This is a genomic window from Pseudomonas sp. Irchel s3f19 (assembly GCF_900187555.1).
In the GTDB taxonomy this organism is placed as follows: Bacteria; Pseudomonadota; Gammaproteobacteria; order Pseudomonadales; family Pseudomonadaceae; genus Aquipseudomonas; species Aquipseudomonas capeferrum.
The window spans coordinates 57,672-114,520 of record NZ_FYDW01000001.1 but is presented as its reverse complement, the minus strand read 5'-3'; the positions used below and the strand labels follow the sequence as shown (position 1 = coordinate 114,520).

The 56,849-nt window shown below is 57.6% G+C and carries 50 protein-coding genes and 4 pseudogenes (1 of these 54 only partly in view); 28 read left to right on the top strand and 26 right to left on the bottom strand.

Annotated elements, in window-relative coordinates:
- Positions 1-68, bottom strand: partial view of a bifunctional mannitol-1-phosphate dehydrogenase/phosphatase gene (gene mtlD, locus CKW22_RS00535; RefSeq protein WP_095063605.1) — the 5' end (the start) only. 2,122 nt of this gene lie to the left of the window's left edge; the window shows 68 of its 2,190 coding nt (coding positions 1-68); it begins with the start codon at positions 66-68; its stop codon lies off the left edge, out of view.
- Positions 69-599: 531 nt separating this feature from the next.
- A complete protein-coding gene (locus CKW22_RS00525; protein ID WP_095063604.1) occupies positions 600-782 on the bottom strand; it encodes a hypothetical protein in 183 nt (60 codons plus the stop codon).
- A gap of 239 nt (positions 783-1,021) precedes the next feature.
- Between CKW22_RS00525 and CKW22_RS00520 the strand changes: the two genes are divergently transcribed.
- Entirely contained in the window at positions 1,022-1,843 is an 822-nt protein-coding gene (locus CKW22_RS00520; protein ID WP_033698856.1) for a shikimate 5-dehydrogenase, read from the top strand.
- Between the two features lie 91 nt (positions 1,844-1,934).
- Here the strand turns inward: CKW22_RS00520 and CKW22_RS00515 are convergent, their stop codons facing one another.
- The 3 genes from CKW22_RS00515 to CKW22_RS00505 form a co-directional block, all read right to left on the bottom strand.
- Positions 1,935-2,177, bottom strand: a complete 243-nt coding sequence (locus CKW22_RS00515) for a hypothetical protein (protein ID WP_095063603.1) — start codon at positions 2,175-2,177, stop codon at positions 1,935-1,937.
- 95 nt (positions 2,178-2,272) lie between these two features.
- The gene (gloA, locus tag CKW22_RS00510; protein ID WP_033698853.1) at positions 2,273-2,800 is read right to left on the bottom strand and encodes a lactoylglutathione lyase; all 528 of its coding nucleotides are present in this window, start codon (positions 2,798-2,800) and stop codon (positions 2,273-2,275) included.
- Positions 2,801-3,021: 221 nt separating this feature from the next.
- Positions 3,022-3,381, bottom strand: coding sequence for a histone-like nucleoid-structuring protein, MvaT/MvaU family (locus CKW22_RS00505; RefSeq protein ID WP_033698852.1), 360 nt, complete (start codon positions 3,379-3,381; stop codon positions 3,022-3,024).
- 360 nt (positions 3,382-3,741) lie between these two features.
- Between CKW22_RS00505 and CKW22_RS00500 the strand changes: the two genes are divergently transcribed.
- Both CKW22_RS00500 and cobF read left to right on the top strand, forming a co-directional pair.
- Positions 3,742-5,031, top strand: coding sequence for an OprD family porin (locus CKW22_RS00500; protein ID WP_033698850.1), 1,290 nt, complete (start codon positions 3,742-3,744; stop codon positions 5,029-5,031).
- A 67-nt stretch (positions 5,032-5,098) separates the two neighbouring features.
- Positions 5,099-5,848 (top strand): precorrin-6A synthase (deacetylating), encoded by a 750-nt coding sequence (cobF, locus tag CKW22_RS00495; RefSeq protein ID WP_095063602.1) that lies wholly within the window; start codon positions 5,099-5,101, stop codon positions 5,846-5,848.
- Positions 5,849-5,904: 56 nt separating this feature from the next.
- On the opposite strand, the gene CKW22_RS00490 is transcribed toward cobF, so the two are convergent.
- Positions 5,905-6,255 carry a response regulator gene (locus tag CKW22_RS00490; RefSeq protein WP_033698847.1) on the bottom strand — a complete coding sequence of 117 codons (351 nt, stop codon included), beginning with the start codon at positions 6,253-6,255 and terminating at the stop codon, positions 5,905-5,907.
- 247 nt (positions 6,256-6,502) lie between these two features.
- Here CKW22_RS00490 and CKW22_RS00485 point away from each other — a divergent pair, with 247 nt between their 5' ends.
- From CKW22_RS00485 to CKW22_RS00465, 5 genes are read left to right on the top strand one after another with little or no spacing between them, the layout of a single operon-like run.
- Positions 6,503-9,970: a response regulator gene (locus CKW22_RS00485; protein ID WP_095063601.1), complete on the top strand. Its 3,468-nt coding sequence runs from the start codon at positions 6,503-6,505 to the stop codon at positions 9,968-9,970.
- A complete protein-coding gene (locus CKW22_RS00480) occupies positions 9,967-10,788 on the top strand; it encodes a protein-glutamate O-methyltransferase CheR (protein ID WP_033698843.1) in 822 nt (273 codons plus the stop codon). Before CKW22_RS00485 ends, CKW22_RS00480 begins: the two co-directional genes overlap by 4 nt.
- Complete coding sequence (locus CKW22_RS00475; RefSeq protein WP_033698842.1) at positions 10,785-11,360, top strand: chemotaxis protein CheB; 576 nt, start codon at positions 10,785-10,787, stop codon at positions 11,358-11,360. Before CKW22_RS00480 ends, CKW22_RS00475 begins: the two co-directional genes overlap by 4 nt.
- Positions 11,354-12,580, top strand: a complete 1,227-nt coding sequence (locus CKW22_RS00470; RefSeq protein WP_033698840.1) for a hybrid sensor histidine kinase/response regulator — start codon at positions 11,354-11,356, stop codon at positions 12,578-12,580. The genes CKW22_RS00475 and CKW22_RS00470 overlap by 7 nt, the downstream gene beginning before the upstream one ends.
- Before the next feature lie 44 nt (positions 12,581-12,624).
- Positions 12,625-13,002 (top strand): response regulator, encoded by a 378-nt coding sequence (locus CKW22_RS00465; protein WP_033698838.1) that lies wholly within the window; start codon positions 12,625-12,627, stop codon positions 13,000-13,002.
- Between the two features lie 61 nt (positions 13,003-13,063).
- Here the strand turns inward: CKW22_RS00465 and CKW22_RS00460 are convergent, their stop codons facing one another.
- Genes CKW22_RS00460 through CKW22_RS00450 form a run of 3 tightly spaced genes read right to left on the bottom strand, consistent with a single transcriptional unit; the run spans position 13,064 to position 15,704 of the window.
- Entirely contained in the window at positions 13,064-13,645 is a 582-nt protein-coding gene (locus CKW22_RS00460; RefSeq protein ID WP_033698837.1) for a TetR/AcrR family transcriptional regulator, read from the bottom strand.
- Between the two features lie 12 nt (positions 13,646-13,657).
- Positions 13,658-14,506 carry a 3-hydroxybutyryl-CoA dehydrogenase gene (locus CKW22_RS00455; RefSeq protein WP_033698836.1) on the bottom strand — a complete coding sequence of 283 codons (849 nt, stop codon included), beginning with the start codon at positions 14,504-14,506 and terminating at the stop codon, positions 13,658-13,660.
- Positions 14,507-14,519: 13 nt separating this feature from the next.
- Complete coding sequence (locus CKW22_RS00450) at positions 14,520-15,704, bottom strand: acetyl-CoA C-acyltransferase family protein (RefSeq protein ID WP_033698835.1); 1,185 nt, start codon at positions 15,702-15,704, stop codon at positions 14,520-14,522.
- A gap of 168 nt (positions 15,705-15,872) precedes the next feature.
- Here CKW22_RS00450 and CKW22_RS00445 point away from each other — a divergent pair, with 168 nt between their 5' ends.
- Positions 15,873-16,883, top strand: a complete 1,011-nt coding sequence (locus CKW22_RS00445; protein WP_033698833.1) for an AraC family transcriptional regulator — start codon at positions 15,873-15,875, stop codon at positions 16,881-16,883.
- A gap of 50 nt (positions 16,884-16,933) precedes the next feature.
- Here the strand turns inward: CKW22_RS00445 and CKW22_RS00440 are convergent, their stop codons facing one another.
- Entirely contained in the window at positions 16,934-17,371 is a 438-nt protein-coding gene (locus CKW22_RS00440) for a carboxymuconolactone decarboxylase family protein (protein WP_033698831.1), read from the bottom strand.
- A 199-nt stretch (positions 17,372-17,570) separates the two neighbouring features.
- Between CKW22_RS00440 and CKW22_RS00435 the strand changes: the two genes are divergently transcribed.
- Both CKW22_RS00435 and CKW22_RS00430 read left to right on the top strand, forming a co-directional pair.
- On the top strand, positions 17,571-18,029 hold the full coding sequence (locus CKW22_RS00435) for a nucleoside deaminase (protein WP_033698830.1): 459 nt from the start codon (positions 17,571-17,573) through the stop codon (positions 18,027-18,029).
- Positions 18,026-19,222: a cyanate transporter gene (locus CKW22_RS00430; protein WP_033698829.1), complete on the top strand. Its 1,197-nt coding sequence runs from the start codon at positions 18,026-18,028 to the stop codon at positions 19,220-19,222. Before CKW22_RS00435 ends, CKW22_RS00430 begins: the two co-directional genes overlap by 4 nt.
- Here the strand turns inward: CKW22_RS00430 and CKW22_RS00425 are convergent.
- The 8 genes and pseudogenes from CKW22_RS00425 to CKW22_RS00390 form a co-directional block, all read right to left on the bottom strand.
- Positions 19,215-19,505, bottom strand: a pseudogene (locus tag CKW22_RS00425) (PLP-dependent aminotransferase family protein); the annotation flags it as partial. The gene CKW22_RS00430 and the pseudogene CKW22_RS00425 overlap by 8 nt on opposite strands.
- A pseudogene (locus tag CKW22_RS00420) lies at positions 19,505-19,717 on the bottom strand (transposase); the annotation flags it as partial. The pseudogenes CKW22_RS00420 and CKW22_RS00425, both read right to left, overlap by 1 nt.
- Positions 19,718-19,863: 146 nt before the next feature.
- On the bottom strand, positions 19,864-20,616 hold the full coding sequence (locus CKW22_RS00415; RefSeq protein ID WP_033698826.1) for an SDR family NAD(P)-dependent oxidoreductase: 753 nt from the start codon (positions 20,614-20,616) through the stop codon (positions 19,864-19,866).
- A 59-nt stretch (positions 20,617-20,675) separates the two neighbouring features.
- Positions 20,676-22,706 carry a pyrroloquinoline quinone-dependent dehydrogenase gene (locus tag CKW22_RS00410; protein WP_033698825.1) on the bottom strand — a complete coding sequence of 677 codons (2,031 nt, stop codon included), beginning with the start codon at positions 22,704-22,706 and terminating at the stop codon, positions 20,676-20,678.
- A gap of 11 nt (positions 22,707-22,717) precedes the next feature.
- Complete coding sequence (locus CKW22_RS00405; RefSeq protein WP_033698824.1) at positions 22,718-23,116, bottom strand: hypothetical protein; 399 nt, start codon at positions 23,114-23,116, stop codon at positions 22,718-22,720.
- 31 nt (positions 23,117-23,147) lie between these two features.
- Entirely contained in the window at positions 23,148-24,449 is a 1,302-nt protein-coding gene (locus CKW22_RS00400; protein ID WP_033698823.1) for an MFS transporter, read from the bottom strand.
- Between the two features lie 128 nt (positions 24,450-24,577).
- Positions 24,578-25,579 (bottom strand): transketolase family protein, encoded by a 1,002-nt coding sequence (locus tag CKW22_RS00395; RefSeq protein ID WP_033698822.1) that lies wholly within the window; start codon positions 25,577-25,579, stop codon positions 24,578-24,580.
- Positions 25,576-26,433, bottom strand: coding sequence for a transketolase (locus CKW22_RS00390; RefSeq protein WP_033698819.1), 858 nt, complete (start codon positions 26,431-26,433; stop codon positions 25,576-25,578). Before CKW22_RS00390 ends, CKW22_RS00395 begins: the two co-directional genes overlap by 4 nt.
- Positions 26,434-26,583: 150 nt before the next feature.
- Here CKW22_RS00390 and CKW22_RS00385 point away from each other — a divergent pair, with 150 nt between their 5' ends.
- Both CKW22_RS00385 and CKW22_RS27720 read left to right on the top strand, forming a co-directional pair.
- Positions 26,584-27,468, top strand: a complete 885-nt coding sequence (locus CKW22_RS00385) for a LysR substrate-binding domain-containing protein (protein WP_081874726.1) — start codon at positions 26,584-26,586, stop codon at positions 27,466-27,468.
- Positions 27,469-27,862: 394 nt separating this feature from the next.
- Positions 27,863-28,060: pseudogene (locus tag CKW22_RS27720) on the top strand (DUF4113 domain-containing protein); the annotation flags it as partial.
- A gap of 99 nt (positions 28,061-28,159) precedes the next feature.
- Here the strand turns inward: CKW22_RS27720 and CKW22_RS00370 are convergent.
- Positions 28,160-29,086: an alpha/beta hydrolase gene (locus CKW22_RS00370; RefSeq protein WP_033698818.1), complete on the bottom strand. Its 927-nt coding sequence runs from the start codon at positions 29,084-29,086 to the stop codon at positions 28,160-28,162.
- A 121-nt stretch (positions 29,087-29,207) separates the two neighbouring features.
- On the opposite strand from CKW22_RS00370, the gene CKW22_RS00365 reads away from it, so the two are divergent.
- From CKW22_RS00365 to CKW22_RS00340, 5 genes are all read left to right on the top strand, one after another.
- Positions 29,208-30,146, top strand: a complete 939-nt coding sequence (locus CKW22_RS00365) for a LysR family transcriptional regulator (protein ID WP_033698817.1) — start codon at positions 29,208-29,210, stop codon at positions 30,144-30,146.
- Between the two features lie 654 nt (positions 30,147-30,800).
- On the top strand, positions 30,801-31,571 hold the full coding sequence (locus tag CKW22_RS00355; protein WP_012313594.1) for an SDR family NAD(P)-dependent oxidoreductase: 771 nt from the start codon (positions 30,801-30,803) through the stop codon (positions 31,569-31,571).
- A 63-nt stretch (positions 31,572-31,634) separates the two neighbouring features.
- Positions 31,635-32,738, top strand: a complete 1,104-nt coding sequence (locus tag CKW22_RS00350) for a glycerol dehydrogenase (RefSeq protein ID WP_095063598.1) — start codon at positions 31,635-31,637, stop codon at positions 32,736-32,738.
- 46 nt (positions 32,739-32,784) lie between these two features.
- Positions 32,785-33,747, top strand: coding sequence for a cyclase family protein (locus CKW22_RS00345; protein WP_012313596.1), 963 nt, complete (start codon positions 32,785-32,787; stop codon positions 33,745-33,747).
- Positions 33,748-33,908: 161 nt separating this feature from the next.
- A complete protein-coding gene (locus CKW22_RS00340; protein WP_033698815.1) occupies positions 33,909-34,925 on the top strand; it encodes a substrate-binding domain-containing protein in 1,017 nt (338 codons plus the stop codon).
- A gap of 18 nt (positions 34,926-34,943) precedes the next feature.
- Here the strand turns inward: CKW22_RS00340 and CKW22_RS00335 are convergent, their stop codons facing one another.
- Together CKW22_RS00335 and CKW22_RS00330 are read right to left on the bottom strand one after the other, a co-directional pair.
- Complete coding sequence (locus CKW22_RS00335) at positions 34,944-35,891, bottom strand: nuclear transport factor 2 family protein (protein WP_095063597.1); 948 nt, start codon at positions 35,889-35,891, stop codon at positions 34,944-34,946.
- Entirely contained in the window at positions 35,888-36,892 is a 1,005-nt protein-coding gene (locus CKW22_RS00330) for an LLM class oxidoreductase (RefSeq protein ID WP_033698813.1), read from the bottom strand. Before CKW22_RS00330 ends, CKW22_RS00335 begins: the two co-directional genes overlap by 4 nt.
- Positions 36,893-37,244: 352 nt before the next feature.
- On the opposite strand from CKW22_RS00330, the gene CKW22_RS00325 reads away from it, so the two are divergent.
- The 8 genes from CKW22_RS00325 (at position 37,245) to CKW22_RS00290 (ending at position 47,118) form a co-directional block, all read left to right on the top strand.
- The gene (locus CKW22_RS00325) at positions 37,245-37,781 is read left to right on the top strand and encodes a 2,4'-dihydroxyacetophenone dioxygenase family protein (RefSeq protein ID WP_033698812.1); all 537 of its coding nucleotides are present in this window, start codon (positions 37,245-37,247) and stop codon (positions 37,779-37,781) included.
- Positions 37,782-37,862: 81 nt separating this feature from the next.
- The gene (locus CKW22_RS00320; protein ID WP_033698811.1) at positions 37,863-38,789 is read left to right on the top strand and encodes a LysR family transcriptional regulator; all 927 of its coding nucleotides are present in this window, start codon (positions 37,863-37,865) and stop codon (positions 38,787-38,789) included.
- A gap of 390 nt (positions 38,790-39,179) precedes the next feature.
- Positions 39,180-40,568, top strand: a complete 1,389-nt coding sequence (locus tag CKW22_RS00315; protein ID WP_095063596.1) for an MFS transporter — start codon at positions 39,180-39,182, stop codon at positions 40,566-40,568.
- 63 nt (positions 40,569-40,631) lie between these two features.
- The gene (locus CKW22_RS00310; protein ID WP_033698809.1) at positions 40,632-41,852 is read left to right on the top strand and encodes an alpha/beta fold hydrolase; all 1,221 of its coding nucleotides are present in this window, start codon (positions 40,632-40,634) and stop codon (positions 41,850-41,852) included.
- A 322-nt stretch (positions 41,853-42,174) separates the two neighbouring features.
- A complete protein-coding gene (locus CKW22_RS00305) occupies positions 42,175-43,137 on the top strand; it encodes a 3-hydroxyacyl-CoA dehydrogenase (RefSeq protein ID WP_012313604.1) in 963 nt (320 codons plus the stop codon).
- Positions 43,138-43,187: 50 nt separating this feature from the next.
- Positions 43,188-44,114 (top strand): 3-keto-5-aminohexanoate cleavage protein, encoded by a 927-nt coding sequence (locus CKW22_RS00300; protein ID WP_007913166.1) that lies wholly within the window; start codon positions 43,188-43,190, stop codon positions 44,112-44,114.
- A gap of 110 nt (positions 44,115-44,224) precedes the next feature.
- The gene (locus CKW22_RS00295; RefSeq protein ID WP_033698805.1) at positions 44,225-45,595 is read left to right on the top strand and encodes an MFS transporter; all 1,371 of its coding nucleotides are present in this window, start codon (positions 44,225-44,227) and stop codon (positions 45,593-45,595) included.
- On the top strand, positions 45,592-47,118 hold the full coding sequence (locus tag CKW22_RS00290; RefSeq protein ID WP_033698803.1) for a UxaA family hydrolase: 1,527 nt from the start codon (positions 45,592-45,594) through the stop codon (positions 47,116-47,118). The genes CKW22_RS00295 and CKW22_RS00290 overlap by 4 nt, the downstream gene beginning before the upstream one ends.
- Positions 47,119-47,182: 64 nt before the next feature.
- On the opposite strand, the gene CKW22_RS00285 is transcribed toward CKW22_RS00290, so the two are convergent.
- Positions 47,183-47,875, bottom strand: coding sequence for a GntR family transcriptional regulator (locus CKW22_RS00285; RefSeq protein ID WP_241380763.1), 693 nt, complete (start codon positions 47,873-47,875; stop codon positions 47,183-47,185).
- A 763-nt stretch (positions 47,876-48,638) separates the two neighbouring features.
- On the opposite strand from CKW22_RS00285, the gene CKW22_RS00280 reads away from it, so the two are divergent.
- Positions 48,639-49,181, top strand: a complete 543-nt coding sequence (locus CKW22_RS00280) for a gamma carbonic anhydrase family protein (protein WP_033698801.1) — start codon at positions 48,639-48,641, stop codon at positions 49,179-49,181.
- A gap of 209 nt (positions 49,182-49,390) precedes the next feature.
- On the opposite strand, the gene CKW22_RS00275 is transcribed toward CKW22_RS00280, so the two are convergent.
- A complete protein-coding gene (locus tag CKW22_RS00275; protein WP_033698800.1) occupies positions 49,391-50,179 on the bottom strand; it encodes an SDR family oxidoreductase in 789 nt (262 codons plus the stop codon).
- Between the two features lie 727 nt (positions 50,180-50,906).
- Here CKW22_RS00275 and CKW22_RS00265 point away from each other — a divergent pair.
- Entirely contained in the window at positions 50,907-52,097 is a 1,191-nt protein-coding gene (locus tag CKW22_RS00265; RefSeq protein ID WP_095063595.1) for a hypothetical protein, read from the top strand.
- 452 nt (positions 52,098-52,549) lie between these two features.
- Here CKW22_RS00265 and CKW22_RS00260 read toward each other — a convergent pair.
- The 3 genes and pseudogenes from CKW22_RS00260 to CKW22_RS00250 all read right to left on the bottom strand — a co-directional run.
- A pseudogene (locus CKW22_RS00260) lies at positions 52,550-53,647 on the bottom strand (PLP-dependent aminotransferase family protein); the annotation flags it as partial.
- Positions 53,648-53,718: 71 nt separating this feature from the next.
- Positions 53,719-54,057: a hypothetical protein gene (locus CKW22_RS00255; protein WP_095063594.1), complete on the bottom strand. Its 339-nt coding sequence runs from the start codon at positions 54,055-54,057 to the stop codon at positions 53,719-53,721.
- Between the two features lie 191 nt (positions 54,058-54,248).
- Positions 54,249-56,702, bottom strand: a complete 2,454-nt coding sequence (locus CKW22_RS00250) for a hypothetical protein (RefSeq protein ID WP_095063593.1) — start codon at positions 56,700-56,702, stop codon at positions 54,249-54,251.
- Positions 56,703-56,849 lie beyond the last annotated feature (147 nt).

Genomic DNA, 56,849 nt, shown 5'->3' with positions numbered 1-56,849 from the left:
GTGTCGAACATCGTGCCATCCATGTCGAAGATGGCGCTGTGAATTTTCTTGCCCTGAAACATGATCACTGGGTGTTGCCCCTTTTCTTGCGTGAAACATCCCACCTTCAGTCACTGAATGGCGAGTGCGGTATGACGGCGCATGGGCGGTCAGGTAGGGGGCAGGCGATCAACAGGGGAGCGCTCGGGGTCGACCCAGAGGTAGGGCGGGACGGCGCGGGGTGTGCAGAGGAGGGCGGTAAGCTTTGCGGCCAGGCGGGCGCCTGGTTTGCCGTTGACGTCACGCCCACTGGCTGCAGCTTGGCTTGCAGGCAATGGGCGCACGTAGCGATGGATACGTGTGATTCCAAGCATAAGGTGCTTATCTTCCTTTTTGGTGGCTGACGTTCCTTTTTTACCCTTGCACGTATGCGCTGGCACATGCAAGGCGTCGGCAACAATCGTTCGGTTACCGCACACGGTGATGGCAGCTAGCCGCCATCACCCTATCTCCCGACAAGCACATAGCAGCCCCACTTCCCCAACATTCCGTGAAGAAAAAAAGGCCCGCCAAAAGGCGGGCCGCAAAAGGGAGAGGGAGCAACGCACAACACGTTCAGGTCAAGCGACCAGGGTACCTGGCTGCAACTGCTCAGCCAGGGCTTGGGCCGAGGCGCGGGTCAGCAGGGGGGCGCTCACGGGCTCGCCGTTGCGCACCAGGTACCAGCACGCCAGCTGGCCCTGCTGACGCAGTGAAGGGGGGACGGCGCTGCCAACAACGGACATGATCTGGATAGTGGCCATGGGGACCTCCTGTGGAACATGGCCCTACCTTACGCAGCAGCCTCGGTGGTTTGAAATCAACTTGCTCGATAGTGGTCATTAGTTTTATCAACGATCACTAGCGTGGCGGGCCGTCCTACACCAGCTGGCGCTCCCAGGACGGTGCGATCACGCCCGCCATAAACCGTTGTGTAAGGGACGACAAGCGACTGCGTCTGATACGCTGAAAAAACGATTCAGTTCTGAAAAAGGAGCAGGTTATGTCGACGACTCCCAGCAGAGACACGCAGCTGTGCATCTCCCTGGCCGGCCGGCCCGGTACCTTCGGCGTGCGTTTCCATAACCACCTGTATCAGCAGTTGGGCCTGGACTTCTACTACAAGGCCATGAGCACCGACGACCTGCCGGCGGCGGTGGCGGGCATTCGTGCTCTAGGGATTCGCGGGTGTGGGGTGTCGATGCCCTACAAGGAGGCCTGCATGGCCCTGGTCGATGAGGTTGACCCCTCCGCCGCTGCCATCGAGTCGGTCAACACGCTGGTCAATACCGGCGGCCATCTGAAGGCGTACAACACCGATTACCTGGCGGTGCGTCAATTGCTGGAGCAGCATCAGGTCGACCCGGCCACCGCCTTTGCCCTGCGCGGCAGTGGCGGCATGGCTAAGGCGGTGGCCAGCGCCCTGCGTGATGCGGGCTTCAACGAGGGCATGATCGTGGCGCGCAACGAGCAGGCTGGGCGGCAACTGGCGGATGTCTGTGGTTATCGGTGGGTTGCCGAACTCGGTGACCTGTGCCCGCCGATGCTGGTGAACGTGACACCCATTGGCATGGCCGGTGGCCCGGAGGCCGACGTGCTGGCGTTTTCCGAGAACGCCATTGCAGCGGCAGAGCGGGTATTCGATGTGGTGGCGATGCCGGCGCAGACGCCCTTGATCAAGCGGGCGCAGGCGTTGGGCAAGCCGGTGATCACAGGCCTGGAGGTGATTGCATTGCAGGCACTGGAGCAGTTCGTGCTGTATACCGGCGTGCGGCCGACACGTGAGCAGGTTGAAGCTGCTGTGGTATATGCCAGGGATATCTAGCTAGGTCGTCTTGACCGGGTTCTTCTTCACCAGCCTCTTCTTTACCGGCCTCTTCGCGGGTAGCCGCGAAGGGGCCAGCACCGGTTAGCAATCAGAACGCCTTGTGGCCCTTGTCCAACTGCTGATCCACCAAGGCACGCCCATGCGCCAGTGACACATGCTGGGCCTTCTCAAGGTCCGAGAAGAACTTCATCGGCATGGGGATGCGCTTGCTGGTATGCCCTTCAGGGTCGGTGATCAGGCACCCGGCGGCGTAGGGTAGGGGGGAATCGGGGTGGGGCATCACGCTGGCGGTGATGGTGTACTTGCGGTGTTCACAGTGAAGAGATTGCATCGTCCTTACCTCGCTGTGCTTATGAAACCGTTACTTTCATATACCACAGCAAGGGGCCGAGAGTTCCCGGCCCGACGAGCGAATAGCGTTGAGGCTCAGCCCTTGAGTTCAGTCGGCTGAATCACTTCGACCCAGTAGCCATCCGGGTCCTTGACGAAGGCCAGGTGGTTCATGCGCCCATCTGCCAGGCGTTTCTGGAAGGGGACTTCGAGTGCTTCGAAGCGCGCGCAGGCTTCGCGCACGTCTGGCACCGAAATGCAGATGTGGCCGAAACCGCGTGGGTCGGTGTTGCCGTTGTGGTAGGCAAAGTCGGCGTCGTGCTCGGTGCCGTGGTTGTGGGTCAGCTCCAGAACACCTGGGATCGACTTCATCCACTGGTGGCGCGCGGCGTCATCGGCAGGGATCTGCGCCGGGTCGACCAGGGCCAGGAAGTACAGGCTGAAGGCGGCTTCGGGGAAGTCGCGCTTGTCCACCAGGCGGAAGCCCAGGACGCGTGTGTAGAAGTCCAGCGACTTCTCGATGTCCTTGACCCGCAGCATGGTGTGGTTGAAGACGAATTTGGCGGTGGCGGTATCGGGCTGCGCGGTGACGCCAGGCAGGGTTTGCAGATCGTGCAGGCTCATGGGAACTCCTGAGACGGGGCCGGGCGCGAGGCACCGGCAAAACAGACAGGCTGGCCATGATACGGCAGTGAAGCGATTGCGCAAATGAAAGCGCCCTGCACGAGGCAGGGCGCTGGAAGAGAGGCCCGCATGTGCGGGCGCGTGGGGTCGCTAGTCCTTTAGCTGTCTCGATAGTGAGCCAGCCCTTGTGAAAAAAGTGTGAAGTACATGTGGACGTTTCATCAGCGTACCCAACTTTCTACCGTGGCGGCGCCGTACTCTTCCTTCCAGGCCTTCAGCCCACGATGGTTACCCCCTTTGGTTTCAATCAGCTCGCCGGTGTGGGGGTTCTCGTACACCTTGACCACGCGCGGGCGGCGCTGTTGTTTGGGGGCAGTACTGGTGGCCCGGGTTGCCGCCTTGGGGTCGAGGATGGCGATGATATCGCGCAGACCCTTGTCATAGCTTTTCATCAGGCCGACTAGTTTCTGCTCGAATTCGATTTCGCGTTTGAGGCCGGCATCCTTTTTCAGCGCTTCCAGTTGAGCCATTTGTTCCTGAAGCGCTTTTTCGGCAGCACGAAACTCTGCAAGTCTGGACACTGTAATCACTCCTGTACGTCTTTCGTGGCAGGGCGTGACGAACATTGAAGTAGTACAAAACGCCGGCCACGGGGTGGGTTCCGCTGTTCGCTGACATCGAGTGTAGTCATTCATTGCTACTGGGTAAACTGCAAACTTTTAATAAGTAAGCACGGAACTTTACAGGTTTTCCGGGCGCTATTTCGTGAGGAGTTCGAGGGCCATCGCGAACGGTTCTAGACCAAGGTCCAATGGCCTGAGCCAGAGCCTTTGCGCGATCATTTCAGATGATGCTCGGCGACTGTTCGGGCGTGTCGCAGTACCGCAGCAGGTGTTTGCTGCAGGTTGTTTTTTTGCCTTTCTTTCTGGATGTTTCCACGCATGTTTGCCCCCCTCCCTCACGCCCCTGGGCGCCGTGTTGCCGGCTTGTTCCTTTTGTGTGCCGGCGTCAATGCCCAGGCCGCCGGTTTTCTTGAAGACAGCAGCGCCAAGGTCGAAGCGCGGAATGTCTACTTCAACCGCGACTTCCGTGATGGCCACAGCAGTTCCAGCCAGGGCGCCTCCAAGCGCGAAGAGTGGGCGCAAGGTTTTATCCTCAATGTGCAGTCCGGCTTTACCCAAGGGCCGGTAGGCGTTGGCGTTGATGCAATCGGCCTGTTCGGGGTAAAGCTCGATTCCAGCCCGGCGGACAGTAACAGCGGCCTGCTGCCGTCTTCTGGCCACGACCCGCGGCATTCGGCGGATCAATACGCGAAGATGGGCTTGGCGGCCAAGGTCAAAGTGTCCAACACGGTCTTCAAGTACGGCTCGATGATGCCGGACATGCCGCTGATCAAATACAACGATGGCCGGCTGCTGCCCACCCTGTTCCACGGCGCGCTGTTGACCTCCGAAGAAATACACGATCTGAAGTTCACCCTGGCGCGCCTGAACAAGTACACCGCACGGGACTCCACTGACCGCCAGGACATTCGCGTGCATTGCAAGAACAAGCGCTATGCCTGCGATATTGAAGCCGACCACTTCGACCTGGCGGGCCTCGACTACCGTTTCAGTGACCGTGTCAGCGCCCAGTACCAGGTGGCCAAGCTGGAGAACATCTATCGCCAGCACTTTCTCGGCCTGGTGGCGAGCCAGCCGCTGGCGGTGGGCAGCCTGTCGGCCGACCTGCGCCTGATCAAGAGCGACGACATCGGCAATGCCCGCGCAGGCGCCATCGACCACCGTGCCTTCAGCGGTATGCTCGGCTACAGCCTGGGGGGCCACAAGGTCAGCGCCGGCTGGCAGCGCATGTACGGTGACAGCGCCATGCCGTACCTGGATGGCAGCAACCCTTATCTGGTCAACTACGCCCAGGTCAACGACTTCGCCGCCGCCCAGGAACGTTCCTGGCAACTGCGTTATGACTATGACTTCAAAGCGCTGGGTGTCCCCGGCCTGACCTTCTTCACCCGTTACATCAATGGCGACCATATCAAGGTCCCGGGCAGCACGGGCGAAGGCAAGGAATGGGAACGCGACACCGAGTTCAAGTACCAGGTGCAAAGTGGCACATTCAAGGATGTCAGCGTACGTCTGCGCAACTCCACTTACCGCAGCAACTATGAGAAGTGGGCACGTGACATGGACGAGACTCGCGTCATCGTCAGTTACAACTTCTCCATCTTCTAACCGGTGGCTTTGCCAAAGACCCATGGCTGGCCGAGAATGGCCACGGGTAGTGGCAAAGGGCAGGGCAATGAAAGACCTGTTGTTGATTGGCATCGGCCCGGGTGATCCGCGTCAGATCACCTATGAAGCGGTCGAGGCGCTACGTCGCGCCAGCGTTTTCTTCGTGCTCGACAAGGGCACGCAGAAGGACGAGCTGGTGCGCTTGCGCAAGGCGATTCTCGAACGCTATCGACCCGAGGGTGGCTACCGGCTGGTGCAGCTGGCCGACCCTTCGCGCGACGGCCAGGCGGCGGATTACGTGGGCGCGGTGCAGGACTGGCACCGCCAGCGCGCCGCGCTGTATGCCCGCATGATCGAAGACGAGGTGGCTGTCGGCGAAACCGGTGCCTTTCTGTTGTGGGGCGAACCTGGCCTGTACGACAGCACCCTGCGCATTCTCGACCTTGTCCGCGAAGGCGGGTTGACAGTGCGCCTGCAGGTGGTCCCCGGCATCAGTAGCGTCCAGGCCCTGGCCGCTCGGCATCAGGTGCCGCTCAACCGTATCGGTGAACCGCTGACCGTGCTGCCGGGGCGTCGCCTGGCCGAGCAGGCGCGCATCGACAATGTGGTGGTGATGCTCGACGGGCAGGGCGCGTTTGCTGCGCTCGATGACCCTGACCTGATAATTTACTGGGGGGCCTACCTGGGGACCGCGGACGAGGTGTTGATTGCCGGGCCGTTGCAGGCGGTGAAGGCGAGGATTTTGCAGGTGCGGGCGCAGGAGAGATTGCGCAAGGGGTGGATCATGGACACCTACCTGTTGCGCCGAACGCTGTAATCGATTGCTGGGGAGCGGGCCTCTTCGCGGGTGGCCGCGAAGAGTGCGCGCAGGGTTCAGGGGGGGGTCAGTATCTGCATGACCTTGTCGCGCAACTGGTCAATGCCGAACGGCTTGCTGATCATGTGCATGCCCTCCGGCACGTTGACATTCTCGGCATAGCCACTGGCAAACAGTACCGGCAGTAACGGGCGCAGTGCGCGTGCACGGTGCGCCAGCTCTTCGCCGCGCATGTCCGGCAGGCCCACGTCTGTCATCATCAGCGCCAAGGCCTGCGAAGCATCTTCGAGCACCCGCAAGGCGGTGGTGGCGTCTTGCGCTTCGATGACTTCGTAGCCCAAGTCGGCGAGCACTTCGACCATCAGCATGCGTACGATGTCGTCGTCTTCGACTACCAGAAGGTGCATGGTTGGGTTCCTGTGCAAATGAATGTCTTTAATCTGTACGCTGCACGCCGGCAGAAGTTCCCGAGGATACCGATCCTTGCAATCAGATGGAACGATTGGCAAACCCAGCCTTCAAATACTGGCTAAATGCCCTGCCAGGCTCGGCAAAGCTGGTTAGACTCGCTGTTATCAGTGAGCACATTGGCAGGCAATAATAACGGTCTTTCGCCGCACTTCTTAATGGACTTTTTCGCTCGGGCGTCATCACATGATTCAAGCAGCCTCGATAGACCAGCAAAGCTTCCGCAAGCTGTTGAGCCGCAACATCGGCCTGCCCCTTGGGGTAGGGCTTTTCGGGGCCGTGGCGTTTGTCGCGGTGATCAACTACCTGCTCTCGGCCATGCAATGGGTCGAGCATACCGATCGGGTGATCGGCAATGCCAACGAGACGGTCAAGCTGTCGATCGACATGGAAACCGGCATGCGCGGCTTCCTGATCACCGGGGACGAACGCTTTCTCGACCCCTACGAGGTGGCCAAGCCGAAAATTCTCGGCAGCCTTCAGAGCCTGCGCGCAATGGTCGAGGACAACCCGCAGCAGGTTGACCGTATCGACCGGCTGATGGCCTTGCAGCAGGCCTGGAACGACTTCGGCAACCAGATGATTACCCTGCGCCGTAACCAGGGCGACTACCAGGCATCGATCGGCAACGGGCGGGGCAAGCGCATCACCGACGAGATCCGCAAGGAATTCGACGGCCTGATCAGCACCGAGCAGCAACTGCGCATGGCCCGTAACGAGAAAGTCAGCTCGGTCACCGTGACCGCGATCTCGGTTTTCGTGCTGCTCATCGTCGGCCTCAGTGCCTTGCTGGCCTACCTCGGGCGCCGCGACCTGCTGGCGCTGTCGAGCAGCTACGCGGAAAACCTCGAGGCCCAGCGGCGCGCCGCTGAGCGTCTGGAACACCAGGCCTGGCTGCGCAACGGCCAGACCCAACTGGCCCAGCAGGTACTGGGGCAACTGACCCTGCCGATGCTCGGCGACAACATCCTGCGCTTCTTCGCGGCGGCGCTGGGCAGCGTGGTCGGCGCGGTGTATGTGCGCGATGAGCATGGCAGCCTGGTGCGCGTGGCCAGCTATGGCCTGAGCGCCGAAGAGCAGGCCCGCGAGCAGATCAAGGGCGACCACGATGGCTTGCTGGCCCAAGCTGTGCGTGAAGGTCGGCTGTTGCGCCTGGAGGACCTGCCCGACGACTATTACCGCTTGAGTTCCGGCCTTGGCAATGGCCTGCCGCGCAGCGCACTGCTGATGCCCGCCACCGATGATGGGCAGATCAACGGCGTGATCGAACTGGGGTTCCTGCGCCCGTTGCAGGCGCGCGATGAAGAGCTGATGGAGCGGGTTGGCGGCAACCTTGGCATGTCCATCGAAAGTGCGCGTTATCGCCAGCGTCTGCAGGAAGTGCTGGCCGAGACCCAGCAGTTGAACGAAGAGCTGCAAGTGCAGCAAGAAGAGCTGAAAACCGCCAACGAAGAGCTCGAAGAACAGTCCCGCGTGCTCAAGGAGTCCCAGGCTCACCTGGAGATCCAGCAGGCCGAACTGGAGCAGACCAACGAGCAGTTGTCCGAACGCACCGATGCCCTGGACCGCAAGAACGACGAGCTCAGCCAGGCCCAGCAAGAGCTGCAGGCCCGTGCTGATGACCTGCAGCGTTCAAGCAAGTACAAGTCCGAATTCCTTGCCAACATGTCCCACGAGCTGCGCACGCCCCTCAACAGCTCGCTGATCCTGGCCAAGCTGCTGGCGGAAAACGGCGAGGGCAACCTCACCGGGGAGCAGATCAAGTTCGCCGAATCCATCTATTCGGCTGGCAACGACCTGCTCAACCTGATCAACGATATCCTCGACATCGCCAAGGTCGAGGCCGGCAAGCTTGAAGTGCGGCCAGAAACCACCCAGCTGGCGCGCCTGGTCGAAGGCCTGCGCGGCATGTTCCTGCCACTGGCCGAGCACAAGGGGCTGGCCTTCGAGGTCAAGCTCGAACCCCAGGTGCCGGTGACACTGTTCACCGATCGGCAACGGCTGGAGCAGATCCTCAAGAACCTGTTGTCCAACGCCATCAAGTTCACCGACCAGGGCCAGGTCGACATGACCATCAGCTACCAGGCCGGCACCGGCATCGTGTTCGCCGTCCGCGACTCTGGCATCGGCATCGCCGCCGACCAGCAGCAGGCGATCTTCGGCGCTTTCCACCAGGTTGACGGCAGCAGCAACCGCCGCTATGGCGGCACTGGGCTGGGCCTGTCGATTTCCCGCGACCTGGCGCATTTGCTGGGTGGGCAGATCAGCGTCGACAGCAGCCCGGGCCAAGGCAGCGTGTTCAGCCTGATCGTACCGGAGCGCTACGAGGTTGAAAGCGAGGAGGTCGAGGCGCTCAGCCTGCGGCCTGCGGTCGACACACTGCCGCCGGCGCCCAAGGTTTCCACCGCCACGGCACCGAAACTGCCGGCGCTTACCTTCGCCGATGACCGCGACCGGGCGCCGTTCGACAACCGCTGCATCCTGGTGATCGAAGACGAGCCGAACTTCGCCCGGATCCTCTTCGACCTGGCCCACGAACTGGGCTACAGCTGCCTGGTGGCCCAGGGCGCCGACGAAGGCTTCGAGCTGGCCGCGCGCTACATTCCCGATGCCGTGCTGCTGGACATGCGCCTGCCCGACCACTCCGGCCTTACCGTGCTACAGCGCCTCAAGGAGCTGGCCGGCACCCGGCACATTCCGGTGCACATCATTTCGGTCGAAGACCGCGTCGAGGCGGCCATGCACATGGGCGCGGTGGGTTACGCGGTCAAGCCGACCAGCCGCGAAGAGCTCAAGGAAGTGTTCGCCCGCCTGGAAGCCAAACTGACCCAGAAGCTCAAGCACATCCTGCTGGTGGAAGATGACGACCTGCAGCGTGAAAGCATCGCCCGCCTGATCGGCGACGACGATGTCGAGATCACCGCCGTGGCCATGGCCCAGGACGCCCTGGCGCTGCTGCGCGAGAACATCTACGACTGCATGATCATCGACCTCAAACTGCCCGACATGCTTGGCAACGAGCTGCTCAAGCGCATGACCGCAGAGGACATCCGTTCATTCCCACCCGTGATCGTCTACACCGGGCGCAACCTCACCCGTGAAGAAGAGGCCGACCTGCTCAAGTATTCGCGCTCGATCATCATCAAGGGCGCTCGCTCGCCTGAGCGCCTGCTCGACGAAGTGACGTTGTTCCTGCACAAAGTCGAATCGCAGCTGTCCCATGAGCGCCAGCGCATGCTCAAGACCGCTCGCAGCCGCGACAAGGTGTTCGAGGGCCGCAAAGTGCTGCTGGTGGACGACGATGTGCGTAATATCTTCGCCCTCACCAGTGCCCTGGAGCACAAGGGCGCCATCGTCGAGATCGGCCGAAACGGGCGCGAGGCCATCGAGCGCCTGGAGCAGCACGACGACATCGACCTGGTGTTGATGGATGTGATGATGCCGGAGATGGACGGCTTCGAGGCGACCCGGCTGATCCGCCAGCAAGCGCGCTGGCGCAAGCTGCCGATCATCGCCGTGACCGCCAAGGCGATGAAGGATGACCAGCAGCGTTGCCTGCAGGCTGGCGCCAATGATTACCTGGCCAAACCGATCGACCTGGACCGCTTGTTCTCGTTGATCCGGGTGTGGCTGCCGCAACTGGAGCGAATTTGACTAGCGAGCGCAACACCGACATCGAGATCCGGCTGCTGATCGAGGCGATCTACCTCAAGTACAGCTACGATTTTCGCAACTATTCCGGCGCTTCGATCAAACGCCGGATCCTTCATGCACTGCGCCAGTTCGACTGCCTGACAGTCTCGGCGCTGCAGGAGCGGGTGCTGCACGACCCGGGCATGTTCATGCAGTTGCTGCAGTTCCTGACGATCCCGGTCAGCGAGATGTTCCGTGACCCAAGCCACTTCCTGGCGCTGCGCAATGAAGTGGTGCCGCTGCTGCGCACATGGCCGTCGATCAAGATCTGGGTCGCCGGCTGCAGCACTGGTGAAGAGGTGTACTCGATGGCCATCCTGCTGCGAGAGGAAGGCCTGCTCGAGCGCACCATCCTCTATGCCACCGACATCAACCCGCATTCGCTGGACAAGGCCAAGCAAGGTATCTACTCGATGCAGAGCATGCGCGAGTATGAAGAAAACTACCGCCTGGCCGGTGGCCGTCGCGACTTCGCCGAGTACTACACCGCGGCCTATGGCAACGCCATCATGGACAGCAGCCTGCGCGACAACGTGACCTTCGCCGACCACAGCCTGGCCACCGACAGCGTGTTCTCCGAAACCCAGCTGGTGTCGTGCCGCAACGTGCTGATCTACTTCAACAAGGAGCTGCAGGATCGGGCCTTGGGGCTGTTCCATGAGTCGCTCTGCCATCGGGGGTTCCTGGTGCTGGGCAGCAAGGAGTCGGTAGATTTTTCGGCCTACAGCGAGCGCTTCGAGCCGCTGGTCAAGCCCGAACGGATCTACCGCAAATCATGAACGGCGTACGTGCAGTGGTGATTGGCGCCTCGGCGGGCGGGGTGGCGGCACTGTTCGAGGTGCTCGGCGCGCTGCCACCGGCGTTCAGCCTCCCGGTGCTGTGCGTGCTGCACCTGCCGGACGACCGCCACAGCCAACTGGCCGAAGTGCTGCAGCGGCGCTTGCACCGGCCGGTGCGCGAGGCGTGCGACAAGGAACGGATCAGTGCCGGGCAGGTCTACGTGGCGGGGCCGAGCTATCACTTGTCGGTGGAGCACGACCTGACGCTGTCGCTGAGCCAGGAGGCACCTGTGCATTTCTCCCGCCCGGCGATCGATTTTCTGTTCATTTCGGCGGCCGATGCCTATGGCGACGGCCTGCTTGGCGTGCTGCTCACCGGTGCCAACGAAGACGGCGCCAAGGGCCTTGCCTACATCAAGAACAATGGGGGCCGCACAATTGTCCAGGACCCTCGCGACGCACAGGTCGCCCTGATGCCAGAGGCCGCCCTGGCCCTGCATCAGCCCGACCATATCCTTACTCTGAGCGGTATCGGGCAACTGCTCGCGACCTTGGAAACCCGCGCATGCTAAGCCACACCATCGCCAAACTGCTGATCGTCGACGATCTGCCGGAAAACCTGCTGGCGCTCGATGCCCTGATCCAGGGCGAAGACCGCGAGGTGCACCAGGCCCAGTCTGCCGAAGCTGCGTTGTCGCTGCTGCTGGAGCACGAATTCGCGCTGGCCATTCTCGATGTGCAGATGCCGGGCATGAACGGCTTCGAGCTGGCCGAGTTGATGCGCGGCACCGACAAGACCAAGAACATCCCGATCGTGTTCGTCAGTGCGGCGGGGCGCGAGATGAACTACGCCTTCAAGGGCTATGAGAGCGGGGCGGTGGACTTTCTGCACAAGCCGCTCGACACCCTGGCGGTAAAAAGCAAGGTCTCGGTGTTCGTCGACCTGTTTCGCCAGCGCAAGGTGCTAGGTCGGCAGCTCGAAGCCCTGGAGCGCAGCCGCCAGGAGCAGGAGGTATTGCTGAGCCAACTGCAACTGGCGCGGGGCGAGCTGGAGCATGCCGTGCGCATGCGCGACGACTTCATGTCGATCGTTTCGCACGAGGTGCGCACCCCGCTCAATGGCCTGATCCTGGAAACCCAGCTGCGCAAGATGCACCTGGCACGGGGCAACCTGGAGGCTTTCAGCGCCGACAAGCTACAGGCCATGGTCGAGCGTGACGAACGGCAGATCAACAGCCTGATCCGCTTGATCGAGGACATGCTCGACGTCTCGCGGATCCGTACCGGCAAGTTGTCGTTGCGCCCCAAGGTGTTTGACATCAGCCAGTTGGTGCGTGGCCTGGTGGAAAACTTCACGGCCCAGGCCACGGCGCTGGAAACGCACATTGTGCTGCAGTGCTGCGAAACGTTGCTGGGCGAGTGGGACGAGTTTCGGATTGAACAAGTGGTGGCCAACCTGTTGTCCAATGCCATGCGTTACGGCGAACGCAAGCCGGTGGAGGTTCGCGTGTTCGAGCAGGATGGCATGGCCTGGGTACAGGTGCAGGATCAGGGCATCGGTATCAGCGCCGCCAACCAGCAGCGGATCTTCCAGCAGTTCGAGCGGGTCGCTGCACAGCAGGCCAGCGGTGGGCTGGGGTTGGGGCTGTTCATCTCCGAGCAGATCGTCCAGGCCCACGGTGGGCGGATTCTGGTTGACAGCGAGGAAGGCCAGGGCGCCACATTCACCCTGCAATTGCCGCTGGCAACGTTCCAACAACAAAACGACCAGGCGCGGGCAACCTCTGCGTAAGCCTGGGGTCAGATGGCCAACTGTAAGAATTTCAAGGCGTTATCATGAGTGAAGATGCACAAGATGTGGTGCTGGTGGTCGAGGATGAACCGGCCATTCGCATGATTTTGCGTGATTACCTGGCAGGCGAGGGTTATCACGTACTGGTGGCCGAAGACGGTGAACAGGCCTTCAAGATCCTGGCGAGCAAGCCGCACCTGGACTTGATGGTCACTGATTTTCGATTGCCAGGGGGCATCTCGGGGGTAGAGATCGCCGAGCCCGCGGTAAAACTGCGACCGGAGCTCAAGGTGATTTTCATCAGTGGCTACCCGGCGGAGATTCTCGAATCTGGCAGCCCGATCACGCGCAAGGCGCCGATCCTGGCCAAGCCGTTCGACCTGGATACCCTGCACGAACAGATTCAATTGCTGTTGCGCTGAGGCAGCTGGCCTTCGCGGCGGTGCGGCGATCCGCTGTGCCCCGCGAAGAGGCCCTGGCAGGCTATCGCAGCGTCCGCTCGATCCCACCGATCAGCAAGTTCTCCATCAGCTCCAAGCCTTGCTCTTGAGGCAATGCCTTGAGCAACCCCGGCAGTTGGTTGAGCAACGTCGCCAGCACATGCGCAGTAGCCTCCAGCGCTTGCCCTGGCAGTTTCGCCTGCGGTGCAATCAAACGCAGCAACCCTGCCTCATAGCGCTTGCGTAACGACGCCAGCTGCACCTGTTGCGCATCGCTCAAACAACATAAATCCCGCTCTGCCAGGCGAAACTGCAAGGGCCGCTCGGCATGCAACTGCCAATGCGCCGCGATCAGGCACGACAACGCCGATGCCCCCCGGGCCATGGCGCGGCGGCCTTGGTCCAGGGTGGCCTGCAGCTCCTCGTACAACTCTTCGATCAAGTCGTACAGCAAGTCCTGCTTGCTCGGGAAATGGTGATACAGCGAACCGGCGGTCAACCCCACGTGGGCTGCCAGTTCACGCATGCTGACCTGGCCAAAACCCTTTTCGGCAAACAGCGCCATGGCCTGGTCACGTCGCTCTTCAAAGCTGGCACAGCGCATCGCAGCGTTGACCGGAGGCATGGCAATCGCTCCTCAGTAGGTGAAGAAACCGCGGCCGCTTTTGCGCCCCAGCCAACCGGCCGCGACCATTTCCTTGAGCAACGGGGCAGGGCGGTACTTGCTGTCATTGAAACCCTCATGGAAGGCCTCCATGATCGCCAGCAGGGTATCCAGGCCAATCAGGTCGGCCAGTGCCAAGGGGCCGATCGGCTGGTTGCAGCCTAGGCGCATGCCGGTGTCGATGTCCTCGGCACTGGCCAGGCCCTCCTGGCGCACGAAGATCGCTTCGTTGATCATCGGCACCAGGATGCGGTTGACCACGAAGCCTGGGCGGTTGCCGGCGGTAATCGGGGTCTTGCCGACCTTTTCGGTCACCAGCAAGGCCTGGGCATAGGTGCTGTCACTGGTCTGCAGGCCACGGATGATCTCGACCAGGGCCATCATTGGCACCGGGTTGAAGAAGTGCACGCCGATGAAACGTTCCGGGTGCTCGATGCTCGCGGCCAGTTGCGTCACCGACAGCGACGAGGTGTTGGTGGCAATCAGGCAGTCGGCGGCAACGTTGCCGGCCACTTGCTGCAGAATGCGCTGCTTGAGCTGCAGGTTTTCGGTGGCCGCCTCGATCACCAACTGCGCGCCACTGAGCTGGGCATAGTCGGTGCTGGTGCGGATGCGGGTTTTCGCTGCCTCGGCCTTGTCGGCGTCGAGCGTGCCTTTGCTGACCTGGCGCTCCAGGTTTTTGCTCAAGGTCGCCACGCCACGCTCCAGCGCGGCATCGGACACGTCCACCAGCAGCACCTGGTAGCCCGCCACCGCGCACACTTGAGCGATACCGTTGCCCATGGTGCCTGCGCCGATCACGGCAATTTGTTCAATGTTCATGGGGCAGTTTCCCTCAGACGCGCTCGAAGACCACGGCGATGCCTTGGCCGCCGCCGATGCACATGGTCGCCAGGGCGTAGCGGCCCTGAATGCGGTGCAGCTCATGGATGGCCTTGGTGGCGATGATCGCTCCGGTGGCGCCGACCGGGTGGCCAAGGGAGATACCCGAACCGTTCGGGTTGACCTTTTCCGGGTCGAAGTCCAGCGCACGGGCTACGGCGCAGGCCTGGGCGGCGAAGGCCTCGTTGGACTCGATCACGTCCAGGTCCTGCACACGCAGGCCGGTTTTTTCCAGCACCTTGCGGGTCGCCGGGATCGGGCCCAGGCCCATCAGCTCGGGCTCGACGCCGGCATGGGCGTAAGCCACCAGGCGTGCCAGCGGCTTCAGGCCCAGACGGCGCACGGCGTCACCGCTGGCCAGCACCAGGCCGGCAGCGCCGTCGTTGATGCCACTGGCATTGCCGGCGGTGACGGTGCCGTCTTTCTTGAACACGGTCTTCATGGCGGCCAGTTGTTCTGCGGTGACATCGCCACGCACGTGCTCATCGACGCTGAACTGCACGCTGCCTTTGCGGGTTTTCAGTTCCAGCGGGACGATCTGGCTGGTGAAGCGGCCTTCGGCGATGGCGCGTGCGGCGCGGCGTTGGCTGGTCAGGGCCAGCTCGTCCTGCATTTCACGGGTGATGCCGTGCTTGGCCGAAACGTTCTCGGCGGTGATGCCCATGTGGAAGTGTTCGAAGGGGTCCTGCAGCACGCCGACGGTGTAGTCGATGCCTTGCAAGTCGCCCATGCGCGCGCCCCAGCGAGCCTGTGGCAGCAAGTACGGGCCGCGGCTCATGGACTCGGCGCCCGCCGCCAGGGCCACGTCGGTGTCGCCCAGCAGCAGGCACTGCGCTGCCGAAACAATGGCTTGCAAGCCCGAGCCGCACAGGCGGTTGACGTTGAAAGCCGGGGTTTCCTTGGGGATGCCGGCGTTCATCGCCGCCACCCGGGCCAGGTAGGCATCACGCGGCTCGGTGGGGATCACGCTGCCCATCACCATGTGGCCGATCTGCCCGGCATCCACGCCGGCACGCTCGATGGCGGCGCGGGTCACGGCGGTGGCGAGGTCTGCCAGCGGCAGGTCCTTGAGAGAGCCGCCAAAGCCACCAATGGCTGAACGGACGGCACTGACGACGTAGATTTCTGCGCTGCTCATAAGGGCTCCGATTGCGAAGGCATGGCGGGACCGGGCCTGGCTCTGCGAGAATGGCCGGCGATCCCTTTGTCCACCCGAGTCTAGGCAAAGGCTCTGCCAGAGCCTATGCCGGATCTGTTCATTCAACCTGGCAGTTTTTGCCACTCAGCATAGACAGCGAAACCCGCCATGCGCGATAGCGATACGGTCGCCGTGTACTTCCTCAAGGCCATGCTGCACGCCCTGCGCGACCGCCCGGACGTGCGCGATGCACACCTGCGTGCGGTCGGCATCGATCCACAGCTGCTCGACCAGCCCCAGGCCCGCGTACCTGCCAAGGCATTCGCCCAGCTGTGGCTGGCGCTGATTCAACGGTTGGACGATGAGTTCTTCCGCCTCGACAGCCACGGCATGCCGCTGGGCAGCTTTGCCTTGATCTGCCGCGGCCTGATTCTGGAGCCGAACCTGGAAAAAGCCCTGCGTCAGTGCATGGGCGGTTTTGGCTTGTTCCTGCGTGACCTGCGTGGCAGCCTCACGGTGCGCGCGGGCAGGGCAGTGATCAGCGTGCAGTCGAGCATCGCCGACCCGCTGACCCGGGTATACGCCGAGGAAACCTACCTGGTGCTGATGATCGGCCTGCTGTGCTGGCTGGCGGGGCGGCGCATTGGCATCGACCGCACCGAACTGGCGGTGTCGCGCCCTGCCCAGGACGACGACCTGCTGCTGTGGGGGCCTGACCTGCGCCTGGGCAGTGGGCGTACCGAAGTGGAGTTCGACAGCGCTTACTTGCGCCTGCCCGTGGTGCAGAACCTGCAAGCTTTGAAGGGCTTCTTGCGTAGCGCGCCCCAAGGCCTGGTGATTCGCTTTCGCAACCAGAATGGCCTGGTGGCCGAGGTCTATCGCCACCTGCGTGCGCGGCGCTATGGGCAGTGGCCGACCTTGGCGGCGTTGGCGCAGCTGCAGGGTATCAGCGCCAGCACCTTCCGCCGGCAGTTGGAGCGGGAAGGGCGTTCGTACCAGCAAATCAAGGACGAAGTGCGCCGGGCAATGGCGTTTGAACACCTGCGCGAAGGGGTACTGAGCATCGCCGAAGTGGCTGAGCTGGCGGGGTTTCAGGAACCCAGCGCGTTTCACCGGGCGTTCAAGAAATGGACGGGGCAGAGCCCGGGCAGCTATCGCGCCAGGTTGGTTGCGCGGTAGGTGTGCCAGTACCGGCCGCAAACGGGCCGGTACAGGCAATCAGCAATCGTTTACGCCGGAACCATGGCAAACCCGACGCCGAAGCGGTTCCAGGCATTGATGGTGGCGATGGCCAGTGTCAGGTTGACCACTTCCTGCGGCTCGAAATGGGCTTGCAGCGCCTCGTACTCAGGCTGTGGCGCACCGCGCTCCGGCAAGCGGGTCAGGTTTTCTACCCAGGCCAGCGCGGCGCGTTCGCGCGGGGTGAAGTAGGCGGTTTCCTGCCACACGCTCAGCGTCTGCAGGCGTGCTTCGGTTTCGCCGGCCTGGCGTGCGTCATTGGCATGCATGTTGATGCAGTAGGCGCAGCCGTTGATCTGCGAAGCGCGCAGGCGCACCAGTTCGAGCAACGAGCTTTCCAGGCCGCTCTTGGCCAGCGCCTGTTCCAGGCCAACCATGGCTTTGTAGGCTTCCGGTGCGTGCTTGGCCCATTCGATACGCGTGTTCATGGTGTTCTCCAGAAGGTGTGGGGTGGACATGGCGCTACCTTAGCGCTGCCCGTCGATCGGCCCGATAGCCAATCGCAGCGTTTGCCGGGAGGCCAATCGGTGCATTCAGGTGGCCACTGACGTGCATCCAATCTCTTCATTTCTGTCAACGCCAGCAAGCCGGGATAATGGCCAGGTCTTGCAACAGGAGCACCGATTCATGTCCGAAGCACGCTACATGCGCGAAGCGCTCGATCTGGCCCGTGCCAACATCAAGGCCGGTGGTCGGCCTTTTGGCGCCGTGCTGGTGTATCAGGGGCGCGTGGTGGCACGCGCGGTCAACGAGATCCACAGCAGCCAGGACCCGACCGCCCATGCCGAACTGCTGGCCATTCGCAAGGCCGCGCATGCCCTGGGCCAGGCGCGCCTGGACGGCGCCGAAATCTATGCCAGCGGCCACCCGTGCCCGATGTGCCTGGCGGCCATGCACCTGTGCGGCATCGAACGGGCTTGGTTCGCCTATGGCAACGATGAGGGCGAGCCCTATGGGTTGTCCACGGCCGCTGTCTACGCGCAGATGGCACGCCCACCGCAGCAGCAGAGCCTGCCATTGCGGGCGCTGAAACCGAGTGGCGAAGCCGACCTGTACCTTGAGTGGCAGCAGGCCAACGCGCAATGAGAGCGGCCTTGAACCTGTTGCTGGTGATGCTGCTGGCACTGAACCTGCGGCCGATCCTTACCAGCATCGGGCCGCTGCTCGAACCCATGCGCGCCAGCACGGGCCTGGGTTACCAGCAGGCGGCGCTACTGACCGCGCTGCCGGTGCTGTGCATGGGCCTGGTGCCGTTGTTGCAACCCTGGCTGCGGCGCTGGATCAGCGAGCATGGCGGCATGCTCGCGGGCCTTGCGGCGATCGCGCTGGCCTGCCTGTGGCGGCTGCAACTGGGCAGCGCGTGGGCGCTCATTGCCAGCGCAGTGGTCGCCGGCCTCGGCGTCGCGGTAGTCCAAGGCATGATGCCGGGGCTGGTCAACCGCTGGTTCCCGGGTCGCCTGGCGGGCGCCATGGGCATGTATTCCGCGGCGCTGATGAGTGGTGGTGGCCTGGCGGCGGTGCTTGGGCCGCATATAAGCGGGTACTTTGGCCACTGGCAGGCCGGGCTGGGCCTGTGGGCCATCCCGGCATTGCTGGCGATGCTGGCCTGGACGCTGCTGCGGCCGCGCCAGGATGCGCCCAGGCTGGCGGGCGCCGCGGGCGGGCACTGGTTCGGTACGCGGCGTGCCTGGTTGCTGGCGTTGTATTTCGGCCTGATCAATGGCGGCTACACCAGCATGGTCGCCTGGCTGCCGGCCTATCACCTGGAGCATGGCGGTACTGCCCAAGGCGGCGGCGACCTGGTGGGGCTGATGACGATCTTTCAGGTTGCCGGCGCGCTGGGCCTGCCGTTGTTGCTGCGTCGCTGGGTAGATCGTCGGCCTGGGTTGTGGCTGGCGCTATCGATCCAGCTGGCAGGTTTCCTTGGCCTGTTGCTGGCGCCAACGCTGTCGATGGGCCTGTGGGTCGCGATGATCGGTTTCGGCCTGGGGGCCTGTTTCAGCCAGAGCCTGACGCTGACCCTGGAGCACCTGAAAACGCCCGCCGAGGCTGGCAGCCTAGCGGCCTTTGTCCAGGGTATCGGCTTTATCATCACCGGTATCGTGCCGTACATCACCGGTTGGCTGCGCGATGTCAGTGGCGACTTTCAGGCGTCATGGACGCTGTTGACGGTGACGGTGCTGGCAATGCTGCTGGTGACAGTGTGTTTCGCGCCACGCGGCTATGCCGCCGCCATCGCACGGCCGGCGGGCAAGGGCCAGGCGGCGCCGGTCAATTGAGGCGTTGCAGGGTATGGCAAACGCGGTCGAGCGCGGTGTCGATGTCGAGCAGCTCGATGGCGCCAAAGCCTAGCACCAGCCCGGGACGCACCGGCACCTCGCTGAAAAACGGTGCCAGCGAATAGAGGCCGACCTCCACCTTGCGTGCGAGGTTGGCCAGCAGTTCGACATCCACCCCAGGCTTGGCCAGCGCACTCAGGTGGAAACCGGCGCTGGCCGGTATGGCGCTGAACCAAGGCGCCAGGTCGCCCTCCAGGCGCGCGAGGATGCGTTCGCGGCGGCCTTTTTTAAGATGTCTCGCTCTTCCGTCACGCGCTTGAGTTCAGCGCGCAGCTTGCGCAGTTCGGCCTGCTGATCGTCGTCTTGCTGACGCTGCTCTTGGGGCTTGCTGTAGACCTTGATCCAGGCATAAAGGCTGTGCACGGACATGCCCAGGCGCTGGGCGACATCGGCGACGGGTTTGCCTTTCTCGGTCACTTGCTTGACCGCTTCGATCTTAACGCTGACGACTCATGGCACCTCCTATTTGGGCCTCATTATGAGGCTTGGAGGTGTCTAGGAAACCAGGGGCGATTCAGTTCGTAGATATAGAGTTTCATCATTCAAATCTTATTCAGATTACTACCGTTGGGCCTGGGTGCTCAGAACTGAACCGAGCGTGTCAGCCCGCCATCCACGAGCAAGTTCGTGCCGGTGGTAAAGCTTGCAGCAGGGCTGGCCAGGAATACGACTGCTTTGGCTACTTCCTCGGGTGTAGCCATGCGGCCCAACGGGTTTTCAGCTAGGCATTTCGCGAAGGTCTCGGGCTGGTCGCGCTTTATGTCACCCCATACGCCCTCCGGAAAATACACGTTTCCTGGGGAGACAGAGTTCACCCGAATACCTTCGCGCGCATGGCGTGCAGAAAGCGTTTTACTGTAGTGCAGCAATGCTGCTTTCAGTACACCGTATGGCTCCGCGAACATATCGACTTCGCGGCCCGATACGCTGGAAATTAGGACAACCGATGCGGCTTGCGATTGACGCAGGGCGGGCAAGGCGGCTTTGACCATCGTCGCACTTCCCAGTAAATCGGTGTCGAAGGCTCGTCGCCATGTCTGCAAGTCATCTCCGCCAGCCAAAGCACTGACGTTCGGCACGACGATATCGATTCCTCCAAGACGCTGCGCTGCATCCGTGACCCAGGCCTGCACCTGTTCGGGCTGGGTGACATCAACGGCGGTACCGATGGCGTCATGACCGAGTGCTTGTTGCGTCGTTTGGACGCCTGCGGTACCCCGAGCACAGAAGGCCACCTTGGCGCCCTCATCGAGAAACAATTTGGCAATTGCCCGCCCGATACCCCTGGAAGCGCCGCTCACCAGTACGCGTTTACCTTGCAAGCCCAAATCCATGATTAAACTCCTCTGTGAATCAGTGTCAAGACGGGGCCCAAGCGGGCCCCGTCAAGGCATTACTTACGCAGCTTGTATGCGATGATTTCGTCGCTGGTGCCGGTTTCCATGAAGGCGTGGCCAGACGCTGAGACGAGCACATACTGCTCACCATCAACCTCGTACGAGATCGGGTTGGCTTGGGCGCCTGCCGTCAATACGTCTTCCCACAGCACCTCACCGGTAGCTGTGTCGATGGCACGGAACAAGTTGTCAGTCGCCGCGCCGACGAAGGTGAGTCCACCTGCGGTGACCACCGTTCCGCCATTGTTTGGCAAGCCGATATTCAGTGGCAGATGCGACGGGATGCCGAAAGGCCCGTTGCGACGTGCGGTACCCAGCGGCTCGTCCCACACGGTCTTGCCGGTATCCAGGCTGATTGCACGAATTCCGCCATACGGTGGTGCCGAGCACGGTACGCCGGTGCCCCAGTTACGCCATCCCGCATTCACACTGATCGCGTAAGGCGCGTTGACCTGCGGATAGGCCGATGCCCCACCTTCGCCCTTGCCCGATTTGCTGCCAGCCTTGTTCAGCGAGGTCTCATCAACCTTTGGCGCATAGATAGGTTTGAGCCCCAACTTGTCCGCCTGTACACGTGGTATGAGCTGGTTAAGGTTGGGGATGTCGTTGTAGTTGGCGATTAGAAGTCGTCGAACTGGGTCGATCGCGACCGAGCCCCAATCGGAGCCACCGTTGTAGCCCGGGTATTGAATCCAGGGACGATCCACCGATGGCGGCGTCAGGTAGCCTTCGTAGTTGGCCTGGCGGAACTGGATGCGGCACATCAACTGATCGAGTGGTGAGAAGCCCCACATGTCCGCTTCGGTTTTCGGCGCCTTGCGTAGAGTGTGCCACTCGGAGGTAGGTTGAGTATTAGCCAGGAATTGGGGTTCAACGGAGCCGCCTTTTGGTGCCTTGACTTCACCAATCGGAACCAGAGGCTCGCCAGTTGCGCGATCCAGGATGTAGATGTCACCCTGCTTCGTCGGCAGCAGCACTGCAGCCACTGGTTTTCCGTCCTTATCAGGGAAATCAAGAAGGGTTGGCTGACTGCCCAGATCATAATCCCACACATCATGGCGGATGGTCTGGAAGTGCCATACGTCCTTGCCCGTCTTCACGTCGACGGCCACCAGTGAGGTCGAATACTTGTTTTCTTCCTCGCTACGGTTGGAGCCGTAGTAATCAATTGAGGAGTTGCTGATCGGCAGGTAGACGTAGCCAAGCTGCTCATCGCCCACTGCAGCCGTCCACATATTCGGGGTGCCACGGGTGTAGGTGCTGCCTTCGGCTGGGCCATGAACGTTTTCAGGGTTACCCAGATCCCAAGCCCAGGCCATTTTCCCGTTGACCGCGTCGTAGCCGCGAATCACCCCAGAAGGTGCGTCCTCATCCTGACCGTCACGAATTTGTGCTCCTGTGACCACCACGCCATTGACGATAGTAGGAGGAGCTGTAACCGCGTACCAGCCGGGGACTTTTTTGCCCAGACCTTCCCAAAGATCCACAGTGCCGTTCTGTCCGAAGTCCTTGCAAGGCTCGCCCGTGCGCAGATCCACAGCTACCAGCCTCGCATCCAGTGTCGCCTCTACCACACGGCTGCGGCATTGTGCGGACTCAGGGATCTCTGGCGCGGTGTACACCGCCACGCCGCGGCATGCTGCTGCGTGAGGAATTGCCTGATCAGGTACTCCAGGGTCGTGACGCCAGTTTTCCTTGCCGGTTGCAGCATTGATCGAAATAAGGATGTTTTTAGCAGAGCACATCAGCAGGTCGTTGCCGACCTTGACCGGGGTTGTTTCAGGCGAGTAGCGACTGCCCGGATTCGGTAAGTCCCGTGTGTGATACACAAATGCGCGCTCCAGGCGCCCAACGTTTGCTGGGGTGATCTGCTTGAGGGGGCTAAAGCGCTGAGCGTTGTGATCACCGCCATAGAACGGCCAATCGCTGCCGACCTGCGGCATACCCTGAGCTTGAGCGATCTGCACCTGAAGCGCGCAAGAAACGGCGAGCGCCAGTGCGCTTCTGCATTTGACTGATAGGAACATGACAAACCTCTTTACGCAGCAGAGCGGGGGGCGCGACGCAGTGACGGCGACACGGCAAGGATCAACAACAGGATGACGGTGATTGCCACCAGACGTGGTACAAGCCCCCACCAGTTGAGTCCGACTTCCCATAAAGCCCAGATCAGTGTCAGGCCCCAGATCACGGCGAACAGGTACAAGGCGCCAAATCGTTGCCGCCACAGCATGACAGCTGTGATTACACAGCCGGCCCCGGTGAGGGTGTAATACCAGCTACCGCCCAAAGCCATCAGCCATACCCCGCCGCCAAAAAGGGCCATGCCAAATGCCCCCAGCGCCAGGGCTAAAACGACGGTCGCCAGCCGCCATTTCCCGCTGTGACCAGCCGAGGCCCGGCCGTTGCTGCGGGATTCACTACTACGTTGATTCATGACGCTACTACTTCCTTAATTTGCTATTGATTCAGGCTATGGCCTGTTTGCCGGAGGCTGCAAAGCCGATGGGCCGACGCGTGCAGAACATCGAGAGGACTGAGCCGATCACAAGTAATGCGCCGACGACGACGAAGGCCAAGGCGAAGCTGCCAGAGCCGGCCACCACGTAGCCAGTCACGATCGGAGCGAGGAGACCGAACAGATTGCCGACTGCAGTGATAAAGCCAGCTGCAGTGCCGACGTCGTCTTCAGAGCGCACCAAGTCATTCACAAGCGAGAGGTTCAGAGAAATCGCCGAAGCGCAGGTCGCCAACGACAGCGTGATCACGAAGAGAATTGACCAGGTGCTGTCGATCGCTGGCACCAGAAAGATGACCGAGGAGGCGAGCAACACACTTGCCACCACCATGCGACGCTGTCCGGTTTCGGCTGCACCTGGGCGCATCGCCTTGTCACTCAGGCGGCCAATGACGATGGCGAGAATGGCCGCACCAAGGTACGGAATGGCGGTGTAGATGCCGCTGGACATCACCGTCAGGCCTTTTTCAGCCTGGAGGTAGGTCGGCAGCCAGGTCAGGAAAAAGTAGGTGGCATACACTGCGCACCCATGCGACAGGGCAATCGCCCACATGCTGCTGGAGCGTGCCAGGCCCTTGAGGCCAAGCGACACAGCCTGCGCCGGCTCTGCCCCGTGTGAGACGCTACCTTCAGCAATCTCCGCGCGTTCGGCATCCTCAAGCCATGGAGCTTTTGCAGGGTGGCTGTACCACTTCAACCAGGCAGCTAGCCAAAGGAAGCCCAACGCGCCGGCTACGACAAAGGCGATGCGCCAGCCAAACGCGCTGATCAGCCAGCCAAAGCCAATGGCGCCGATGGCTGGGCCTACCAAGCTGCCGCTGTGGAATACAGCAGTAGCCATGCCACGCTCTTTGAGTGGCATCCATTCGCGGATTACACGCGCGCCGGCAGGGTAGGTGGTGGCTTCGCCCATGCCCATGATTAGTCGGCAGCTGAGCAAAGAAATGAACCCGGTCGACAATGCGGTGCAGGCCGTGGCTACCGACCATACCCCTATGCCGTAACCGTTGACCTTTTTAGGGCCAAAGCGGCCTACGAGGTAGCCCATGGGGATGAGGGCCAGAAAGTAGAGCCATACGAATGACGAGAAAAGGTAGCCCATCGCAACCGGCGAGATATCGAATTCTTCCTTGAGCACTTTGGAGGCAACCGAAAGCGAAACTCGGTCAACGTAGTTGATCAGAGTCAGGGTGAAGAGAAACGCGTAGATCCAAACACGTTTTTTCTTCAGGAGACTGGTGTCTTTGTGCATCGCCATCACCTTGTAGTTATAGGGACGATCCAGGGACGAGAAACGAGGGCTGCCGGCACAATGGCTCGCTCACCTTGCCCAGGCAGTGGGCAACGCGGTGTGAGCGGCCATCGCACATCAGCAGTCGATCAGCCCAGCCAACGCTGGATGTTTGCGACCATGACTTCTTTGGAAATGCCGTAGCGGTCATGGAGGGTCGGCAGCGCACCTGCATCCAGGAACTGGTCAGGGAGCGCCACGTGGCGAACCTCCGGTTGCACGCGGGCTAGTAGCAACGCCATGGCTATGGCCTCACCGAGGCCACCGATCTGGGTGTGGTTTTCCGCGATGACAACCAGCCGGCCTTCGCGGCGACATTGTTCCAGGACGGTCTCGACATCGAGCGGCTTGATCGTCGGCACGTGCAAGACCGCGGTGTCGATTGTGTTTTTGGCCAGTTCGTCTGCTACTTCAAGGGCGCGCATGGTCATGAGGCCCGAGGAGATGATCAGCACATCCTTGCCGTCACGCAGCAACCTGGCTTTGCCCAACTCGAATTTGTAGTCGTACTCATCGAGGACGAGGGGCACGCGTCCACGGGGTAGGCGCATGTAGACCGGGCCGTTGTGCTCCGCTATCGCGGCTACACATTGCTCCGTCTCCAGTGCATCACAAGGATCGATGACCGTCATCTGGGGGATTGCTCGCATCATCGCCAAGTCTTCGGTGGCTTGATGGCTTGGGCCATAGCCGGTAGTCAGGCCCGGCAGCGCCGCACAGATCTTCACGTTCAGGTTCTCTTCAGCGATTACCTGATGAATGAAGTCATAAGCTCGGCGAGTGGCGAATACCGCATAGGTGGTGGCGAACGGTACGAAACCTTCTTTTGCCATGCCTCCAGCCGCAGCCATGAGCAGTTGCTCTGCCATACCCATCTGCAGGAATCGCTCTGGATAACGTTGGGCGAAGATATGTAAGTCGGTGTACTTGGCCAGATCCGCAGTCATCCCGACGATGCGTGGATTTTTCTGGCCGGCCTTTACCAAGGTGTGCCCAAAGGGCGCAGATGTGGTGCGCTGACCCTCGCTGGCGATGGATGCGATCATCGATGACGTGGTGAGTTTCGGCTTGACTGGAGAAGCGGCGGTCATTGTGGGCTCCTTGGCGCGTGGATCTCATCGAGGTCTGCAAGTGCATGCTGCCACTCCTGTGGCTCGACCCGGATGAAGTGGTTCTTGTCACGTTGCTCAAGGAACGGGACACCTTTACCCATGAGGGTGTCGAAGAGAATGACTCGCGGCTTGTCGCCCTGTACCGACCGCGCGAGGTCGAAGGCCTGGATCACAGCCTGCAGGTCATTGCCGTCGACGCGCTGCACGTGCCAACCGAACGCTGCCCACTTATCGACGAGGGGTTCGAATTGGAGGATGTCGTGGGAAGGGCCGTCTGCCTGCTGGCGGTTGATGTCCACCAGATTGATCAGGTTGCCCAGCTTGTGGTGCGAGGCTGACATGGCAGCTTCCCACACCGCTCCCTCGTCCAGCTCGCCATCGGACATCGAGTTGTAGACGAACGCATCGTTGCCCTTCATGCGCAGGCCCAGCGCCTGGCCTACAGCAATAGCCAACCCTTGGCCAAGGGAGCCACCAGAGATTTCCATGCCGGGTGTGTAGGTCGCCATGCCCGACATCGGCAGGCGGCTATCATCGGAGCCATAAGTTTCCAGCTCCTCCTCCGGCAGAACGCCGGCCTCCAACAGCGCTGCGTAAAGCGCGATGGCGTAGTGCCCATGGGAAAGCAGGAAACGATCGCGGCCTTCCCATTCAGGTTGATCAGCGCGAATGTTCATGGCGTGGCAGTAGGCAACAGCCAGTACGTCGGCCCAGCCCAGTGCCTGGCCAACATAGCCTTGGCCCTGAACCTCGCCCATGCGTAGGGCGAAGCGACGAATGCGCCAGGCGTGCTTCGACATCCGGGCAAAGTGCTCATTGCGACTCTCGGTCATATTGTTCTCCATTGGTGACCAGCGATCCGGAGTTACTGACGCAACGGATTCATCAGTACCCAGTCGTATTGAGTAACCCCTTGATGATCAGGTAAAAATACAGGGTCGACAAAAGGTTTAAATTCGTCAGTTAATGAATCGGATTCACCAATGAAGATCTTGAAAAAGGTACCGCTCTCAGCCCTGAGGGTGTTCGAAGCGGCGGGTCGAACCTGCTCATTTGTAGAAGCAGCAAAGGAGCTGGATCTGTCGTCAAGCGCGGTAAGCCATGCCATACGCAAATTGGAAGTCGCCGCTGAAGTCTCTCTTTTCACTCGGAGTACGCGACATACGGCGCTGACAACCGAGGGCGCCATGCTGCTGGATCATGTGCAGCGTGGTTTCGAGGAGATGAGCCGGGGATTGGCGATTGCGACTAATGAGCCCGCAGTGCCGCTGCGCCTTCACGTGGCACCGACGTTCGCCAGCCAGTGGTTGGTGCCGCGCCTAGCCGGCTTTCTGCGTGATCATCCCGGCATCGACCTGCGGATATCCGCCAGTACTGACTATGCGCTGTTCGACAACGATGATTTCGACTTGGACATCGTCTATGGCGAACCCAGGGTCTCTTCGCACGAAAAGACGCCGCTGCGTATCGAAGAGCTAACGCCCCTATGCAGTCCTGAAGTTGCCCAGCATCTTCGCTCGCCGCAGGATCTGTACGCCCAGTTTCTTATCCAGAGCGATGGGCAATCTGTGCAATGGAAAGGGTGGTTTGCGGCCAATGGAATGCATCCACCGAAAAGCTATGGCTTGGCGTTCGATCGAAGCTCCATGGGTATTGCAGCAGCAGCTGGCGGCCTGGGAGTAGTACTTGAGTCTGACCTGGTGGCTGAGAAGGAGCTAGCAAGCGGTCGGCTGGTCAGCCCGCTTCGGCATGTCAGTAACAGTGTCCGCTACGTTGGCCACTACCTCGTGCATCCTCGGCGGCATAGGCAACCGCACGCAGTGACTCAGTTCAAGCAGTGGCTGTTCAACGAGTTAGCTGTCCCTTGAATGCTAGATGGGGGCTCGGAACTCCTGTCATTTCGGGACAAGCTTCAAGTTCAGCTCGTAATATCGGACAGGCTGGCCGCCTTGCTGCACCTGCTTTTTATCGCCCTTATGGCGCCAATTTGTCCAAGATCTGCTCACGACACACGCTTAGCACTTCATCAGCAGGCGGAGAATCGTCCGGACAGGCTCGAGACAGAATCAAGGCGCCGAGGACGTGCGCAAATGTATCGAGTATTACCGCACGGCTTACTTTAGGCTCGTCTCCCTGTAACACCTCCAGCAGCCCCTCAATTCCAGCCTCGTAAGCTGCTTTGATGTCATCGGGCTCTCAACTGAATTTTTCCAGCAGTAGGTGTAGGCATCGCTGGTACCAAAACTCTGAGCAAACTCGCAAGGCGAATACACCTATGACTTGTTTGCTGCTTCACAGCCAGTGGCTACCGAGAAGATGATGGGGGTCTTGGACGCTATTAATGGGCGCTGGGGCAGAGGTACGGTGAGGTTGGCTAGTGTGCCGGTCGATCCGCAATGGGGGATGTGTCGGGAGATGATGAGCCAGAGCTTCAATACGCGGGTAGATCAGCTTTGGACTGCCACTGACTCGGTGAGCAATAGTCCTAGACGTTCGCGAGTGCGATGGCCAATCGCTCAACCGCGACGGACGGGAAAACCGTCGCGGTTGATCTGCGTTTTAGCGGTTAGCGTCGGCTAGGCCAGTCTCAATGAAGCGAACCGAACTCTCCATTGCCTGCTGACCTTCTGGCAGCATGGTGGCGTAGAAGTGCCAGGCGTGGAACATCGCAGGCCATACTTCCAAATTCACGCGAACTCGGTTATCAGCCAGGTGAGTTGCAAGGCGCATTGCATCACTCAACATCAGCTCGTTCTCGCCGATCTGCACCAAGATTGGTGGAAGACCGGTGACGTCCGCGAACACAGGTGAGGCCAGAGGATGATTGGCCAATGTGTCGCCTAGGAATGCTCTGGCGAGGATGTCCAAGACAGGCTTGGAGTTCAGAGGATCCAGACCTTCACGGTTGCTCATGGAAGCACCGGTGTGTTCCAGGTTCGCCCATGGCGAGATGGAGGAGCCAACCGCAGGCAATGGAAGCCCCTTCGATTTAGCCGCAACCATGACGCTGACAACCATCGCGCCGCCAGCCGACTCGCCAGAGAAAGCAATTTTGTTAGCTGGGATTTTCTGCTCAAGCAACCACTCGTATGCGCGCAGTGTGTCGTCAATAGAGGCTGGGAACTTGTGCTCAGGGGCAAGGCGATAGTCCGGCATGTACACGCGAGCACCGAGCATTTTCGCGTAGTTGCCGCCGATGCCGTGGTAGCCGTCTGGACGACCTACAATGTAAGCGCCGCCGTGGATGTACATCACTACTGCGTCAGTCTTGATCTCGTCCGGGGTAACCAGTGTGCCGGGTACGCCACCCATGTCGACTGCTTCGAATTTAACGCCAGCTGGCGCTGGATTTTGCGCGAGCATTTTTGCGTAAGAGTCGCGAATGTCGCTCATTTTTGTGGTGGTATCGATTCCCTTAAGAACGGGTACCAGATCGCTAAGGCTGTTGGCCCAGGTTTGGACGGCTGCTTGGACTTTGGTGTTCATAATGACCTCAATTGATCGTTGGGAGTGGATTAGCTAATTGAGATATTATGCTTAGTATTGGGGAATAGGGTTCCCCATAACTGGTGCTAAGCCGCCCGAACGTTGAGATCACTGAGGCCGTATGGAACTCCACAACCTGAACGATATCGCCGCGTTTGTAAGCTCGGTAAACGCTGGAAGCTTCACTGCGGCGGCAAAACAGCTTGGCCTTACGCGCTCTGCAGTGGGGAAGTCGATAGTCAGGCTCGAGGCTCGTTTACAGGTACGTTTACTGAATCGCACTACGCGCAGTTTAAGCATGACGGATGACGGCCAGGTTCTGTATGAGCGCTGTGTGGGCGTTCTTCAGGATCTGGACGACGTGGAGGATGCCCTTGCGTTTCGTCGTTCGACTCCCAGTGGGCGACTGCGGATGAGTTTGCCGGTTGCGCTTGGCAGACTTCATGTCCTTCAACACATTGAGTACTGCCTTAAGGATTGGCCCTCCCTGAGCGTGGATATCACCTTTTCTGACAGGCTGGTCGATTTGATTGATGAGGGATTTGATTTGGCCATGCGCATCGGGCCACCGAAGGAAGATTCTCGGTTGTTAACGCGCACTGTGGCCTACCAACAAATGATTACCTGCGCTTCCCCCAAATATTTGGCTGAGCATGCCGAGCCTAAAACGCCTGAGGATTTAACCGGGCACCAGTGCCTGCATTTCGTGAGCGGTGGGAGATTGCTTCCTTGGAATTTTCGCGAGAATGGTAGCGCTGTGTCCGTTACTCATGGTGGAAGGCTACAGATGGACAGTGCTGAGTCATTACACCAGTCAGCTGTAGCTGGCCTGGGCATCGCGACTCTTCCTTCCTACGTGGTGAACGACGATTTGAGGAGCGGCAAGCTTGTTCAATTGCTCGCTGGGTATGCAGAGGCCGCAGAGCCTATTCGGGTGATCTACCCTAGCAAGCGGCACCTCTCTCCAAAAATTCGACTCTTCATCGATAAGCTCGTGGAGGCTTGGTCACCATGCCCACCATGGGAGCAGCATTCTGCGGAACGCATTCACTCTGTCTGACCCGTGAGCGAAGCCCGCGCGGCTAGTCGATACCTAACATATGCATCGCATATTCATTTCACTTGAGCATCGACTTCCAGGCGTGAGCACTGCGCCCGTGTTCAGCTCATCTGCCGAAGGGGCCAGTGCGTCAGGGGCTTAGTGCGCCGGTGTTTTTCGCATCCTCAATAGGATTGGCGCAGATGCTCATGAATGCGTTTCGTAGGAGCTACTGGCGCTCCTTGCTGGGGAAGTGACCGTGCAGACCGCTTGACAGCGGTCAAATATCAGACTAAAAATGAAGCGCTTCATAAATATCTCTTTCGAGAATAAATACAAAAATATAGTCGTGAAAAGATCGCAGATTTTGTTGGCTTAAGTCCGCAGGCTGCGAGAATGAAACGATTCATATTTGCCGTTTTCCTAGGCAAATCTGGAGATCATGATGGTCACTGCATCATTAGCCTGCGCTCGGTCAAGCACGTGGGCAGCCCTCGCCACTCTCTTATCTAGAGTCACCGACCGCTCCGGCGCGGGGGCACTGGCTTCGCCACGCAAATCTCCTAACACCACCCGCTTACATGAACCCGAAATTTTCGGTGAGCCAGTGCGGCATCGGACGCGTGTGAGCATCACCGCGTCTTGTTTCTGTTTGTTCAGCGCGGGGAATTTGGCATGACGAATCTTCGACACACAGGTCGCACAGTTCTTATTACCGGGGCAGGAGGGGGCATCGGTGCCTCGATTGCCCGGCTGTACTGCGAGGAGGGCGCGCGGGTTGCCTTGGTAGACTTCGACGAACAGTCAGTTTCTGAGCTTTCCCAGCAACTCTGTACTGCCGGACATTTGGTGGCTTGGGCTAAAGCTGACGTCGCAAATTTTGATCAATGCAGTCGAGCCTGTGCTGAGTTTAGCGAGCAGCTCGGCCCTATCGACACCTTGATCAACAATGCAGGCGTGTCTCCCAAACATCAGGGGGCACCCGCACCGATTTGGGAGATGGATCCCCTGGAGTGGGATCGGGTCGTCGGCATCAACCTCACTGGCTCGTTCAACTTGGTTAGAGCACTCGCACCGGGGATGGTCGAGCGTCGCTTTGGGAGAATCGTGAACATGTCTTCCGTTGCTGGCAGCGCATTTCTCCCTATCGTTGCGGCGCATTACAGCGCCACCAAAGCCGCAATTATCGGTTTTACCCGTCATCTGGCAGGTGAGCTCGGGCCTTATGGGATTACGGCAAACGCGCTGGCCCCGGGACGCATCGAAACGCCGCTTCTGAAAACCGTTTCTGCGCAAGCGAACCAGGCAGTTGTTGATGAGACTCCGTTGGGCCGTCTTGGAACGCCACTTGAGGTAGCTAAAGCAGCATGCTTTTTGACTTCAAACGACAGCGACTTCATCACGGGCCAAGTCGTGGATGTGGCTGGTGGCTGGTTGATGCGCTGATCCAGCCGGGCTCGTATTCAACGTAACGATTTATCTCACAGTTTTTCAGCAGCGGGTGATGGCATGGTTCGAACAATGGGTTTTCCTGGCCGATACGAGCAAGGGCCAGGCGCACTAAAGCAGCTTGGCAGAATCCTTTCCGATATGGGGCAATCGCGCCCTTTGGTCTTGTGCGACGAGTTCGTCTCGAGGCATCTGTGGCCTGAGGTAGGGAATGCATTGTCAGAGCATGGCTTCGAGGCGAACAGTATCGTTTTTCCTGGTGAATGCACTAAAGCTGCAATTGCGTCTCTCTGTGAGCGATCAGCAGATTACAAGCCAGACACCATCATCGCTTTGGGCGGGGGTAAGACAATTGACACGGCTAAAGGGATGGCTGCTCAGCTCAACGTCCCCATTGTCGTATGCCCGACCATCGCTTCCAGCGACGCCCCAACCAGCCGTTTGATTGTGCTTTACGACGAAACGCACAAGGTCGTTGGTGTCGAGTACCTGAACATGAACCCCTCTGCAGTAGTCGTGGACACCGAAGTGATTGTCCGTGCGCCTGCAAGGTTTTTCGCCGCAGGCATCGGCGACGCCATCAGTAAAAAGTTTGAGGCGCAACAATGTCAGTCTGCCGGAGGCAATAACTCATTTGGTACTCCAGCGTTGAACACTGCATTGTTGCTAACAGAGGCAGTGTTTAAGACGCTTATGACCTACGGGTACAGCGCTTACCAAGCAGTAGGCCGGCACGAGGTTAATGATGATGTCGAGCGGGTTGTTGAAGGAACCGTCCTTATCAGTGGCGTTGGGTTCGAGAGTGGCGGCTTGTCGCTAGCTCATGCGCTTGTGCGAGGTCTTACGGCAATTCCTGCGATTACTTCCATGCTACATGGTGAGCTTGTCGCATTCGGGACGCTGGTGCAGATGTCGGTCGAAGAGCGCCCAGACTCAGACATCCTAGAGGTCGCTCAGCTTCTGAATGATGTGAATCTTCCCGTCACCCTCGACGGCCTTGGCCAGACGTCTCCGTTTACCTCTGAGGAACTGGACATTGTTGTCCAGGCAACACTGGGTGCGGTTTACGCGAAAAATATGGCGCCAGCCCTTACCGCTGAACGACTCATCCGAGGACTCGCTCGTGCCGACGACCTGGGACAACGATTTGAACGTTTCAACTAACCGCTAATGCGGTACAGCTAATCCAATAATAAAAGAGGCTCAGAAAATGACAGACAAGACCGTTCCGCACATTCATGACTTGCTCAAAGACTCCCCTAAGAACTGGGGTAAGTGGGGGCCGGATGATGAGGTTGGCTCACTCAACTACCTCACAGGTGTCGAGGTGCTCCAAGGTGTCAAAGAGGTCACGCAAGGCAAGACATTTACTTTGCAGGTGCGGATGGCTGATCCTGCAGGTGACCCGGTCTGGCCTGGGCGCTCTCAGTCAAAGCGCATGAATATCATGGATCGTGGCCACTACAACTGCGGCAAGGGCCCACACTTTCCAGGCTCGTACGAGTTCGCCGACGATGTAATGTTTTTCCACCTTCAGGGTTCAACTCAATACGACGCGCTCGGCCACGTTTGGTACGACGACCAGATCTGGAATGGGTACAGCGCTGATACCACTATCGGCTCCCTGGCCAAGGCGAGCGTTGCTCCGCTGGGTGAAAAAGGCATCGTTGGCCGAGGCATTCTGATCGACATAGCGCGCCACCGTGGTAAAGACGTGCTGGATGCAGGTGAAACTTTCAACCATGAGGATCTAATGGCTGCGGCCCGGGCTCAAGGCGTCTCTATCAACAAGCGCGACATTCTCATCATCCGCACTGGATGGATTGGCTCGTTTTATAAACGCGATCCGGAAGAGTTTTACAAAGACTTTATCGAGCCTGGCCTGACTTACAGCCCTGAGCTGGTGAAGTGGTTTCAGGAGATGGAAATTCCGAACATTGTCACCGACACCATCGCTAACGAAGTCACCGTCGATCCCGTGTCAGGGGTTGCGTTGCCGTTGCACAACGCACTCATGAGGAACTTGGGTATCACTCTCACTGAGATCGCTCAGCTTGATCCCCTCGCTGAGGACTGCGCTGAGGACGGTCAGTGGACGTTCCTGTACACCGCAGCTCCTCTAAAGGTCGTAGGTGGAACCGGCGCTCCTGTGAATCCAATCGTCATTAAATAAGTGTCTTTGCCTGGGGGCAGCAGAAATGCTGCACTCAGGTTTTTCTCTCCAATTAACGGCTCCCGAACGGCAGGCTGTTGGCTTATCATCCTCTGTGAAAATCGAGGGCGTTCTTCTGATCGTCCTGTCTCCGCGCTACGATCGAGGATGCTGAATCTCCAATGAAAAAAATCGAGAAACCGAAGCTCAAGGATGTGGCTGAATTGGCGGGCGTCTCGATGGGGAGTGCTTCAAGAGCATTGGCTGTCCCGCACTTAGTGAAACCTACAACGCTGGCCAAAGTACAAGCAGCTGTTCAAGAGCTAGGGTACGTGCGAGACGGGGCTGCGCGTGCTTTGGCATCGAGGCGCACGCACAGCATTGGAGCCGTGTTTCCTACTTTTAACAACCCTGCGTTCGCTGAAGCTGTCCAGGCCCTCCAGTTAAGGCTAACGGAGCTTGGGTATCACCTGATCATTTCTTCCCATGAATACGACCAGGCGCAAGAACTGGTGAACGTAAGGAACATGATTGAGCGGGGTGTCGAAGGCCTACTGTTGGTGGGTACTGAACATAGTCCTGAAATTTATGAAGCACTAACTGCCGCCCAATGCCCATTCATTCTCATGTGGTCGCTAGATGGTGCTCACGACCATCACTGCGTGGGGTTCAGCAATGAGGAGGGTGGTCGATTGATAGCCAAGCACTTGCTTAGCCTTGGTCATCAAAGTATCGCGATGATCAGTGGAGTTGTCTCTAACAACGAACGGGCAAAATACCGTCTGAAAGGAATCACCGCTCAGCTACTCGAGTCCGGGATAGAGCTTTCAAGTGAACGGATTATTGAGCAGCCATTCACGATTGAGGGAGGGCGCGCCGGGCTGCGGATTGCTATGGAGCTTAACCCCAAGCCTACAGCCATTGTCTGCAGCACTGACCTCACCTGTATCGGAGCGTTGGCGGAAGCGCGCTCCAATGGGATCGACGTCCCCAAAGAACTATCAGTCAGCGGGTTCGATGATATCGAGTTCGCGGCTGCCTACGTGCCAGCCCTGACGACCGTCCGGGTGCCGACTTCGAAAATTGGTATCAGCAGCGCCAACAACATCGTTGCGCTGATCGAGGGGCGCCAACTTGCACGCCGCGAGCGCATACAAATCGAACTCGTCGTCCGAGATAGTACGGCGCCACGGCCCTAGAGTGTTTTCAGGAAGAGACTAAACTCTTGGTGCTTCATTGGCATTGAACCAGCCTGGGCGGTACTCGCTCCAGGTCAGTTGCCAGAATCCCTCATGCTCGCGACGAAGTCGCATCCGGTAATGCGCGCCATAGAGAGGCGTGCCATCTTGCGTGTGTGAGTTTCCAGGAATGACTCTGCCGACAATCATTTCCGCTACACCCTTTTCCTCGTCGGACTTGATCTCCAGCACGTCCGCGAAATGCTGCATCCACGGCCAGGGCCTGCGAAATTCTTTGAAGGAGCCGATGATCGCGTGGCGCCCTTCAATAAGGCCCATCGGTTGGAAGTCGCCAGCGGCGTCGTTGGTAAAGCAATGAGCAAGCAGCTGCATGTCAGCTTGATCCAGCGCCCACGAGTAACGAGCGTAGGTTTCAGCAATACATTCCGCACTGGTCACCGAAGCCGTTGAGTTAGGGAAAGCAAGCCATGGCGAATTCAGCTCGCTAACGATGGTCGGGGCTGGGTCGCCAATCCTCCATCCGTCGTCACCAGGTGGAAGCTGCCAGTGAATTGCAAGCGAGTAGTCCCCGGTTATCCAATTCAAGGCAATCAGCACGCTGTCGAGGCGCCAGGTGCCTGCTGTCTTTTTCATAGAGCCTGTGACAGTCATTCCAAATCCGAGCGTGGCCGACTTTGTGGCTTTGCTGATATGGCCATATGCGTAGAAACTGAATTTGGCGTCGGTTTCTCCACCACCCACATAGTGATTGGTTGCCTTCACTGAAAAGCCATCAGCCTTGGCACGGTCTTGCTGGAAAGCTCTGACAATCTTGCGTCCACCCTCATGAGCGGACATGTGGCTTGTAACCAGCTGGCAATTGTCAGTGAACATATCCCCAGCAGATTGCCAATAACCGCTCTCCCAGGCTTCCAGAAAGGTGGCTATAACGCCCTTAATGTCGGTGCGATCACTTGAGCCGGTCACTGGGTCACCTGCGAGACAGGTTGGCCTATGGGAAAGTGTGGCATGACATACTCAGCCATCTCCTCCAAGACATCAGCGGCTGGTCGCTGCAGAGGTTTGATATTCAGTGCGACGTGTGAAACACCTTCATCCTGTTGCCGTTTCCAGAGATCCACGAGAGCATTACGCCCGATCCTTATTCCGTTGTATCCGCGTTCCAGCGGTGTGCTCGGATCCTTCGCCAGATCGAAAAACGTCGCGTAGCCGTATGGTTTTGCCTTGCCGGTCTGACTGGCAGAACGGAACTCGCGGATGAGACCGGGCAAACGATTGAAGTCGCTCAGATGCCAAATCCAGGCATCGGCATTATTGGCGATCCACTCAAGCGTCTGACGGGCACGGCCTACGACAATCATGGGGAGTCGAGGGCCAACTGGCTTGGGTACCATGTCTAGCAAGCCTTCCAGCTGGCCGAAAAGTTTGGTTGAGACGCTTGGGAAGCTGTTTTCAGTGACTGTCTTAATCAGCTCGAAGCCTTCCCGGTATCGTTCTTCTCTCGCTTCGAAATCAATCCCGAATGCTGGGTATTCAATCGGGCGATCTCCGCTGGAGAGCCCTAACAAGAATCGTCCACCGGTGAGCTGGTCAACCGACAGAGATTGTTTAGCAACGATCAACGGCTCGCGCAGTGGAAGAACGATTCCTGTCGTTCCCAAAGCAATTTTTTTAGTTACGGCTGCCAAATATCCAAGGTAGACGAAGGGGTCGATCATCTGCCCGGTGTCACCAAAGCTTGGATCGTAGAAGGGCACGTCCCTCATCCATAAACTTGCAAAACCAGCCTCATCTGCGATTCGAGCAAGGCGCTGATGATCCTGCAAAGTAGGGAACGGCGAATTTGGGTAGCCTTCAAGAGGCATGATGTATCCGAAGGTGAGGCCTTCGGGCTGGAACACTCGCGAATAGGCCGGGTGAGCTGCAAGCTCGGGACTGAGCTCAAGGGAAGGGCTGAGAGAAGTCATTGCTAAACCTCATTATTTTAAGCCGATTACTACTGTGTAAGCGGCTTTCAGATGAACAGGTCTGCATGGTAGTGAAGGTATTGGGGAAAATGTGTCCCCTCTGACGGGGCGCGATCCACGGGTGGCCGGTATCCACTCAATGAAAAATCTGCTGGGTCAATCGCTTGAACTCGTGCGCAGTAGGCGTCTTAGATAAGTCGCGGCCTTCAACGGGATGAGCCCTACGCGCTGTGACGAGTGGTCACAGATGGTGTGAATTTCTGAGTATTCTCCTGTGCGAGAGCATCACCTACTCTCACTCAGCGATTGAAATCCTGGCTCGCTCGCCAGTCACACGTTGAGAGAAAATATAATGAATACGCCCGTTAAACCTGATGAACTTGCCATTCCCTATGCTTTGCCGCAGGTGCCTTTCATGTCTCCAGACATGGTGCATCCAGGCGTTATGACCACTTGGCTCGAAGACGATAGTCTCTGGGTGCCTGTCACCAAGTCAGTATCTTTCAAACCACTGCTGCTGAGCGTTAGCGGTGGGTACTACATCAACTTGCTTCGAGTGCGGCAGAGCGGGGTTTTGTCACGTCACCGCCACTCAGGTGCAGTGCATGCGATCGTGTTGAAGGGGCGCTGGTACTACCTCGAACACGATTGGGTTGCTGATGAGGGCTCCTTTGCATTCGAGCCGCCAGGGGAGACCCACACTCTCTTCGTCCCTGAAGATGTCGAAGAAATGATTACTTGGTTCCACGTTCAGGGTGGCTACACTTACGTCGACCCGCAGGGTGTCGCGGTTGGCTATGAAGACGTTTTCACCAAGCTGGAAGCTGCCCGCAGCCATTACAAAAATTTGGGCTTGCCGGACGATTATATCGAGCAGTTCATTCGCTGATTCTGGTTCAAAAAAACGCGCTACGGCGCGTTTTTTGTGTAGATAAACAGGTAGATTCAGTCGCGTAAGGAGCGTACCGAAATGGATCAATACTCTCAAATGCTAGCCTTCATCTGGTCAACAGAGTGCGGAAGTTTTTCTGCTGCCGCCAGGGCGCATGAGATGACTCCGTCGGCCATCAGTAAATTGATAGCGCGGCTAGAGGATCGGCTTCGGGTTCGACTTTTCCAGAGGGGTTCCCGAGTCCTCACCCTTACGGAGGAGGGGGCTGCTTATCTGCGCAGTGCGAAAGCTGTGGTTGAGGCGATGAGTGAAGCTGACTCTCTGGCAGAAGGGCTTCCGTCAAGGGTCAGTGGCACGCTTCGGATCCACACGATGACCTCTTTTGCGAAGCAGCAGATCGTGCCTTGGTTGCCGGAATTCCTCGACACTTATCCCGGTCTTGATGTCGAGATTCAGTTAGGCGCTCAGTTCGTTGACCAGTTCGAGCAGGGATTGGATATAGCCATCCATAGCGGGATTCTTCCGAGCTCTTCCAGAATCGCAAAGAAGATAGGCGAATGTGAATGGTTGCTGTGTGCTTCACCTGACTATCTGGAAAAGTACGGAACACCGCAGCAGCCACAAGACCTGATGAATCATCGATGCTTTAACTTCAGTTTTGCCAGCCCTTGGAACAAATGGGCCTTTATCCAGGACGGTCTGGGTGTGACGACCCCTGTGAAGCCCCGAGGATCGTTTACCCAAGGCGAACTGCTTAGGGACATGGCCAAATCAGGCGCGGGTATAGTCCGCCTTGCAGATTTCCACATTGGAAAAGACATTCAGGACGGATCGCTGGTGCTCCTGCTTGACGAGTGCAAAGCGGAGATCTTGGAGCCTATTTACCTGCTTTATTCAGACCGTAAGCATCTGAGTCCTCGCATCCGGGTGTTCATCGAGTTTTTTCAGGAAAAATGGATTGCTCATCCATGGAAAATCGTGAGACGACTACCCGGAGCGGTTTGATAGCCACTACGGCTCGGCGCTTACTTTCACTCTACCTCCGCGCAAGCGTGCAACTTTGGCTCCTGCACAAGGGAGCCAATACTCCACCGCTCTGATAATTTCCCTCTTGCTCTGTGCTCAACAGAGCTCTCAAAAATTTGAGACCTGTTCCACAGTAATTACTTAGCCAAATGCTTCGCTGGCACCTCTCCGATTTTGTGCCACTGACCTGTTCCTGGTGGTCACAGCAGGTGTGCTTTGCCAGCTATATTCAGCCCTGAAATTGAGCCATAACCTCTGTCCATGGTGAGCAGTACGACAAGTGCTGGATCATCTCGGATGTTGAGGCGTATGTGTGCAAAACACCGATCCTCAGCCGGAGAATAAAAATAAATACCCGGAGATATCCCCATGGGATTTGCTCAAGACAAAATCGAAGCATTACCTGCGGTCAATCGTGTGCCAAAAGGAGCAGGTGCAGCCTCGTGGGGCGCGATGGCCCTTTTGTGGCTCGTGTATGCCATGGATGCCAACTCCCGCCAGATGTTCTTCATGGTATTGCCCTCCATCACCAGCGAGTTCAAGACAAGCGCTGAGCTGACAGGGCTGCTTGCCGCTTTCATCACGATCGCGACCTCTTTGATAGCCGTGCCTTGCATGATTTGGGCTGATAAAGGCGGTCAGGGATGGATGCGAAAATACCGCCACCTGCCAATCGTGATTGCTTACACGCTATTCACCTTTCTGACCGGCCTCAATTTCTTGACCGGCTCCCTTGGAGTGCTGGTCGCGCTGCAAGTGATCTCTCACGCATTTGGCGGTGCTGGCGAAGCCATCGAAGTCACCTCCTTGTCTGAGTGGTGGTCGAAGGAGCGCCGTGGTTTCGCCCTAGGACTTCATCACACCGGATACCCTTGGGGCACATTGATCGGTGGCTTGGCGATCAGTGCTCTACTCCACGCTTACGGCCCGGAAAATTGGCGTTTGGCATTCCTGCTGTTCCCTGTGCCGATGATCATCATCTTTTCGGTCTACTGGTGGTTCAGTACGAAGAAGCGTTACGAATCCTTTGTTGAACACGCTCAAGCCGTGGGTGAGACCCCTCCATCAATGGAAGCTGTAAAGGGTGTGGTGGAGGTGCCCAAAGGCGCGTTCAAGTCTTCAATGAAAAATCCGAACATCTCAGCTATCGCTCTAATCTCGATGTTCGCAATCGTTGGCTACTTCGGCATCAGCTTCTGGTTACCCCAGTACCTGGCATTTGTTGCCCATTACAACTTCGCAGAGGCGGCTGCTTACTCGGTGCTCTTCACGATCACCGGTGGTATCGGCCAGATCGTTTGGGGATGGATCTCAGACCGTGCAGGCCGAAAACTTTGCCTAGTGCTTGTTTTCGCGTGGCTTGCGGTGGGCATGTACCTCTTCAAATACTCATCCGTCAGCCTGACTTGGCTTATCGCGATTCAGTTGTTTGCTGGGTTCGCAATGAACGCGCCCTACACGTTGGTCTATGCCATTGCGTTTGACTCTGCGAAGCAAGGCACGACTGGCCTGGCGGGCTCAATCGTCAACGTCGGTATTTACGCCGGTGGTTTTGGGCCATTCGTGATCGGGATGTTCATCGGCGCAGGTGGTGGCTTTGAGCAGTCTGCGGGCTACAACTACGCGCTCTACTTTATTTCCGGCCTCATGGTACTGGCAGCCATCATTACCATTTTCTTCACCCGTGAAACTACCGGCTGGTTTCTTAAGTACGACAAAGCGCTGGTATCGAAGTCCTCTTGCAATATGGGTTTGTAACGAACCGATCGTACCTGCATTTACAAGAAAATCCCTTGGGGATAGCTAAGCTAGGAGAAAGTCATGACCCTTATTAATGATGCCAAATGGTTGGGCCAGTTCGCCGACGAGTTAAACGGTGATGCTGATTGGACTGCCGCTGCTCGCTATTTTGATGGGCGCATTCAATTCAAGCACAGCACAGGTTTCTCAACGCTTGCGGTTCTCGCCGGTAAAGTCGTTGCGGTTTACCCGGAAGGAAGCCCGTTGGGCGCTGACATCATCGTGTCTGGTGCTGATGATGAGTGGCAGCGCGTTCTTGACGGAAAGATCGACTGGTTTGAAGCGTTGTCCCCTGGATTGGGAAAACTTGAACTTGAGGGCAACGTGGTCGCTGCATGGCAGTACGTAGATGTGATGGCTCGCGCGTTCGACGCAATGAAGCGTGTAGGGAAAACCGATACAAACCCTCCGCTCTCCTATTCTCCCGGGCCGAAGCCGTCGGGCAAAGAGACGGTAGGACGGTACATCACCGTGGATGGGATTCGCGTTTACTACGAAGAAGCAGGGGAGGGACGTCCACTCGTTTGCTTCCACGCGGCATCACAAGATTCTCTAATGTACAGGCACGTACTGGACGGTCTGTCAGATGAGTTCCGCGTCATTGCAATTGACGCTCCCGGGCACAGCAAATCAGAGCTACCCGAATCAGGCCCATTTCACAGCCTCACTCGCCATGCGGAGTTCAATGAGCACCTTATGGAGGCCTTGGGACTTGAGAAACCCGCCATCATGGGATGCTCGATGGGCGGCAATCTGGTGCTGGAATTGGGGGCACGTCGACCCGATGCGTACAGTGCAATCATCTCAGCCGAAGGGGCAGATTTCACCCCAACGGTTTCGGAGTTCTTCCTCGATATGTTGCTCATGAATGGGCCAGAGATCATCGGTGCCTGGTCTCGTTCGATGACAGGCAATCGCACTCCACCAGATCGTGCGAAGGAGGTGGTGTGGCAGATTTCGCGCACCACGCCGCAGGTGATGAAAGGTGACCTGACAGGTTATGCGAACTTTGATCAGCGGCAACAGGTTGGAAAGATCAAAGCGCCTGTTCTACTTCTGCGCGGTGACGCGGATTGGTTGGTGTACCAAGAGAAGGTTGAGGAAACAGCATCTCGCATTCCCGGCAGTAAGATCGCCGTGCTTGCAGGTACTGGCCACTATCCAATGACTGAAAACCCGCTGGAGTTCTGTGACACGGTACGCGCGTTCCTTCGTGAAGCGGGTCACGGCCACGCCGACTGAACGATGTGATTGAGGAGCCCGCTCGGCAAGCGGGCTTTTCTGCATTTATTGAACGCGAAGATTCGATCCCGAAAAGCCTATTCAATTACCGCACAACAAACCTGAAGCGCGTCGAGCCTCTGGGGCTCATGCCGTCTGAAGGTGCTCTCTCGACCTTCAAATTGCCTGCATAGCCGATCGTCTGACAATGGGAAATATTTGCTTGTGATCTGTGATCACAGTGGTTAGCATCTGTCTCAGAGCGAGCATCTGTGCGTCAGCTTTGATCACCAACCGCTCAAACGATTACTCCTAAACATAAATACAAAATTTGGAGAACATCATGCGAACTACAGCTTCATCTGCGACCGAGCGTGGCCCCATTGCAATCGTTGGCGCGGGCTTGATTGGGCGAGCTTGGGCGATTGTTTTTGCTCGGGCAGGACATCCGGTGCGTTTGCACGACATGGATCTGCAGACAATGCAGAACAGCCATGCCTACATCGAAGCGAGACTTAATGAGCTCGCAGAATTCGATCTTCTTAATGACGCCCCTCTCACCGTACTGGCACGCATTACTTGCGTTCCCGACTTGGCTGATGCGCTACGTGACGTGGTGCTTGTACAGGAAAACGTTCGGGAAACGGTAGAGGCGAAAATCGACATCTTCAGTCGAATGGATGCGTTGGCGCCCAAGGACGCGATTCTTGCCAGTTCAACTTCATGGTTACCGGCCTCCGAGTTCACTAAAGATCTACCAGGTCGGGGGCGCTGCGTAGTTGCACACCCTACCAACCCGCCTTACTTAGTTCCTCTTGTAGAGCTATGCCCTGCGCCGTGGACAGAATCTGAGGTGATGGTTCGAGCGCATGAGATCTACACCGCAGCTGGGCAGAGCCCTGTCGTTCTATCCCGAGAGATCCATGGCTTCTTGTTGAACCGAGTTCAAGCCGCAGTCCTCAACGAATGCTTCAAATTGCATGAGGAAGGCTTTGCTAGCTCGGAGGACATTGATCGGGTGCTCAAGGATGGACTCGCCCTCCGCTGGTCATTTATGGGCCCCTTCGAAACCATCGATCTCAACGCCCCTGCCGGCGTATCTGACTATGCCAAACGCTACGGTCAGCAAAATCGCGAAACGATCAATTCCGAAAATGCTTTTGACTGGTCGGAATCAGCAGTCGCTCGAGTACATGACGAGCGCCGCCAAAAACTTGAACTCGAAGGAATTGCCTTGCGATCCGCTTGGCGTGACCGCCGCCTTATGGCTCTCGCTGCGCACAAGCGTCAAGCACCAAATTCCTGACGACATCACTCCATCCTGAACACCAAAATAAAAGTAACCAGGAGATCACCATGGCTCGTAAAGTCATCATCACTTGCGCGGTCACCGGCGCAATTCATACGCCTTCTATGTCCCGTTACTTGCCGGTAACACCAGGTCAAATTGCCGAAGCGGCGATTGGTGCTGCTGAGGCTGGTGCCTCAATTGTTCACCTACACGCTCGTAATCCAATTGATGGCAGCCCCTCTCAGGATCCGGAACTATTTAAGCAGTTTCTACCCGCTATCAAAGAGGCTAGCGATGTGGTGATCAACCTGACTACAGGTGGCGCACCGACAATGTCGCTTGAAGATCGACTTCGTCCAGCACATCAGTTCAAACCGGAAGTGGCCTCACTGAACATGGGCACGATGAACATGGGTCTTTACCCAATGCTCAATCGGTTTAAGGAGTTCAAACACGCTTGGGAGGAACCATACCTCGCCGGCAGCCATGACCGCATTTTCAAAAATACATTTACCGACATAGCCCACATCCTCGAGTCATGCAGTGAGAACGGTACCCGTTTTGAAATCGAATGCTATGACATTGGGCATCTCTACACCGCTGCACATTTCATTGATCGTGGCCTCATCAAACCCCCGTTTTTGATCCAATCGGTTTTCGGCATTTTGGGCGGTATCGGCGGGCACCCTGAGGACGTCCTGCATATGCGGCGCACAGCTGATCGTCTTTTCGGAGATGACTATCAGTGGTCGGTTCTTCCAGCAGGAAAGCAGCAGATGAGCATTGGTGCTCAATCAGCCACGCTTGGAGGACACGTGCGTGTGGGTCTTGAAGACTCGCTTTGGGACGGGCCGGGCCAATTGGCAAAAAGCAACGCCGATCAAGTCTCGCGTATGCGCAAAATTCTCGAAGGGCTTTCACTTGAAGTGGCGACACCTGCTGACGCGAGGGAAATCCTGAAGCTCAAAGGTGGCGATAACGTCAATTTCTAAACGCGGGTATTCATCCCCGTAAAGCCTATCTAGAGGATATTTTGATAACTAAAGGTCGCGGCACAACACTCGCGCCTTAGCAATTTATCCTCATGAGGAGAACATGAATCATGTTAGCTACGACCCATACAAAAACACAAAAGGGACAGTCGCTGAACGCTTTAATGTTTCGCAAATTGATGCCGATGTTAATTGTTGCTTACATTATAAGCTTTCTAGACAGAACTAACATTTCACTTGCCAAAACACACATGGCAGTAGACTTGGGTATTTCCGCTGCCGCCTACGGTTTCGGTGCAGGGCTCTTCTTCCTTACCTATGCACTCATGGAGGTACCTAGTAACCTGATCATGCATCGGGTAGGTGCCCGACTCTGGATCACCAGGATCATGATCACCTGGGGGTTGTTGTCTGCCGGTATGGCCTTCATTACCGATGAGACTACGTTTTACATTGCCCGCGCACTACTGGGCGCAGCTGAAGCCGGATTGTTCCCAGGTGTAATGCTCTATTTAACCTATTGGTTTGGTCGTGAGCAAAGGGCACGTGCAAGTGGCTATTTTCTAATCGGGGTCTGTCTCGCGAACATCATCAGCGGGCCGGTTGGCGGGCTGCTGTTAGAGATGGATGGAATCTGGGGTTGGCACGGCTGGCAGTGGCTGTTCTTCTTGGAGGGAATTCCAGCTGTTCTATTCTCCGTCGTGATTTGGCGAAAGCTTCCGGACGGCCCATCTACGGCAACTTGGCTATCAAAGGAACAAGCCACTGAAGTAGAGCAAGTTCTGAAAAAAGAACATGATGAAGAAATCGCCTCCGGCAATGTTGGTCATTCTTTTAAGGGTGTTCTTAAAATCCCTCAAATTTGGCTTGCTATCGCGGTGTACTTCCTCCACCAAGTTAGTGTTTATTCAGTAATTTTCTTCTTGCCCGGCATCATCGGCACGTATGGAGGCTTGTCATCGCTACAGATAGGATTGTTAAACTCAATCCCATGGATAGCAGCAGCACTCGGCGCAGCGTTTCTTCCAAAGTATGCAACTACTCCGAAAATCTCACGCAAAATAATGTTCGGTGGTCTGCTCCTGATGTCGGCTGGATTGACCCTCGCGGCCTATACCACTCCACTGATAGCACTAATAGGATTTACCCTTACGGCATCGATGTTTTTCGTTGTTCAGCCTGTGATATTTCTCTTCGCCAGCTCAAGGCTGGCGGGAGTAGGTATGGCGGCGGGTCTGGCGTTAGTGAATACCTTTGGTATTACTGGTGGCTTCTTCGGCCCTTCACTTCTTGGCTTCGTTGAGCAAACTACTGGGAGTACGAAGAATGGACTCATCATTGTAGCGGCTCTTTTAACGCTTGCCGCATTCCTGAGTTTGAAACTACGTCAGGCACAAGAAACGATTACTACAAAAACGCGGGACAACATTGTATTGTCCCAGGTTGCGCCGTGTATTACTGATAATGCGAGGACAAAATGAAGAGTACATCCCTGGTACTTAAACTACATCCCGACGACAACGTTGCAATCGCACGTGCTTCGATACCTCAAGGAACCGTGGTTACGGAGTTCGGTAATATCGTGGTGTTCGCCGATGTCCCCGCAGCGCACAAGATTGCCCTTGCACACGTAAACCCAGGTGATCCTGTTCTGCGTTACGGCCAGATTATTGGCTTTGCTACTAAATCCATTGAGCCAGGCGATTATGTGCATACGCACAATCTGGAGATGGCGACGTTCGACCGAGACTACGCGTTCGGCGAGGATGCCAAAGTCGCGTCGCCTGCAGCCTCTCCTGTGACATTCCAAGGTTTCGTCCGCGCTGACGGGCGAGTAGCAACTCGAAACTACATTGGGGTAGTAAGCACGGTGAACTGCTCCTCCACTGTTACCAAAATGGTGGTTGAACACTTCTCGCGAAACGGTGTGCTGGATGCTTACCCAAACGTGGACGGTGTGGTGCCGATCACCCACAGCTTCGGTTGCTGCATAGAGCACAATGGCGAGGGGGTGAACCAACTGCGGCGCACGCTAGGCGGGTTCATCAAGCACGCCAACTTCGCTGGCGTGGTGGTCATCGGCCTTGGCTGTGAAGCCAACCAGATGGGCGCGCTGTTCATGGCCCAGGGCATCGATACCGGCAAGCTTATCGCTCCTGTGGTCATCCAAGACGTTGGCGGAACCCGCAAGGCAGCGGATGCCGCCATTGCCGCTGTGGAATTGATGCTGCCGGTTGCCAACGAGTGCCGACGCGAGCCGGTCTCGGCGCGGCACCTGACCGTTGCGCTCCAATGCGGCGGTTCAGACGGATATTCGGGCATCACGGCCAACCCCGCCCTCGGTGTGGCTGTCGATATGCTCGTAGCGCAAGGTGGAACGGCCATCCTTAGCGAAACGCCGGAGATCTACGGTGCTGAACACCTGCTAACTCGTCGCGCTGCAACCCGTGAGGTCGGCCAGGGTATCGTCGACCTTATCAAATGGTGGGAAAGCTACGCAGACCGCGAAAAAGGCAGTATCGATAACAACCCCACGCCTGGTAACAAGGCCGGCGGCCTGACGACCATTCTTGAAAAGTCTCTAGGCGCAGTTGCCAAAAGTGGTTCGTCAGCACTCATGGGCGTTTATCGTTATGCCGAGCCCATTACAGTCCGAGGCTTGGTGTTCATGGATGCGCCTGGCTATGATCCTATGGGTGCCACTGGCCAAATCGCCAGCGGCGCAAATCTCGTTGCGTTCACCACCGGACGCGGCTCGTGCTTTGGCGCCAAACCTGCTCCTTCGATCAAGCTTGCGACTAATACCAAAATGTACACTCGCATGAAGGATGATATGGACATCAACTGCGGGGATGTCATGGATGGCGGTGCCACCCTTGAATCGAAGGGTAAAGAGATTTTCGACATGCTCATACGCGTGGCTTCTGGGGAAAAATCTAAAAGCGAGGCGTTGGGCGTCGGCAATGAAGAAACAGTGCCTTGGATGATCGGCGCTCAGATGTAATAAGCGAGCAAAAAAAGAGTCGCCCTGATACCAGGGCGACTCTTTTTAAAACATGTTGGTGGATTTAATCAGCTTCTACAGGTTTGTGCGCATCGGCAACGATCAGCGCCCCTGTATTCAGGATAAACTCGGCAGCACTTTTGATGTCATCTTGCAGTGATTCACGGGCGGCAACGGAGTCCCCCTTCTTTAAAGCATCAACCATCGCTGCGTGATGACTGGCTTGCACTCGCTGAACCACACGCTCAGTGCCAGATCGTAGGTCATAGTTGATGATAGGCCCTATTCTCAGCCACAAGGACTCAACTATCTGGAGCAGGATGGGCATGTCCGCCTGGTTATAAATTGCGAAATGCAATTCTTTATTCAGTGTAATCAGCCGTGACTCATCGGGAGCGCCTTTTGCAAACTCCGCGCAAAATGCCTCGTGTATCTTTTCTATCTCAGCCAGCGTCTGCGAATCAACAAGCTCGGCAGCACGAGCGGCAGCTTGCCCCTCCAGATTCAACCGGATACTGGTGATTTCCCGGAATTGGCTGACTGTCAGTACAGGAACGCGAATATATCGATTAGCCGCCATTTCAAGCGCTTGCTCAGCGACCAACCTGTGAACAGCCTCTCGCACAGGCATGACGCTAACACCTAGAGCGTCCGCGAGAGATCTGAGGGAGAGCTTTTCCCCAGGCATAACGCGTCCACTTATCAGCAGATCACGCAGCTGGGCATAAACGTCCGCACTGAGGGTCTGGCGGATCATGGGCGTTACGAGTGTGGATATGTTCATGGAGTGAGTATAAGCAGATTCAACCCTTGGGCATAGAACAATAAGGCATCTGTGATCACAGCAGTGATAGCGCTATAAAATCGTAAGGCGCTGTCCCGTTTTTCGACAGGAAGCTGCGTCTTGCTCGAGTTCGTCGTTTTCCGGGTGGATAAATGCCGGAGCTAGCTCATCGGCCTTCTTACCGTCGAAACCATTCTTGTTTATCACCCAATACTGTGATCACATATCACTGTGTGCAGGGTAGGCTCAGAGTCAAGTCGATAGCATCGGCATAAATAAAAATCGGACTGGAGGACGGTCATGAGCGCACTTCAGCTGTGGGTTCGCTTGGACAGGCTCTATCGTGGATAGCCTTCTCGCCACACTGCTGCGCAATTTTCTCCAAAGAATGCGCTCGCTCGACACATCTCTACGTTGCACAGCGCACTTGCACACGTGCTATCGAGGTGAACTATCCCAGTGGTCACCAGATTGGGTGGAGCATGAGGCACTGCCCACGCAGAAATGCAGTACGCCGTTTATGGGTAGTCGGAGTCGCAGTGTGGGCCTCTGTCGCAGGCATTCTCAGTCGCGACCAACACTACCTGCGCAGGGACCAGCCTAGCTTTTTCTCATCAACCTAAGACCGCCCATTCGTTTGGGCATGCGCTTAGGAGTTGTTTTTTCAGTAGCTTGCAACACCATTGCAAACAAGCGTCACCGCGCCGACCTAAATCACAAAAAATGGGAGTGATCTATGAAATATCGATTGAGCGACGTCAGCGTTCAAGCGCATCCGCAGAGTTGGATAGCACCGACGGCTGCAGTCATTGGCCAAGTGCATCTGGCAGAAGGATCCAGCGTCTGGTTCGGCGCAGTGATTCGTGGGGACAACGAACTGATACACATCGGTGCAGGCTCCAATATCCAGGATGGAGCAGTTCTTCATACCGACCCTGGTTTTCCGTTGACGCTGGGGAAGGATGTCACTGTCGGCCACCAGGCCATGCTCCATGGATGCCAAGTCGGAGATGGTAGTTTGATCGGGATCCAAGCGGTGGTCTTGAATGGGGCAATCATAGGTGCGAACTGCCTCATTGGCGCCAAGGCGCTTGTCACCGAGAAAATGGTCATCCCGGATGGGTCATTGGTGCTGGGCTCGCCTGCCAAGGTGGTTCGCACACTTAGCGAGGAACAGCAAGCTGGACTGCGGGCCAACGCACAGGGATACGTTGCTAATTCAAGTCGTTTTCTAGCAGAGCTTTCAGTAGATGCCGGCGATTCGAGGTCGACAGAATAAATTGGCCTATGAGAAATTAATAAATTCCTCTGGGCATCGGGAAAGGAAACAGACGTTATCGGTGTCACACTGCTCAATGGGGTGTGATCCGGTGTAAGTGTTCTGATGTGGTATGAAAGCAATTTGCCATTCAAACATGCACATGCTTAATAAACGGCTCGACAACTAGGCTAGGGGCGAGCCGTTGTAAATCTATTGCGAAAGCTTGATCACAGGTACTCGACATTACCGTCGATGCTGATCGCTTGACCTGTCACATTGTGCGCGGCAGGAGAGCATAGAAATAAGGCCATTGCTGCCACATCCTCCGGTGGAGTCATGCGGCGTAATGATATTTTGTTCAACGTTTGTTCGAGCATTTCAGGCTCGGAGATTCCTAACTGCCTGGCGCGATCACTGATGACGCGATCCTGTCGAGGGCCTTCGACAATGCCTGGTAGTAGTGCATTGACTCGAATGTCCCTTTCACCCAACTCTGCAGCCAGAGACTTCATCAGCCCTACAATTGCCCATTTGGTCGCCGCGTAAGGAGTCCGCCAAGCATAACCTAGGCGCCCTGCGACGGATGAGATGTGAATGATGTGTGCGTGTTCTGACTTCGTCAGCAGGGGGACAGCATGATGCGCGAAGCGATACTGTGCATTGAGGTTGATGTCTATTGTCTGTTCCCACTCGGCATCGCTAATTTTGTCGATTCCCCCGGTCGGCCCTGCGATGCCTGCGTTGTTGATCAGTATATCGAGTCCACCCACCCACTCCTGTTGTATTTCGAAGACGCGCTTCACGTGAGCAGAGTCGGAGACATCAGCCAGCGTGGCCAAAGCGTCAGGATAGCACTCACGAAATTTTGCGATCGCCTGCTCGCTTACATCACATACATGGACTCTTGCCCCAATTTCGAGATATGCAGCCGCGATCGATTCTCCAATGCCTGCTGCCCCACCGGAAATCAAGACCCTCAATCCGGTATAGGGTGTTAGCCGCTTCATCACGTTCATAGCAATTCGTCCTGTCTTGTTTTTGTTAATGAGTTTTCTTGGCTACGACGTGCGTAGACAACAAATACTCATTAAGTGATATGTGATCACAGTTTTTTTGTCAAGGCAGGTTTGCCGCAGATTTTCAGGTGATAACCGGAGAGGGTGCAGACTCCTATTACGGTTCAGCATTGCTACCTACGGCCCGAGTGGCTGGTACCGGCTCAGTGATATGTCCGGTGTTGGTCGCGCTGCGGCGGCGCGGCGCGCTCCATCTGTTCGCAGTGATCTAGGGCCTGACCGTAGTGTGGGCACTGTGGGAGGTAGGGCTGAACTGGTGGGGGCTGATACCTCGTCTGGTCGCTATGACTGTCATCATGGTGTTGATTCTGCTCCTGTCTCCGGCCTTGCGCCGTGCCCCGCTCAGTTACGCGTAATGAGGTATTTCATGTCTTGCACCTACACATGCAGCGGCGGCCTTGCCGTCGCGATTTCCACTGCATTGCTAGCATCCTTCGCTCAAGCGGAGCAGCCCCAATCAATAGCGCAAGTTGGCCAAAACTGGCCGTTCTATGGGGGCGACCATAATGCCCAGCGCTTCAGTCCTCTCAAGCAGATTACTCTGCAAAACGTCGGAAGGTTGGCCCGTTTGGTGGCACGACGGCAGCCCGGACTACAATCGCTGTCGGGTAGACCTTTCGCCATACGCTGATTGGTACAACGCTTTGGATGCCACAAAGGACGAGTAATGTACGTCGAAAAGACCTTCACACCTCAGCAGCTATTTGAAATGGTGTGGGAGCGACCCGTTCTGATCATCGCGAAGGAAATAGGTGTCTCGGATGTGGGCTTATCGAAGGCCTACCGCAAAGCGGGGATCACGTTGCCTACCCGGGGTCACCGGGCCAAGCCAGCCCCGAAACGCCCGCGTCGTCCAAAGCCTCCAATCTCTACCACGCCAATCACGTTTCACGTTCTAAATGTCGAGAAGGCTGTCAGGCTGGAGCCAGAGAATGTGATCAAAGACCCTAAGATGTTGATCGTGCCAACGGAGTTATCTGACCCCCATCCGTCGGTAAAAAAATGCCTAAGTGCAGCGAGGAAGGCCAAAGAGCTCAACAATGCACTGGTATTCGACAAAACAAAGGTATTGAACTCGCACATATCCCGGACTGAGGTGGATCGCTGCGCGCTTCTCTACGACAGCTTGATCAAAGCCAGTGAGTCGTCGGGGTACACCTGCGGTATTGGTAGTAACGTTAGCTTCGTGCGAGTCGACGGGGAAGAGCTACTGATCACGATCCAGGAGCGCATAAAACGCTTCGATATTCCACCGCCCCCTCCCAAACCATTCAAGCCAGGGCAGCGATGGGAGCCTGACTTTGCCGCGATGAGAGCCGCTCGTTTTGGGCGGGAGCCCATTGGCGTATTTTCCCTTATCGTCGACGCGCGATCCGAAGTACTGATTCAAAAAACTTGGACGGACAGCAAAACAGGGACGCTCGAATCGAAGCTTGGTCAGATCCTTACAGGCTTTGTTCGTACTGCCGCTTCCGTGAAAGCCCAACGATCATCCGATGAGGCTAGTCGCCGTCGACGGGCAGAGGAGGAGCGAGTGCGCACAGAGAGAATTGACCAGCAGCGTCGGTTGGACAAGCTGCGTCAAAATCTGATGAGAAATCTGGAAAGCTGGGAGCGCGCTCAAGGGCTGCGAGCATTCATCCAGGCGGCAGTCGAAGCTTCGCCTCCGGGCGAAGCAACTCAAATGGCATTGGCAATGTGGGTTAGCTGGGCTACACAACAAGTCGAGCTGCTTGATCCATTAAAAGTAGACCAAATTCTTGCTCGTGAAATCATGTTGTTACGGCATGTTGCAAAACTTGAAAAAGAAATCGATCGGCTTGAGGGGCTACGAATTGTTAAATTTCCAAAAAAATAACCGAAGTTGGGAATTTGCCAAGAGCGCTTAGAGAGGGTAATGGTGATCTAACGAATAGTTATGGTGCATGCCGCACCTGACCTTTATTAAATCAAAATTTCGGTAGCAACAAAAAAACTATATGCTCGTCGATTGCATATCAGGTCGCCTTATTCAGAAACTACTCTGCAATTTGAAGTTTCCGCCCAAAGCCCCGCGACTTTAGTACTCAAACGTTACTCCAGTAGGGCTGCCTTATACAGTCAGAAGTCTCACAGTTCGTGATGTCCGCACCCAGTGTTTAATTTCTCTCGGTTAATGAATCACTTGAGCTAACCAAGTTGGTGGCATTTGAGTCATGCCATGGTCAGGTTTTGGCGAGCTATTTGATGCTCAGCCACTTTAAGATATCTATCTTCTGGCTGTACACATGCAGCTCTAGAGTACAAGCTTTTCGCTGTTAACTATAGAGTATCGCTGATGAAGCGGGCCAGGGCCCATTGCAGCAGGGTCGGGCTATGCCAGTCGCTGAGGTGCTTGGCCACGCAGGCGGCCTGCAGCACGGCGGGTGGCAGCACCGCATAGCCCAGGCGCAACTCCTGCAACAGGGTCTTGGAGAAGGTCCCGACGTAGGCGACCAGGCCATGTCGGTCAAGGCGCTGCAGGGCGTCGGCGGCGGGCCCTTGGTAGCGGAATTCGCAGTCGTAGTCGTCCTCGATGATCAATGCGCCAAGCTCGGCGGCGCGTGCCAACAAGGCCCGCCTGCGCGGTTCGCTCATCGGCATACCCAATGGGAACTGGTGCGAAGGAGTCACGTAGATCAGCCGTGTGCCATCGGCGATCTGTTCGACGCACATCCCTTCATCATCCACCGCTACTGACTGCAGGCGTGCGCCCAAGGCCAGAAACAGTTGCCGTGCGGGCGGGTAACCGGGGTCTTCCATGGCCACCGGGCAACCGGGTTCGATCAGCACCCGGGCGATCAGGTCGAGCGCCTGTTGCGCACCATTGCACACCAGCACGTCCGCGGCGCTGCAGTGCACGCCGCGGGCGTAGGCGATGTGGTGGGCGATGGCTTCGCGCAGTTCGGGCAGGCCCTGGGCAGTGAACTGCCGCTCTGGATGGCGCTGGCTGCGGCGCAGGGCGTAGTTGAGGCAGCTGCGCCACTGGTCGAAGGGGAACTGCGCCTTGCTCGAGGTGCCGCCGACGAAGTCATAGCGCGACGGTGCTTGCAGTTGCCGCCTGCCCAGCACGGTAGCGCGTTGTTGCCAGCGCTCGAGGGATGCGGCACCCGCCAGTGGAATAGCGGCCACTTCGTTGGTGCGCACAGGCAGTTGCGGGGTAATGAAGGAGCCACGGCCGACCACGCCACTGAGCAGATTGTCGTAGGTCAGCCGCGAGTAGGCCTCGGCCACGGTCTTGCGTGACACGCCCAGTTGTTCGGCGAGCAGACGGGTGGGTGGCAGTTGAGTGCCAGCGGCCAGGTGGCCGCTGTCGATGCCCGCGCGCAGTTGCTGGTAGAGCTGGTCGGCCAGGCCTTTGCGGCCTTCCAGGCGGATGTGCAGTTCCATGAAACGGTCCGGAGCAGGGGAATGCTGAGGATAGCGGATCGCAATTCATCGCACAGTGCGAATGTGGCGCTTTACAAGCGTGCCGCGCTCACGGTGATGTAGCCCATGTCGGACAGTGCTATGCGTATTACCGTCTCATCGGTTGGCGCCTTGTGCTTCTGTTTGATACGCACCCCGTCAACCGCAACAGCCTGCATTCTGTGGGTAATGGCACGCCCACTGGCGTCGAAGAAGACCTCGCTGGCCAGCAGCTCGATGCGTTCGATCAACTCACGGGTGCGCTCGTCGGTGGCGCAGAAAAACAGCACCCCCGACAGGTGCGGGTCATCGTCCGGGTTGCTTATTTCGTGGGCGATCAATTCACGCAGGGCGCTGCGTAGTTCGGCGGTGGTGCGGGTCTGTGGGTGCATGCGCAGCCTCCTCTGGATCGAGAATGCTGATCATGTTTTTACTGGCTGAAAGCCACAAGTAAGCCGATTCCGAATAGCTTGTAAGAAAGGTCTGAGTAGGCCGTTGGGCAGGCTACGTCTGTGCGCTGTAGCCCGCCTTTTGGTGCACGTAGATGCATGCCTGGATCAGTTGCAGTTTGCGCTAAGGGTGGTCACTTGTCCTTGCCGTTCTCCCCAGCGTGCCGTAACGCATTGAACTTACGCAGCGCGATAAAGGGCAGAGGCAGCACGATGTAGGCATACGTCAATCGCCTGTAGTCCTCGACTGCAGCGATTATTGCATAATCGTTTGATGACTCAGAGGGTGTGTAGATGTTTTGGTTCAGTTGTCCGCTCCCCTTGACCAGGTACCAGAAGGCATCTTCCGGTGGGATCTCTTCAGCGCCTCCAATTGCCTCCACCCACATCGACAGTTTTACACCCTGGGGATGTGCTTCCACCTCGAACCATGCATTAGGATTGCTCCAGGGGACCAACAGGTCAATGGTCCGTGCGTTACCGGAAACATTCCGTGCCACAACCTGATCCAGATGTAGCGCTTGCTCCACATCCCCCTGTCCACCAGAAGGGTCATGGTCCGGGCTGACGTAGATGCAGACGTCCTGGCCCTCCGGGATGTCCAGATCAGAATCTAAACCCTCAGGGTCAGGACGACGCAGGGTACCCTTGCCACCGGGCGCCATTTCCCAATCCAGTTCCTGTCCATTACCGTCTCCGCCTACCAGCACATAACGTGCGCCGCCGAACTGCGCCACCTGCAGGTGGGGGTAAACAGAGATATCGCTGACCGTAATGCTGACCAGCGCCTGGCTGAACTTTTCGCCATCGCGAGCCGTGATCAGGATGCGGCGCGAGGTTTCGCCTTCAAAGCTACTTGCAGGGGGCGCGATGTAGAGCCCATCGTCTTCACCGATCGCGCCTTTGTCACCCGTTTCACCCGGCAAGTTGTCGACAGACCATTTGACTTGCGCGTCGCTGGGCGTGATCGAGAAGGGCTGAACGCCGCCCGCCGCGATGACCGGTTCCAACGGTGAGATTGCGAAATGCAAGCGGTCAGGCGCCAAGGTGCCCAGCAAGGTCAGGTCACAGGGGGTATACACGGTGCGCGGTTCGGCAGCTTGTTGGCTGCGGAATAGCAAATGGTTGAGGTGCATGGCATTGATTGTCACTTCGGCACCTGTGATGACAGCTACAAACCGGTTGAATGTTTCGAGCATTGCACTGTGCCAAGCTGCGGCTATACCGCTGTGGAACTGATTGAGTACATCAAATTCACCGGTTGCATCTTCTATGGCCATGGTGAAGTGGTCTTCAAGTTCGCCCACTTGTTCTAATCTGAGTTTCCCTTTGTCCGGGCCTTCTGTGAGGATGACAAACGCGTACTTGACGCTAAAGTGGGTGTCTACAGTGGCCGGGTAAGTTTTTGAGACGTCACCTTTTCTATCTTCGACATAGAATTTCACGTGGCGGACTGTATTGGGGCTTTGCCACATGAGATGGATGGCGTCATCGATAACCTTGAATTCAATGGCACCGCCAATGTCAATCGACGCAGGTAGGACCTCATATCTGTACAGTGAGTAAGCGCGCGGCCCCCTGTACCACACAAACTCCGTTGGGAGGTTATAACAAAAGGTTACCGGCATGATTTCACCGGTCCTGGCGGCGACCCCTGTTATCTTACCGGTCGGGGTCGTAGGGTAATTGAGGACAATAGCCCGGCTGGCCTCCAGGCGCTGCAGTGCCTGGCCCAAGGAGATCGCTATCCACTGCTGATTGGACAGCAGGATGTTCATTGAATAGGGTTCTTCGTTTGGGCCTACCAGCGGCAGCAAGTAGGGCATGTCCTTGTCATTGATCGGGAACATGCCATTGCTCATGCCCTTTAGCGCGACGCCAATCAATACGGCGCCTTCTTCCTGATCGTCTTCCTGGCTGACGGATGCGCTGCCCGCACGCGCTGCGGAGTGGGTTCTAACCGCGAATGAGTGGGGCTGCAGGTCATCGTCGCCCGCCACGATACGGCTGAGTTCAAAAACCTTTCGCGAATCATCCCAACTGCGAAATTCTTGTTCCAGTGCCAACCCCAGTTTTCTATTGCGGTCTTCCGAACTGGAAAGATGGAAGGTGTAGCTTTCACCCCTGGACAAGTCGAGGAGCACGCGTCCCTCGTCGGTGATAGTGCCTCCATTGCTTTCTTCAAGGCGGATGTCCATGTGCAGCGAGGGGGCGTTCAGCGGGTCCATCAGCGCGATACTGGTAATATCCATTAGTCGGGTGCCGATGGGCTTGACCAGGGTGACGTATTTACCGCCGACAACTTTCATGCTCAAACGCGCACGTGAGCTGGCGATGTTGGAATTGGTGAACGAAAGGCGAGGTCTGTCGAGGATGAAGTCTTGCATGTCGGACCAGGCGTTCTGATCGGTTTCTTCGGAGTCGTTGAACGGCGGAAAGTACTGATTTTTATCGAAGCGCTCTATGTACTCCTGTGCCAGCAACGCGTTTGTCTTGGCACGGTCATAAATCAGAAGTGCACCCCACCCCATCGTGCGAGTCTCAGTGCCAAGGTAATTGAGGTACTGTGTAAGAGTAAGCTTTGCCATGGTGAGGTGCTCCTGCTTAGGGAAAATGTGCGGCTGCCCATTAGTAAGGGGGTGGCATTTCCCAGGCAACTGGCAAATTTACCAGGTCTACAGGTGGGACGAGATGGGGTTACGGCATGTGCGTCATGGCGATTTTCGAGCAGAGGC

Bases quoted from the DNA above. Each gene is read 5' to 3' on its own strand.
- CKW22_RS00525 (WP_095063604.1), bottom strand. From the start codon at position 782: ATGGCCACTATCCAGATCATGTCCGTTGTTGGCAGCGCCGTCCCCCCT.
- CKW22_RS00520 (WP_033698856.1), top strand. From the start codon at position 1,022: ATGTCGACGACTCCCAGCAGAGACACGCAGCTGTGCATCTCCCTGGCC.
- CKW22_RS00515 (WP_095063603.1), bottom strand. From the start codon at position 2,177: ATGCAATCTCTTCACTGTGAACACCGCAAGTACACCATCACCGCCAGC.
- gloA (WP_033698853.1), bottom strand. From the start codon at position 2,800: ATGAGCCTGCACGATCTGCAAACCCTGCCTGGCGTCACCGCGCAGCCC.
- CKW22_RS00500 (WP_033698850.1), top strand. From the start codon at position 3,742: ATGTTTGCCCCCCTCCCTCACGCCCCTGGGCGCCGTGTTGCCGGCTTG.
- cobF (WP_095063602.1), top strand. From the start codon at position 5,099: ATGAAAGACCTGTTGTTGATTGGCATCGGCCCGGGTGATCCGCGTCAG.
- CKW22_RS00490 (WP_033698847.1), bottom strand. From the start codon at position 6,255: ATGCACCTTCTGGTAGTCGAAGACGACGACATCGTACGCATGCTGATG.
- CKW22_RS00485 (WP_095063601.1), top strand. From the start codon at position 6,503: ATGATTCAAGCAGCCTCGATAGACCAGCAAAGCTTCCGCAAGCTGTTG.
- CKW22_RS00475 (WP_033698842.1), top strand. From the start codon at position 10,785: ATGAACGGCGTACGTGCAGTGGTGATTGGCGCCTCGGCGGGCGGGGTG.
- CKW22_RS00470 (WP_033698840.1), top strand. From the start codon at position 11,354: ATGCTAAGCCACACCATCGCCAAACTGCTGATCGTCGACGATCTGCCG.
- CKW22_RS00465 (WP_033698838.1), top strand. From the start codon at position 12,625: ATGAGTGAAGATGCACAAGATGTGGTGCTGGTGGTCGAGGATGAACCG.
- CKW22_RS00460 (WP_033698837.1), bottom strand. From the start codon at position 13,645: ATGCCTCCGGTCAACGCTGCGATGCGCTGTGCCAGCTTTGAAGAGCGA.
- CKW22_RS00455 (WP_033698836.1), bottom strand. From the start codon at position 14,506: ATGAACATTGAACAAATTGCCGTGATCGGCGCAGGCACCATGGGCAAC.
- CKW22_RS00450 (WP_033698835.1), bottom strand. From the start codon at position 15,704: ATGAGCAGCGCAGAAATCTACGTCGTCAGTGCCGTCCGTTCAGCCATT.
- CKW22_RS00445 (WP_033698833.1), top strand. From the start codon at position 15,873: ATGCGCGATAGCGATACGGTCGCCGTGTACTTCCTCAAGGCCATGCTG.
- CKW22_RS00440 (WP_033698831.1), bottom strand. From the start codon at position 17,371: ATGAACACGCGTATCGAATGGGCCAAGCACGCACCGGAAGCCTACAAA.
- CKW22_RS00435 (WP_033698830.1), top strand. From the start codon at position 17,571: ATGTCCGAAGCACGCTACATGCGCGAAGCGCTCGATCTGGCCCGTGCC.
- CKW22_RS00430 (WP_033698829.1), top strand. From the start codon at position 18,026: ATGAGAGCGGCCTTGAACCTGTTGCTGGTGATGCTGCTGGCACTGAAC.
- CKW22_RS00415 (WP_033698826.1), bottom strand. From the start codon at position 20,616: ATGGATTTGGGCTTGCAAGGTAAACGCGTACTGGTGAGCGGCGCTTCC.
- CKW22_RS00410 (WP_033698825.1), bottom strand. From the start codon at position 22,706: ATGTTCCTATCAGTCAAATGCAGAAGCGCACTGGCGCTCGCCGTTTCT.
- CKW22_RS00405 (WP_033698824.1), bottom strand. From the start codon at position 23,116: ATGAATCAACGTAGTAGTGAATCCCGCAGCAACGGCCGGGCCTCGGCT.
- CKW22_RS00400 (WP_033698823.1), bottom strand. From the start codon at position 24,449: ATGCACAAAGACACCAGTCTCCTGAAGAAAAAACGTGTTTGGATCTAC.
- CKW22_RS00395 (WP_033698822.1), bottom strand. From the start codon at position 25,579: ATGACCGCCGCTTCTCCAGTCAAGCCGAAACTCACCACGTCATCGATG.
- CKW22_RS00390 (WP_033698819.1), bottom strand. From the start codon at position 26,433: ATGACCGAGAGTCGCAATGAGCACTTTGCCCGGATGTCGAAGCACGCC.
- CKW22_RS00385 (WP_081874726.1), top strand. From the start codon at position 26,584: ATGAAGATCTTGAAAAAGGTACCGCTCTCAGCCCTGAGGGTGTTCGAA.
- CKW22_RS00370 (WP_033698818.1), bottom strand. From the start codon at position 29,086: ATGAACACCAAAGTCCAAGCAGCCGTCCAAACCTGGGCCAACAGCCTT.
- CKW22_RS00365 (WP_033698817.1), top strand. From the start codon at position 29,208: ATGGAACTCCACAACCTGAACGATATCGCCGCGTTTGTAAGCTCGGTA.
- CKW22_RS00355 (WP_012313594.1), top strand. From the start codon at position 30,801: ATGACGAATCTTCGACACACAGGTCGCACAGTTCTTATTACCGGGGCA.
- CKW22_RS00350 (WP_095063598.1), top strand. From the start codon at position 31,635: ATGGTTCGAACAATGGGTTTTCCTGGCCGATACGAGCAAGGGCCAGGC.
- CKW22_RS00345 (WP_012313596.1), top strand. From the start codon at position 32,785: ATGACAGACAAGACCGTTCCGCACATTCATGACTTGCTCAAAGACTCC.
- CKW22_RS00340 (WP_033698815.1), top strand. From the start codon at position 33,909: ATGAAAAAAATCGAGAAACCGAAGCTCAAGGATGTGGCTGAATTGGCG.
- CKW22_RS00330 (WP_033698813.1), bottom strand. From the start codon at position 36,892: ATGACTTCTCTCAGCCCTTCCCTTGAGCTCAGTCCCGAGCTTGCAGCT.
- CKW22_RS00325 (WP_033698812.1), top strand. From the start codon at position 37,245: ATGAATACGCCCGTTAAACCTGATGAACTTGCCATTCCCTATGCTTTG.
- CKW22_RS00320 (WP_033698811.1), top strand. From the start codon at position 37,863: ATGGATCAATACTCTCAAATGCTAGCCTTCATCTGGTCAACAGAGTGC.
- CKW22_RS00315 (WP_095063596.1), top strand. From the start codon at position 39,180: ATGGGATTTGCTCAAGACAAAATCGAAGCATTACCTGCGGTCAATCGT.
- CKW22_RS00310 (WP_033698809.1), top strand. From the start codon at position 40,632: ATGACCCTTATTAATGATGCCAAATGGTTGGGCCAGTTCGCCGACGAG.
- CKW22_RS00305 (WP_012313604.1), top strand. From the start codon at position 42,175: ATGCGAACTACAGCTTCATCTGCGACCGAGCGTGGCCCCATTGCAATC.
- CKW22_RS00300 (WP_007913166.1), top strand. From the start codon at position 43,188: ATGGCTCGTAAAGTCATCATCACTTGCGCGGTCACCGGCGCAATTCAT.
- CKW22_RS00295 (WP_033698805.1), top strand. From the start codon at position 44,225: ATGTTAGCTACGACCCATACAAAAACACAAAAGGGACAGTCGCTGAAC.
- CKW22_RS00290 (WP_033698803.1), top strand. From the start codon at position 45,592: ATGAAGAGTACATCCCTGGTACTTAAACTACATCCCGACGACAACGTT.
- CKW22_RS00285 (WP_241380763.1), bottom strand. From the start codon at position 47,875: ATGATCCGCCAGACCCTCAGTGCGGACGTTTATGCCCAGCTGCGTGAT.
- CKW22_RS00280 (WP_033698801.1), top strand. From the start codon at position 48,639: ATGAAATATCGATTGAGCGACGTCAGCGTTCAAGCGCATCCGCAGAGT.
- CKW22_RS00275 (WP_033698800.1), bottom strand. From the start codon at position 50,179: ATGAACGTGATGAAGCGGCTAACACCCTATACCGGATTGAGGGTCTTG.
- CKW22_RS00265 (WP_095063595.1), top strand. From the start codon at position 50,907: ATGTACGTCGAAAAGACCTTCACACCTCAGCAGCTATTTGAAATGGTG.
- CKW22_RS00255 (WP_095063594.1), bottom strand. From the start codon at position 54,057: ATGCACCCACAGACCCGCACCACCGCCGAACTACGCAGCGCCCTGCGT.
- CKW22_RS00250 (WP_095063593.1), bottom strand. From the start codon at position 56,702: ATGGCAAAGCTTACTCTTACACAGTACCTCAATTACCTTGGCACTGAG.